At 33.2% G+C, this 45,513-nt stretch carries 44 protein-coding genes; all 44 read right to left on the bottom strand.

The window, feature by feature from the left end; all coding sequences use genetic code 11:
- Positions 1 to 193: 193 nt before the first annotated feature.
- Positions 194 to 1,441, bottom strand: a complete 1,248-nt coding sequence (locus ACPLVF_RS08140; RefSeq protein ID WP_424907330.1) for a Glu/Leu/Phe/Val family dehydrogenase — start codon at positions 1,439 to 1,441, stop codon at positions 194 to 196.
- 129 nt (positions 1,442 to 1,570) lie between these two features.
- Complete coding sequence (locus tag ACPLVF_RS08135) at positions 1,571 to 2,107, bottom strand: 2-oxoacid:acceptor oxidoreductase family protein (RefSeq protein ID WP_424907329.1); 537 nt, start codon at positions 2,105 to 2,107, stop codon at positions 1,571 to 1,573.
- A gap of 1 nt (position 2,108) precedes the next feature.
- Entirely contained in the window at positions 2,109 to 2,927 is an 819-nt protein-coding gene (locus ACPLVF_RS08130) for a 2-oxoacid:ferredoxin oxidoreductase subunit beta (RefSeq protein ID WP_424907328.1), read from the bottom strand.
- Positions 2,920 to 4,068: a 2-oxoacid:acceptor oxidoreductase subunit alpha gene (locus tag ACPLVF_RS08125; protein WP_424907327.1), complete on the bottom strand. Its 1,149-nt coding sequence runs from the start codon at positions 4,066 to 4,068 to the stop codon at positions 2,920 to 2,922. The genes ACPLVF_RS08130 and ACPLVF_RS08125 overlap by 8 nt, the downstream gene beginning before the upstream one ends.
- Positions 4,058 to 4,267, bottom strand: coding sequence for a 4Fe-4S dicluster domain-containing protein (locus ACPLVF_RS08120; protein ID WP_424907326.1), 210 nt, complete (start codon positions 4,265 to 4,267; stop codon positions 4,058 to 4,060). Before ACPLVF_RS08120 ends, ACPLVF_RS08125 begins: the two co-directional genes overlap by 11 nt.
- 140 nt (positions 4,268 to 4,407) lie before the next feature.
- Positions 4,408 to 5,220: a PHP domain-containing protein gene (locus ACPLVF_RS08115; protein WP_424907325.1), complete on the bottom strand. Its 813-nt coding sequence runs from the start codon at positions 5,218 to 5,220 to the stop codon at positions 4,408 to 4,410.
- A 115-nt stretch (positions 5,221 to 5,335) separates the two neighbouring features.
- Complete coding sequence (locus tag ACPLVF_RS08110) at positions 5,336 to 5,596, bottom strand: stage V sporulation protein S (protein ID WP_068748500.1); 261 nt, start codon at positions 5,594 to 5,596, stop codon at positions 5,336 to 5,338.
- A gap of 81 nt (positions 5,597 to 5,677) precedes the next feature.
- On the bottom strand, positions 5,678 to 6,457 hold the full coding sequence (locus ACPLVF_RS08105; protein ID WP_424907324.1) for a TIGR00282 family metallophosphoesterase: 780 nt from the start codon (positions 6,455 to 6,457) through the stop codon (positions 5,678 to 5,680).
- 102 nt (positions 6,458 to 6,559) lie between these two features.
- Positions 6,560 to 8,089, bottom strand: coding sequence for a ribonuclease Y (rny, locus tag ACPLVF_RS08100; RefSeq protein WP_424907323.1), 1,530 nt, complete (start codon positions 8,087 to 8,089; stop codon positions 6,560 to 6,562).
- A 169-nt stretch (positions 8,090 to 8,258) separates the two neighbouring features.
- On the bottom strand, positions 8,259 to 8,924 hold the full coding sequence (locus tag ACPLVF_RS08095; RefSeq protein WP_424907322.1) for an ATPase: 666 nt from the start codon (positions 8,922 to 8,924) through the stop codon (positions 8,259 to 8,261).
- 59 nt (positions 8,925 to 8,983) lie between these two features.
- On the bottom strand, positions 8,984 to 9,220 hold the full coding sequence (locus ACPLVF_RS08090) for a hypothetical protein (protein WP_424907321.1): 237 nt from the start codon (positions 9,218 to 9,220) through the stop codon (positions 8,984 to 8,986).
- A gap of 7 nt (positions 9,221 to 9,227) precedes the next feature.
- Positions 9,228 to 10,679 (bottom strand): AAA family ATPase, encoded by a 1,452-nt coding sequence (locus tag ACPLVF_RS08085; protein ID WP_424907320.1) that lies wholly within the window; start codon positions 10,677 to 10,679, stop codon positions 9,228 to 9,230.
- Positions 10,680 to 11,675, bottom strand: a complete 996-nt coding sequence (locus tag ACPLVF_RS08080; protein WP_424907319.1) for a metallophosphoesterase family protein — start codon at positions 11,673 to 11,675, stop codon at positions 10,680 to 10,682.
- On the bottom strand, positions 11,672 to 12,760 hold the full coding sequence (gene recA / locus ACPLVF_RS08075; protein ID WP_424907318.1) for a recombinase RecA: 1,089 nt from the start codon (positions 12,758 to 12,760) through the stop codon (positions 11,672 to 11,674). Before recA ends, ACPLVF_RS08080 begins: the two co-directional genes overlap by 4 nt.
- Before the next feature lie 103 nt (positions 12,761 to 12,863).
- On the bottom strand, positions 12,864 to 13,421 hold the full coding sequence (thpR, locus tag ACPLVF_RS08070; RefSeq protein ID WP_424907317.1) for an RNA 2',3'-cyclic phosphodiesterase: 558 nt from the start codon (positions 13,419 to 13,421) through the stop codon (positions 12,864 to 12,866).
- 11 nt (positions 13,422 to 13,432) lie between these two features.
- A complete protein-coding gene (locus tag ACPLVF_RS08065; RefSeq protein WP_424907316.1) occupies positions 13,433 to 14,677 on the bottom strand; it encodes a competence/damage-inducible protein A in 1,245 nt (414 codons plus the stop codon).
- Positions 14,678 to 14,705: 28 nt separating this feature from the next.
- Positions 14,706 to 16,193, bottom strand: coding sequence for an AAA family ATPase (locus tag ACPLVF_RS08060; RefSeq protein ID WP_424907315.1), 1,488 nt, complete (start codon positions 16,191 to 16,193; stop codon positions 14,706 to 14,708).
- A gap of 36 nt (positions 16,194 to 16,229) precedes the next feature.
- Entirely contained in the window at positions 16,230 to 16,748 is a 519-nt protein-coding gene (locus ACPLVF_RS08055; RefSeq protein ID WP_424907314.1) for a hypothetical protein, read from the bottom strand.
- Positions 16,749 to 16,855: 107 nt separating this feature from the next.
- The gene (gene rimO, locus ACPLVF_RS08050; protein WP_424907313.1) at positions 16,856 to 18,169 is read right to left on the bottom strand and encodes a 30S ribosomal protein S12 methylthiotransferase RimO; all 1,314 of its coding nucleotides are present in this window, start codon (positions 18,167 to 18,169) and stop codon (positions 16,856 to 16,858) included.
- 12 nt (positions 18,170 to 18,181) lie between these two features.
- On the bottom strand, positions 18,182 to 19,039 hold the full coding sequence (locus ACPLVF_RS08045) for a helix-turn-helix domain-containing protein (RefSeq protein WP_424907312.1): 858 nt from the start codon (positions 19,037 to 19,039) through the stop codon (positions 18,182 to 18,184).
- An 89-nt stretch (positions 19,040 to 19,128) separates the two neighbouring features.
- On the bottom strand, positions 19,129 to 21,300 hold the full coding sequence (locus tag ACPLVF_RS08040; protein WP_424907311.1) for a DNA translocase FtsK 4TM domain-containing protein: 2,172 nt from the start codon (positions 21,298 to 21,300) through the stop codon (positions 19,129 to 19,131).
- A gap of 76 nt (positions 21,301 to 21,376) precedes the next feature.
- Positions 21,377 to 21,598 carry a YlzJ-like family protein gene (locus ACPLVF_RS08035; RefSeq protein ID WP_424907310.1) on the bottom strand — a complete coding sequence of 74 codons (222 nt, stop codon included), beginning with the start codon at positions 21,596 to 21,598 and terminating at the stop codon, positions 21,377 to 21,379.
- Between the two features lie 14 nt (positions 21,599 to 21,612).
- Complete coding sequence (locus tag ACPLVF_RS08030) at positions 21,613 to 22,335, bottom strand: ClpP family protease (protein ID WP_424907309.1); 723 nt, start codon at positions 22,333 to 22,335, stop codon at positions 21,613 to 21,615.
- A gap of 155 nt (positions 22,336 to 22,490) precedes the next feature.
- Positions 22,491 to 22,949, bottom strand: a complete 459-nt coding sequence (locus tag ACPLVF_RS08025) for an S-ribosylhomocysteine lyase (RefSeq protein WP_424907308.1) — start codon at positions 22,947 to 22,949, stop codon at positions 22,491 to 22,493.
- 230 nt (positions 22,950 to 23,179) lie between these two features.
- Positions 23,180 to 24,847 carry a ribonuclease J gene (locus ACPLVF_RS08020; protein WP_424907307.1) on the bottom strand — a complete coding sequence of 556 codons (1,668 nt, stop codon included), beginning with the start codon at positions 24,845 to 24,847 and terminating at the stop codon, positions 23,180 to 23,182.
- Between the two features lie 28 nt (positions 24,848 to 24,875).
- Positions 24,876 to 25,130 (bottom strand): YlmC/YmxH family sporulation protein, encoded by a 255-nt coding sequence (locus tag ACPLVF_RS08015; RefSeq protein WP_424907306.1) that lies wholly within the window; start codon positions 25,128 to 25,130, stop codon positions 24,876 to 24,878.
- A gap of 69 nt (positions 25,131 to 25,199) precedes the next feature.
- Complete coding sequence (gene dut / locus ACPLVF_RS08010) at positions 25,200 to 25,655, bottom strand: dUTP diphosphatase (protein ID WP_424907305.1); 456 nt, start codon at positions 25,653 to 25,655, stop codon at positions 25,200 to 25,202.
- 87 nt (positions 25,656 to 25,742) lie between these two features.
- Positions 25,743 to 26,450 (bottom strand): polysaccharide deacetylase family protein, encoded by a 708-nt coding sequence (locus tag ACPLVF_RS08005; protein WP_424907304.1) that lies wholly within the window; start codon positions 26,448 to 26,450, stop codon positions 25,743 to 25,745.
- A 110-nt stretch (positions 26,451 to 26,560) separates the two neighbouring features.
- Positions 26,561 to 28,660 carry a polyribonucleotide nucleotidyltransferase gene (locus ACPLVF_RS08000; protein ID WP_424907303.1) on the bottom strand — a complete coding sequence of 700 codons (2,100 nt, stop codon included), beginning with the start codon at positions 28,658 to 28,660 and terminating at the stop codon, positions 26,561 to 26,563.
- A gap of 106 nt (positions 28,661 to 28,766) precedes the next feature.
- Positions 28,767 to 29,030, bottom strand: coding sequence for a 30S ribosomal protein S15 (gene rpsO, locus ACPLVF_RS07995; RefSeq protein ID WP_424907333.1), 264 nt, complete (start codon positions 29,028 to 29,030; stop codon positions 28,767 to 28,769).
- Between the two features lie 119 nt (positions 29,031 to 29,149).
- Positions 29,150 to 30,115: a bifunctional riboflavin kinase/FAD synthetase gene (locus ACPLVF_RS07990; RefSeq protein WP_424907302.1), complete on the bottom strand. Its 966-nt coding sequence runs from the start codon at positions 30,113 to 30,115 to the stop codon at positions 29,150 to 29,152.
- 13 nt (positions 30,116 to 30,128) lie between these two features.
- Positions 30,129 to 31,028 carry a tRNA pseudouridine(55) synthase TruB gene (gene truB, locus ACPLVF_RS07985; protein ID WP_424907301.1) on the bottom strand — a complete coding sequence of 300 codons (900 nt, stop codon included), beginning with the start codon at positions 31,026 to 31,028 and terminating at the stop codon, positions 30,129 to 30,131.
- Entirely contained in the window at positions 31,003 to 31,995 is a 993-nt protein-coding gene (locus tag ACPLVF_RS07980) for a DHH family phosphoesterase (RefSeq protein ID WP_424907300.1), read from the bottom strand. The genes truB and ACPLVF_RS07980 overlap by 26 nt, the downstream gene beginning before the upstream one ends.
- 4 nt (positions 31,996 to 31,999) lie before the next feature.
- Positions 32,000 to 32,362 (bottom strand): 30S ribosome-binding factor RbfA, encoded by a 363-nt coding sequence (gene rbfA / locus ACPLVF_RS07975; protein WP_424907332.1) that lies wholly within the window; start codon positions 32,360 to 32,362, stop codon positions 32,000 to 32,002.
- A gap of 37 nt (positions 32,363 to 32,399) precedes the next feature.
- Positions 32,400 to 34,355 (bottom strand): translation initiation factor IF-2, encoded by a 1,956-nt coding sequence (gene infB, locus ACPLVF_RS07970; RefSeq protein WP_424907331.1) that lies wholly within the window; start codon positions 34,353 to 34,355, stop codon positions 32,400 to 32,402.
- A gap of 37 nt (positions 34,356 to 34,392) precedes the next feature.
- On the bottom strand, positions 34,393 to 34,743 hold the full coding sequence (locus tag ACPLVF_RS07965) for a L7Ae/L30e/S12e/Gadd45 family ribosomal protein (RefSeq protein WP_424907299.1): 351 nt from the start codon (positions 34,741 to 34,743) through the stop codon (positions 34,393 to 34,395).
- The gene (gene rnpM / locus ACPLVF_RS07960; protein ID WP_424907298.1) at positions 34,730 to 35,005 is read right to left on the bottom strand and encodes an RNase P modulator RnpM; all 276 of its coding nucleotides are present in this window, start codon (positions 35,003 to 35,005) and stop codon (positions 34,730 to 34,732) included. Before rnpM ends, ACPLVF_RS07965 begins: the two co-directional genes overlap by 14 nt.
- Before the next feature lie 12 nt (positions 35,006 to 35,017).
- The gene (gene nusA, locus ACPLVF_RS07955; protein ID WP_424907297.1) at positions 35,018 to 36,049 is read right to left on the bottom strand and encodes a transcription termination factor NusA; all 1,032 of its coding nucleotides are present in this window, start codon (positions 36,047 to 36,049) and stop codon (positions 35,018 to 35,020) included.
- Between the two features lie 2 nt (positions 36,050 to 36,051).
- Positions 36,052 to 36,534, bottom strand: a complete 483-nt coding sequence (gene rimP, locus ACPLVF_RS07950) for a ribosome maturation factor RimP (protein ID WP_424907296.1) — start codon at positions 36,532 to 36,534, stop codon at positions 36,052 to 36,054.
- A 114-nt stretch (positions 36,535 to 36,648) separates the two neighbouring features.
- Positions 36,649 to 40,887, bottom strand: coding sequence for a PolC-type DNA polymerase III (locus tag ACPLVF_RS07945; RefSeq protein WP_424907295.1), 4,239 nt, complete (start codon positions 40,885 to 40,887; stop codon positions 36,649 to 36,651).
- 18 nt (positions 40,888 to 40,905) lie between these two features.
- Complete coding sequence (locus ACPLVF_RS07940) at positions 40,906 to 41,565, bottom strand: MgtC/SapB family protein (protein ID WP_424907294.1); 660 nt, start codon at positions 41,563 to 41,565, stop codon at positions 40,906 to 40,908.
- A gap of 1 nt (position 41,566) precedes the next feature.
- Complete coding sequence (locus ACPLVF_RS07935; protein WP_424907293.1) at positions 41,567 to 42,211, bottom strand: glycosyltransferase family 2 protein; 645 nt, start codon at positions 42,209 to 42,211, stop codon at positions 41,567 to 41,569.
- A gap of 44 nt (positions 42,212 to 42,255) precedes the next feature.
- Positions 42,256 to 43,710 carry a YbaK/EbsC family protein gene (locus ACPLVF_RS07930; protein WP_424907292.1) on the bottom strand — a complete coding sequence of 485 codons (1,455 nt, stop codon included), beginning with the start codon at positions 43,708 to 43,710 and terminating at the stop codon, positions 42,256 to 42,258.
- Between the two features lie 21 nt (positions 43,711 to 43,731).
- Positions 43,732 to 45,168 (bottom strand): proline--tRNA ligase, encoded by a 1,437-nt coding sequence (proS, locus tag ACPLVF_RS07925; protein ID WP_424907291.1) that lies wholly within the window; start codon positions 45,166 to 45,168, stop codon positions 43,732 to 43,734.
- Between the last annotated feature and the right edge of the window lie 345 nt (positions 45,169 to 45,513).

The following is a 45,513-nucleotide window of genomic DNA, read 5'->3' as shown; positions in this document are numbered from 1 at the left end:
TTTCTCTTCCTGTATCCTATTGAGGCTTTCTTTATCAAACAAGTTTGTTCCCTCCTATACTTTTTCTTTATTTAATAATTTCTATTTTTATTTTAAAAATCCTTTAGTAATTTTTGATAATTTATATTCCTAAAAAATATGATTCTTATAACTTTTATTTAAAAATCCCTCCCTGAAAAGGGAGGGATTTTTTTTAGACTCTGCCCCTAACCTTCAGGGCTTCTGCAATCCTCTTTATGGCAACCATGTATGCAGCTTCTCTCATGTTTACGCCATATTCTTTATGTAAGCTATATACTTCATTAAAGGCTTTTACCATTAAATGTTCTAATCTTTGATTTACTTCTTCTTCCGTCCAGTAAAAATTCATTAAGTTTTGTACCCATTCAAAATAAGATACAGTTACACCGCCGGCATTGCATAGGATGTCTGGAATTACAAGAACGCCCTTCTTATATAAGATTTCGTCAGCTTCAGGTGTTGTAGGTCCGTTAGCTGCTTCACCAATAATTTTAGCTTTAATGTCTCCTGCGTTTTTGCTGGTAATTACGTTTTCTAATGCTGCAGGGACTAAAATGTCAACATCTAAGGTTAATAATTCATCACTTGTAATATCTTTGCTACCCGGAAAACCTTTAACAGTGCCATTTTTGGTTTTATAATCGAGAACTGCTTTCGGATCAAGGCCATTGGGGTTGTACGCCCCTCCTCGCGAGTCATTTACAGCGACTATTTTGCATCCAAGTTCATTTAAAAGCCTTGCAGCAATACTACCTGCATTACCGAAGCCTTGAATAGCAACCGTTGCTTTTGTAAGGTCAAGACCTATCTTCTTTGCAGCTTCTCTAATTGCAAACATAGCGCCTCTTGCTGTAGCTTCATTTCTTCCAAGAGAACCTCCGATAACAATGGGTTTTCCGGTTACTACACCAGGACAGTAATATCCTCTTAGCTTGCTGAATTCATCCATAAACCAGGCCATTATTTGAGCATTAGTATATACATCTGGCGCTGGAATATCTTTTTCTGGACCTATAATTGGGCTTATAGCAGCAAAATAACCCCTGCTTAACCTTTCTAGTTCTCCTTTTGAAAGCTCTTTTGGATTTACTCTAATTCCACCTTTTCCACCACCATAGGGTAAACCTATTACAGCACATTTAAATGTCATCCAAGCAGAAAGGGCTTTTACTTCATCCATTGTCACATCAGGATGGAATCTTACCCCACCTTTTGCAGGTCCTAAGATGGTGCTGTGCTGAGAACGATATCCAATGAAGGTTTTAACAGAACCATCGTCCATCTTTACTGGTATTGATACCGTAAGCACTTTTTCTGGCTCTTTCAAAACTTCGTAATAAGAATTTTCTAAACCAAGCTTATCACATGCAGTTTTAATTTGTTTTTGAACTATCTCAAAAGGATTTAATGTTTCAGTCATGTAAAACTCCCCCTCTAATTATTTTTTCTTTTTTTATAATTTTACTGTTTTATATGTGTATTAATTAAAAATTAACCCCTCCCTCCAGAAATAATTATGATTTTTCTTTTAGAAGAATTTATTTAAATTTTATTTAACTCCTGCTGCTAATTCAAAACCGGCATATAAAGCTTTTTTATTTAATTCTTCTGTTCCTTTTGGAACCCTTGCAAGGATAGCAGATTCAATTGCTTCTTTGCTTACTATACCGGTTAGTTCGGTAATTACTCCTAATGCCACGATATTAGCAACCATAGTCCTTCCTATTTTATTTTGAGCTGTTTCAATAATTGGTAGTTCATAAACTTTATAAGGAGAGTCTATTTTTGAAAGAGAAGAATCTTTTATTATTATTCCTTTTTCCGATAGATTATCTTTAAATTTTTTCAAGGCCTCTTCAGATAAAACAAGAAGTACATCAGGCTTTGTAACCTTTGGATAATCAATTTCTTCTTGGCTTATAATAACCTCTGCTCTGCTTGCCCCTCCTCTTGCCTCGGGACCGTAAGATTGAGACTGGACAGCATTTTTCCCCTCTATTATAGCTGCTTCGGCAAGGATAATGCCAGCAAGAATTAATCCTTGTCCTCCTGAACCGCTAAGTCTTAATTCAAATCTATCTTCCATGTTAATCAACCCCCTGTGCCTTTTTAATAATTTTCATATATTCTTCTGTGTATTCTGGTGCAATTTCTTCATAAAATTCTCCTATAACTATTTTCCCTTCTAGCTCTTCTTTGCTCATTTTTTCTGCAGCTTTAATTGTAACAGCATTATCCTTCAACATTTCCATCATTTTTACTGGAGAACCTAACTTATTTTTCCTTCCAAAATATGTTGGACAAATCGATGCTGCTTCTACTACAGAAAATCCTTTATGCATAATTGCTTTTTCTATCATTTTAATTAGCTGTGGAACATGATAAACAGTAGCTCTTGCTACATACGTAGCACCTGCTGCCTGTGCAAGTTTACAAAGGTCAAAATTCCTATCAATGTTGCCATAGGGGGCTGTAGTAGCATAGGCACCTTTTGGAGTCATTGGTGAGTACTGGCCACTGGTCATTCCATAAATATTATTGTTAAAAATTATAGTAGTTATATCTATGTTTCTTCTGGCGGAATGAATAAAATGATTGCCTCCAATTGCTGTACAATCTCCATCACCGGTTAGAACTATAACTTTGAGGTCAGGATTTGCAAGTTTAATACCTGTTGCAAAAGCCAATGCCCTACCGTGCGTAGTATGCAAAGTATTAAAATTTAAATAACCTGGGGCTCTCGAAGAACATCCTATACCGGAGACAATGCATATTTTATCCTGATCTATTTTTAAATTATCTATAGCCCTTACCACTGCACCGGTTATTATTCCGTGTCCGCAACCGGGACACCATATATGGGGCAATCTTTCAATCCTATAATATTTTTCAAGACTTTTACGCATTTTTTAATACCTCCCGAACCTTATCGATAACTTCATCGGGGCTAATCAGCTCTCCGCTGAATTTATTCAATCCAATAACATTATGTCTTCCTTTAGATGAAGCTTCCACAGTTTCTATTAATTGTCCGTAATTCATTTCAGCAACAATAATATTCTTTACACTTTTAGGTAGCTCATTTATAGCTTTATGTGGGAAAGGCCATATTGTCTTTAACCTTATCATTCCAACTTTTTTCGATTCTTTTCTCAAAATTTTAACAGCCCTTGCTACCGAACGAGCAGTTGAACCAAAGGAAATAACTACAGTATCTGCATCCTCTGTAAATAGGTTTTCATATTCAACTATATCGTCAATGTTATCATAAATCTTTTTCATTAGTCTTGATATCAATTTTGCAGTAACTTCTGGACTTGTTGAAGGAGCACCTGTTATATCATGAATTAATCCTGTTACATGATAGGGTATGCCTTCACCAAAATTGGCCATAGGAGGTATTCCATCTCCATCCACATCTTCATAAGGATTGTATTTTGCAATCTTAGATAAATCAGGTTTTTTCCTATTAAAAACCTTTACTGTAGAAGGATCAGGCAATACAACTCTTTCCCTCATATGACCAATTACTTCGTCCATTAGAAGTATCACAGGTGTTCTGTATTTTTCAGATAAGTTAAAAGCACGTACTGTCATATCATATACTTCTCTAACATAAGAAGGAGATATAACAATTATCGGATGGTCACCATGTGTTCCCCACCGTGCTTGCATAACATCGCCTTGAGCTGGAAGGGTTGGAAGACCAGTACTGGGACCACCCCTTTGGACATCCACAATTACACAAGGTACTTCGGTTAAACAGGCATAACCAATGTTTTCCTGTTTTAGCGAGAATCCCGGGCCACTTGTTGCAGTCATGGATTTTAACCCTGCAAGAGAAGCCCCGATAACAGCACCCATACTTGCAATCTCATCTTCCATCTGAATAAATTTCCCGCCAACTTTTGGAAGTTTCTCGGCTGCTATTTCAGCAATTTCAGTAGAAGGTGTTATTGGATAACCAGCATAAAAACGCATACCTGCCACAATCGCACCTTCAACACACGCCTCGTTTCCTTGCATTAGAACCGGTTTATTTATCATTTTCATCATCACCTACCACTATAGCATAATCTGGACACCTTATTTCACAAAGTTTGCAGTTAATACAGGCTTCAGGATTCACTACTACTGGCTTTCCATTCTCTGAATCAAAAACCTTTTTAGGGCAAAAAGCTATACATATACCACACCTTTTACATGATTTAAGATCAATTTTAATATCGACTTTTTTTTCAGCCACTCTCTCACCTCAAATTCCTTTTATTTTAATATTAAATTTATTTCGTGTATAATGTATTCTATATATTTTATTTTTATCCTTCCATTTTTTTTAATTAATAAAAAAAATACAAAAAAAATTGATTTTTTGTATACAATATTTTAATCATCTTTTTTTGAGTCCTTCAACTGCATTAAAAATTCATAGGGGACAGGCTGGCTGCCCATCAGCAAAGGATCGCCGTGGCAATCGGAACCACCGGTCATTAAAAGGCTATATTTTTTTGCCAATTCCATAAAATAATTGGAATCTTCCTTGTTATGTTCTTTATGATACACTTCTATTCCTTTTATACCCATCTTTATTATTTTAAATACTATGCCTTTATTTTTTATAAGTCCTGGATGAGCTAAAACAGGAATCCCTCCACTTTTCTTAATAAGTTCAATGGCCTCAACTGGGGTCAATTTATAACGCGGAACGTATGCAGGTTTTCCTTTATCAAGGTAAAGAAGAAATGCTTCCTCTACAGATGAGGCATAGCCTTTTTTTACAAGTACCCTTGCAATATGCGGCCTACCAAGAGAAGGACCATCAGCTTCTTTTTCAACATCTTCATTTTTTATAGGAATGTTTAATCTGTTTAATTTTTCAATCATCTTTTTTATTCGACTATTTCTTATCTCCTGAAATTCTCTTAATTTAATTTGTAAAAAATGATCTTTATAATCTATATAATATCCTAAAATATGCACTTCTTCATTCTCAAAATCTGTATTGATTTCGATTCCCGGAACTATTTCTAATGATGGATAATATTTTGCCCTTTCTATTGCGAAACTTATTCCATCTATAGTGTCATGATCTGTAATCGCTATAGCTTTTAAATTTAATTCAGCAGCTTTTTCTACAACTTCTTCGGGTGTTAATTTGCCATCTGAAAAAGTTGTATGAATATGAAGATCAATTAGCATTATGGCTTCCTCCTTGAAATCAAAAAAGCCTGTCTTAAAACAGGCTATATAATCTACAAACTAAAAATCACATACTATTTTATATGTTTTATATATATAAATATATTTAATTATATTAACGAGGTTCCACAATGAGTTTTATTGCCGTTCTTTCCTGGCCTTCTATTTCTATATCGGTAAATGCCGGTATACAAATTAAGTCAATACCGCTGGGAGCCACATACCCTCTTGCGATTGCTATAGCTTTTACTGCCTGGTTAAGTGCGCCAGCACCAATAACTTGAATTTCTGCTGCTCCTTTTTCACGTATAACACCAGCTAAAGCCCCGGCTACAGAATTTGGATTTGATTTAGCTGATACTTTTAATACTTCCATTTTTAATTCCTCCTTAAAAATTTTACATTGCTTATTTTATTATTCTCTAAAAAACATAAAATTCCTTTTATTTTTTAAAATTTATTTTAGCATATTTAATCTTTTTATACTAATTGCAAGTCCTGTAATTTCATCTATTTCTACTAATACAGAATTTAACTGCGCCCTTCCTGAGGCTACTTCAAACCTTGCCGGAAGTTGGTTTAAAAATTTTTTAATTACTTCATCTTTATCAATTCCCAAAATAGAATCATAGGCCCCTGTCATCCCGACATCAGTTATATACGCTGTGCCTTTGGGCAATATCCTTTCATCTGCCGTTTGTACATGAGTATGAGTACCTACTACTAGAGAAACTTTTCCATCTAAAAACCAACCCATGGCTTGTTTTTCTGAAGTAGCTTCAGCATGAAAATCAACAACGATAATATTTGTTATTTTATTTATCTTCTCTATTTCTTCTGCACAAGTTCTAAAAGGACAATCTAAAGCCTGCATAAAAGTTCGACCTGATATATTAATTATACCTATTTTAAGGTTGTTTTTTACTTCTATTATATTAGAACCCTTTCCTGGAGCTCCGGGAGGATAATTAAGAGGCCTTATAATCCTTTCTTCTGTATCGATAAATGAAAAAATCTCTTTATTATCCCAGACGTGGTTTCCCATTGTAAAAAAATTTATGCCTGCATCAAAAAGTTCCTCTGCAATTTTTTTTGTAATTCCATTTCCACCTGCAGCATTTTCTCCATTGGCTATAACAAAATCCACATTATTTTCCTCAATCAAATTCTTCAAATTCTCTTTAATTATATTTCTCCCTGGCCGGCCTACTATATCTCCTATAAACAATAGTTTCAATGCTTTCACAACCTTTCTTTATTTTTCCCAAATATTATTATAAATATTATTATTTTCTCCTTTTTTTGGTTTAAAAAAAGTGCGCGAACAAATCGCGCACCTTTATTTTGCATATTCTGTAGCTCTTACTTCTCTTATTACATTCACCTTGATATGACCAGGATACTCCAATTCTTCTTCTATTTTTTTAGCAATATTTCGAGCAAGCTCAATAGTTTCAAGGTCATCAATTTCTTCAGGTTTCACCATTATCCTGATTTCTCTTCCTGCTTGAATAGCATAAGCTTTTTCTACTCCTTTGAAAGAGTTAGCAATTTCCTCTAATTTCTCGAGGCGTTTTATATATGCTTCTAAAGTTTCTCTTCTTGCTCCTGGCCTTGCGGCCGAAATAGCATCGGCTGCTTGAACAAGTATTGCTTCAATTGAAGTAGGTTCTACATCATTGTGATGAGATGCTATAGCATTTATTATTGTCTGTGATTCACCAAATTTTTTAGCAATCTCAGCACCTATTAATGCGTGAGGTCCCTCTATATCCTGATCCACACTTTTCCCGATATCGTGAAGGAGTCCTGCTCTTTTTGTCACTTGAACGTCTACACCTAATTCGGCAGCCATAGCTGCCGCTATGTGAGCTACTTCTATTGAATGAAGAAGGACGTTTTGTCCATAACTAGTCCTGAATTTAAGTTTACCTAAATATTTTACCAGCTCTGGATGAAGGTTGTGAATACCTGTATCAAAAGTTGCTTTTTCTCCTTCTTCTCTTATTATATTTTCTACCTCTTTTTGAGCCTTTTCTACCATTTCTTCAATTCGTGCAGGATGTATTCTACCATCGATTATAAGCTTTTCTAAAGCTATTTTAGCAATTTCTCTTTTTACAGGATCAAAAGCTGATAAAATTACGGCTTCTGGGGTGTCGTCAATTATCAAATCTACACCAGTTAAAGTTTCCAATGCCCTTATATTTCTTCCTTCTCTTCCAATAATTCTACCTTTCATTTCATCATTAGGCAAAGTTACAACAGAAACAGTAGTTTCGGCAACATAATCTGGAGCACATTTTTGAATTGCATAGGAAATTATCTCTTTTGCTTTTTTTTGAGCTTCTTCTTTTGCCTGAATTTCTATTTCTTTAATCATCATAGCCATTTCATGGCGTATTTCTTCTTTTACCTTGTTGAGTAAATATTCTTTTGCTTCTTCTGTTGTCATACCAGATATTCGTTCTAATTCTGCTACTTGTGTGTTATATAGTTCGGTTACCTTCTCATTTAATCTGTTTACCTCTTGTTCCTTTTTAGCTACCATTTCTTCTTTTTTCTCTAAAGCTTCAGCTTTTCTATCTAAAGCTTCTTCTTTTTGTTGAAGTCTTCTTTCTGTCCTTTGAAGCTCATTTCTTCTTTCTTTTAATTCTCTTTCAAACTCGTTTTTTTGCCTAAGTATTTCTTCTTTTGCTTCAATTAGTGCTTCTTTCTTTAATGACTCTGCTTTAATTTGTGCATCAGAAATGATTTTTTTTGCTTCATCTTCTGCAGATTTTATCTTAGCCTCGGCAATGTATTTTCTTGCAAAATATCCTATAGCAAAGGTTATTAAACCTGTTGCTACCACAATAAATACGTTCATTAAATTAATATTAGCTCACCTCCTAAAATCCCTCTTCCAGTTTCTGTAAAAAAAATATTCTATCAAAATAAAAAACCGAGGGGAACTCGGTCTTCCTCCTAAAAGCTTTCCTTCAAAGCAAAGCTTCAAATTTATTTTATAATTTTTTAATTTTAATGTCAAGCCAATGCTATTCGCTATTCCTAATCCTGGTAACAATGCTTTTACCTTCTTTAAGCTCGACTTTATATGCTGTATCTGCCATTTCACTTAGGAATGTATTATGAGTTACCATTATTATCTGCCTATTAAAAACTTCACTAATATACTTTAAAAACGTTGCGACATTTTGAATAAATTCACTGCTTACATGTTTCGCAGGCTCATCCAAGATTATAGGACCTTTCTTATAGTATAAAATGTTTTCTAAAACAGCGATCCTTAGAGCAAGGGATATAACATCAACCACACCGCCACCTCGGGCGTCTTGTGGCTTTGTTATTACCTTTTTGCCATTAAATGTTGATATTACATAAAATTCCGCTTCAGGACGATTTCTTACTTCTTCTATGGATATTTTAAATTCTATGTTTGATCCAAAAATATACTGAAGGCAATTGGTTACTAAAAGTTCAATTTGTTGTTTTACCTGTTCCCTTGAAAACTCTGCTGTTTTTTGCAAGAGAATTCTTACCTGTTGGAGTATTTCCTCTTTCTCTTTAACCTCGGTGTATTCTTTTTGAAATTCTTGTTTTTCATATTCCAATTGTTCTTTTAAGCCCTTTTTAACTGTATAATCAAGAAGCAATTCTTGGTATTTATTTTCAAGCATTTCAATATCTTTATCATACACCATTTAAATTTCACCGATCCTTTTTATAAAGTCCTCCTTTTCATATATATTAATGTAACTTTCTATAAATTTTCGGGAATTAAGCTTTTTGCCTTTGACAACAATTCTTCAATTTCTTTGCTCAATTTTTCTATTTCCTTGTCAAGTTCTTCTGGTTTTACGTTTAATTTTTGAAGTTCAGCAAGCAAGTCCTGCTTTTGCCTTTGTAATTCTTCGAGTTTTGCTTCAGCTCTGTATTTTATTGCTTTGGCTTTGTCTATTTTTTCTTTTAGTTCCTGGATTTCTTTTTCTGGATCCATTATTGTGTTACACCTCTTTTCTCAAAATTTCTGTAGATATTTTTTCAACCTGTTTTTCATCTATGGGATTGAAACATATTGGGCATTTTGCAAGTTTTTTCATGATTCCAATATATTTTTGCGATTCTTTATATAAACAATTCTCTGTCTTTCTTAAATTATTAAGTTCTTCTTTAATTTTATTTTCATTTGCTTTTATTTCTTCTTTTATTCTTTTTAAATTATCGAGCAATTCCTTTTTCTTTTCTAAATCTTTCAGGTAATCTTCAATTTTTAATATAAAATTAATATAGGCTGTTTTTTTTTCTAATTGTTTTATATCATTTGTTAAATTAATTAATTTACTTTTTATTTCCATTAGGCTTTTTAATCTTTTATAATTTTCTTCAACTCTAAACGTTAAATCCTCACAATTTTTTATTTCCTTTGTCTTTTCTAATATCAAAGACAAAAACTTTTTTTCCTTCTCTAATTTTTCAACCTTTAATGAAATATCTTTTAATTTTTTATATTCCTCAAATTTTTTATTAGATTCCCTGATTATTTGCTCTGCTATAAATACATCCTTCGTATTTTTAAGTATTTTTTGAACATTAATATATTGGGTTTTAATTTCATATATTTTTTTTCTAACATCAATAAGCAATTTCAAAAATTTTGCTTTTTCTTCTGTAGATTTTATTAGTTCTTCCGCTGTATCGATGGTTTCTAAACTATTTACTAAGAAATTCAATTTTTTTTCTTCTTCGGAATTGTATTGCAATCTTTCTTTAAAATCCTTTAAAACCTTTAATAGTCCCTGTTTTCCTTTCAACAATTCTATTAAGTCATTAAGAGTTTCGAGTTTATTTTTTATAACCTCGAGATCTTTAAAATCTTCTAATTTTTTGTCTAATTCTTCCAATCTTGATAGTATCGCTTTTTCTTTTGAAATATATTCATTAAGCTCTTTATTTGTAAGTTTTAAAGCCGCATCGATTACATGAATGCCTGCCAATTTCCCCAATATTCTTGCCCGTGTGGCAGCATTTTCTGAAAGTAAAAAAGGGCCTTCCAACTGCTCGGAGAGATTTGCAAAGGACACCGCATCCTTATCAATTTTTATTTTAGGTATCCCATGAGCTTTATATATTTCTACAGGAACAGTATTCCCAAAACCTTCAAATATTTCTTCTTTTCCATTTTTAATTAAAATATATCTATTTCTATTTATGCCCTTTTCCCTTATAATTTGGGTATCATCTTCTAAAGTCAATTTTACACGGCAATAGCTTTCTCCCGCAGAAATAAAATCACTTCCGCGGGGCTCATTGTATAACACCCATTTTAAGGCCCTTATTATTGCGCTTTTCCCCTGATCCGTGGGCCCTAAAATTACCGTCATACCATCACCAAATTCTATTAGAGTATTCTTATGGGACTGAAAATTTTCAAGTTCTAATCTCTTAATTTTCCCCAATTAAATCACCTCAAGATCTTCTCCATCAAAAGAAAAATCTATTTGAGCTTGTTCAATTTTTTTTAATGCTTCTTCAACTACCTCTCTTTTTATATTGTTTTTTTGAGATATTTCATTTAAGATCGCCGTAAAGTCGTAGGATTTAAAATTAGAAGCTGAATTAACACTTTGAATAAACTCTGCAAGTTTTTTTTCTTTAAATTCCATTTCTTCCAACTTAGTCCTATCTAAAATTTCGTAACCAGGCAAAGCGGATTTTAATGTAATATTTTCTATTATTATATCTTTTTCTATTTTAATAAAGGAAACCTTAGGCATCCTTGATATTTCTATTAAAGAACTGTCAATTCTGACGATGCTTCCCGGATTTACAAAATACCTACCATTTACATATTTTATTCCATACCCCGAATGATAATGGCCCGATAAGGTAATATCAGCTTGTGTGCTAAGAATTTCATCAATTGTTGTGCAATAAGCTGTATGGAAAAGGGGTTTTTCCAAAAGCATGCCGTGTACCATATGTATTGCCACATCGCAGTCATCTTTTTTTACAATATAGCCACTTATCTTACCTTCTTTATCTAAATTATAAGAATAATGGGTACCTGTTAATCTTACCGTTACGCCATTTTTTTTTAAAAAAACTTTTTCTTCCGGATTAATTAGTTTTATTATGCCCATTGAGTCCAATAATCCTATCATAGTCCTTTTTATTGTATTGGGATTTTGTCCATAAATATCATGATTCCCTGCAACCATGTATATAGGAACATCAATTTTTTTGAAGCGGATAACAACCTCTCTCACAAGAGAGGGAGGAGTATCAGGTCTATCGAATAGATCTCCTCCGTGTAAGACAGCATCTACATTTTTTTCTTGAGCAATCTCTATTATTTCATCCAATTTTTTGAAAACCGTTTCAAAAAAGTTATCTTTCCTGCCTTGCGGGTTTGTATTTCTTATATGAGTATCGGTTAGGAACAAAAATTTCATCTTTTAGTCACTTCTCCATCTTTATTTGCTTCTAATGTCTTTTTTTTCTCTTCTGTTTTTCCATTTGCAGAATTTACCTGATTTGTCTCATTTTTTTCTAAAATATTAAATTTTTCTTTTACCTTTTTTTCAATCTCTCTTAATAAGTCAGGATGTTCTTTTAAAAATTGTTTAGCATTTTCTCTGCCTTGTCCAATCTTTTCATTGCCATAGGAATACCAGGACCCGCTTTTTTGAATTATTCCTATTTCCGAAGCAAAATCCAAAACACATCCCTCTTTAGAAATCCCTTCTCCATACATAATATCAAACTCTGCCTGCTTAAAAGGAGGTGCTACTTTATTTTTAACAACTTTCACCAGTGTCCTACTTCCTATTGTTTCCTCGCCTTCTTTTATTACATTTGTTTTTCTTACTTCCAACCTCACCGAAGCGTAAAATTTTAATGCCCGTCCGCCTGGAGTAGTTTCGGGGTTTCCAAACATTACACCTACTTTTTCTCTTAATTGATTTATAAAAATGGCTACAGTTCTCGATTTACTGATAGAACCTGCTAATTTTCTTAATGCTTGAGACATAAGCCTTGCCTGAAGCCCGACAAAAGAATCCCCCATTTCACCATCTAATTCGGCTTTTGGGACAAGGGCTGCAACAGAATCCACCACTATAACGTCTACCGCTCCGCTCCTGACCAAAGCTTCTGCTATTTCTAAGGCTTGTTCACCAGTATCCGGTTGAGAAATTAACAGATTGTCTATATCAACGCCTAATTTTTTTGCATATGCAGGATCTAATGCATGTTCTGCATCTATAAAGGCAGCTATTCCTCCCATTTTTTGCGCTTCAGCAATTATATGAAGGGCAACCGTAGTCTTACCCGAAGATTCCGGTCCGTATATCTCGATTATCCTTCCCCTAGGAACCCCTCCCACTCCTAAGGCAATATCAAGGGGTAAAGAGCCTGTAGGAATAACTTCTACGCTTAATTTGGCAGCAGCCTCACCCAAACGCATGATTGAACCTTTTCCAAACTGCCTTTCTATTTGAGTTAGAGCTATTTCCAGTGCCTTTTGTTTTTCCATCATTATAAAATCCCTCCAAAAAAGATAAAAATAATATTAAATTAATTATACACAAACATTTATGTAAAAAATAGATAAACTTTAATTTTTCTTTTCATTAAAAAATTTAGTTTATTAATTTCGCAGTATAAATTACATTATATATTGGTCCTTGTTTTAAAAGGATGCTCTGCATTAAATGAATTGATTTGACTTCGAATGTAATATTAAATTTTATGTTTTCGGGAATCACAATAGTATTTATCTCTTCTTTAAATCTACCCAAAGTCAAGTGGGGTTTAAAAGGCTTTTCATCAAAGACAATATTATTCTTTTTCAATAATTCATCTAAATCCTTTTTTATATTTATAATAATTTCAGAGTTTTTTATACCTATCCAAAAAACCTTAGGTCTCCTTTGATTAGGGAAAAAACCGAAATCTGTTAATTCTATATCAAAGGTCGGGTATCTTTGACTTACATCGTCCAATATTTCGGAAATCTTACATACTAAATTTTTTTGTATTTCACCGAGGAAGTTTAAGGTTATATGATAATTAGTTGGTTCAACCCATTTTATGCCTTTAATGAAATGGAATTTTTTCGAAATTTCTGCTAATTGCTTTTTTGTATTTTCATCAATTTCAATAGAAATAAAACTTCTTATCTTATTGTCAGCCAACATCCTACACCCCTTTAAAAATCAATTTGCTCCGATAATCTTTCCCTTAACAATTGCAGTGCTGCATTAGCAGCTCTTTCTTTAATCTCATTTCTTTGCCCTTTAAAATAGAATTTTCTTGAAAATGTGGTATTTCTGTCAGAGTAACCTATAAAAACTAATCCTACTGGTTTTTCTGATGTACCGCCATCTGGGCCAGCGATTCCTGTAACCGAAAGTCCTATGTCGCAATTGGAACTTTTCCTTACCCCTTTAGCCATTTCTTCAGCGGTTTTTTCACTTACTGCTCCCCATTTTTCGATTGTTAGCGAATTTACACCCAAAAGCTCAATTTTTGACCTATTACTGTAACTTACTATTGCCCTATCTAAGGATTGTGAAATACCGGGAATATTAGTAAGTTTATGGGCTATTAAACCTCCAGTACACGATTCTGCGATCGCAATGGTCAAACCTTTTTCTATAAGCATTTTCCCTACCACATCTTCTATTCTTTGATCATCAAAAGCAAAAATATATTTTCCAACCCTTCTTTTTATTTCTTCTTCTATGGGTTCTATCATTTTTAATGCTTCCTCTTTATTTTTAGCTTTTGCCGTTATTCTAATCGTTACTTCTCCCATTTTGGCATAGGGGGCAATGGTTGGATTTGTCTGCGAATCTATAAGGTCAATTAGTTTTTCTTCCAAAGCTGCTTCACCAATTCCGTAAAATTTTAGTACACGGGAATAAATTATTGCTCCACTTTTTTTATGTAAATAAGGAATACAGAAATTTTTAAGCATAGGCTCCATTTCAAAAGGTGGACCCGGGAGCATGATCACAACCTTGCCGTCTTTTTCAAGCAAAACACCTGGAGCCAACCCTACTTCATTAGGAATTATTTCAGCACCTTCCGGAATAAAAGCCTGTCTTATATTGTTTTCTGTAAACTCTCTATTTATCTTTTTAAAAAACTCTTCTATTTTACTCATCGCTTCATTATTTAAAATCATTTTTAAATTTAAAGCTTTTGCGATGGCTTCCTTTGTTATATCATCCCGAGTTGGCCCCAGACCTCCCGTTGTAATGATGATATCAGATCTTTTCCATGCCGTAGTGAATATCTCTTTTATTCTTTCAAAATTATCTCCTACAGAAGTATGATAATAAACATCAATTCCGATTTCTTTCAAAGCCCTTGCGATTACATAAGCATTTGTATTGACAATATCGCCCAGTAAAAGTTCAGTTCCTATACAAATTATTTCTGCCTTCATTTTCTTCTCACCTTTCCTTTAACATCTTTCACGCTGCTTTAAAATTTTCAAAACTTTTTATTAATTCACGAAAACTATCCCCATCGATTTTCTCTTTCTCCATTAAAATATCTACAATATTATTTAAATTCTCTTTGTATCTATTAATGATTTCTTTTACTTCCTCTTTTATTGTATTTATTATTTTTGCCATTTCTGAATAAAGCTCGCTTTGAGGCAACGTATTTTTATCTACTGCACCCAGAGATGACATTCCGGAAAATATTATATCTTTTGCAAATTTTACCGCCTGATTTATATCGCCGGCAGAACCAGTGCTAGCTTCCCCTAATAAAACCTCTTCAGCTACAGCACCTGCTAAAGCTATAGCAATGTGAGCTTCTAAATCCTTTTTAGTATAAAGATATGTGTCGTCCTCCATTTTTTGGCGCATATATCCTAAGGCTTGACCTCGTGACGTCACAGTAATTGCCGAAACCGAACCAGGCTTATAGTATTCGCTGGCTAAAGCATGGCCTAATTCATGTACCGCTATCCTTTTCATTTCTTCTCTACTGGGTTTTCTGTTTAGTTTTTCTCCCATTATTACTTTATCTACTGCTTCTAAAAAGTGTTTTTGTTTTATCTTTTTTTCTTTTTCCCTCATAGCAAGTATAGCAGCTTCGTTACAAAGGCTCTCAAGATGTGCACCTGAAAACCCAAAAGTTTCTTTTGCAATAGCTTCCAAATTCACATCTTCGTCAAGGGGTTTATTTTGAGTATGGATCTTTAATATTTCGAGTCTCCCCTCTTTGTCAGGTAAATCTACTCTAACTATTCGATCAAAACGACCAGGTCTTAAAATAGCAGGATCTAAAATATCTGGCCTGTTGGTAGCAGCAATTACTAGGATATTTACATCATCATCCTTAGCAGAAAGTCCATCCATTTCTACTAATAGCTGATTTAGTGTTTGGTCGTATTCCATATGGCTGGTGTTTTTTCCTCTTGAACCAGCTATAATTTCAATCTCATCGATGAATATTATGCAATGTTTTTTTGAATTCTTTCTTGCCAAATTTCTTGCTGTATTAAAAAGCTGTCTTACCCTTTGGGCACCAACACCTGCATACATTTCTACAAATTCGCTGCCAGAAGCATAGACAAAAGCAGAATCAATATAATTTGAAGCTGCCTTAGCAAGCAGGGTTTTCCCCGTTCCAGGCTCACCAGTTAAAAGTATGCCACGAATTGGCCTAATGCCCATGCGCTTTACTTCATCATAATTTTTTATAAAATCTAAAGCTTCTTGTAGTTCGTTTTTGGCTGTATCTTGACCACCTATATCATCGAAAGTTATTTTTATATCGCTGTTATCCTGTTTTTGGTTAACTTTAACAAAATTAGTGTTTTTTATTATGCTGTAAAATAAAATGAAAAAAATTACCATCCCCAAAATAGGAAGAATATTTATACCATTAATTAATAGAAAAACTGTAAGAGCAATTATTAACCCTAAAATAATTTCTAAATACACTAAAAACACCCCTTTTAGCCCAATTAATTTTAAAAATTATTTTTCCTTAGAAAATAAGATTTCATAAAATGCCTCATTGTCTTTTTCCATTATAAGGTATAAATTCATATCGGTGTCTATTTCTATTTTTATTTTTAAGTCATATTTTTTTGAAATTTGATCAAGGGAATCTTTCATCTTAACATATTCACCTGTTTTTTGCGCTTCAAAGAGAAAAAATTTAATTTTATCTTCATATAAACTTTGTAAATACCCTTTATCGTTTATAATTGTTATTTCATAAGGTTTATTTTTCAAATATTTGTAAACAGTTTTATCCAAGTCTTTATAACAATCCTTTAAACTTTCGATTTTTTTTAATTTCACCTTTATATTTATCCCATCTGCGAATTTTTCAATTTCTGCATTTTTTATATAGCTTTTTTGTTTTATATCTTCAAGCAAAGGTTTATCAATCCCGTATCTTTTATAAACTTGTTGTCCCACTAACAATAAGAAAAAAGATAAGATAAACACAATAGCTATAAGCTTAATATCTAAATCCTCAAATTTCAATTTTATCCCCCTTGAACGAATATTTGTTTACTCTCAACTATTATAACATATAAAATTTTAGATTGTCATAAAAAAAAAGAGGCATTTTTTGTAAATGCCTCACCCTTTTATACTTTCATTCCGTATAAATCGTATTCGAAAGCTTCTTTAATTAATACATTTGTAAAATCACCTATTTTTATATTACTGCCCTCGATAAAGACTACTCCATCAACATTTTTGCTATCCCTGTAACTTCTTCCGAAATAAATTCCCCTTTCTTTCATATAACCTTCTACCAAAACCTTTAATTTTCTTCCTATGAAACGCTTATTAATTGTTTTTGATATAAGTTTTTGAGTTTTCATTAATTCATTATACCTTTTCTCTTTTATTCTTTCTGGTACGTGCATATTCATTTGATAAGCTAACGTTCCCTCTTCCCTTGAATACTTAAAAGCTCCCACTCTATCTATTTGATAGGTCCAGATAAAATCTATTAATTCCTCAAATTCCTCTTGCCTCTCAGAAGGAAAACCAACTATAAATGTGGTTCTTATTGCAATTTCGGGAATCATTTGTCTTAATTTTATTATTAAATTTTTTATATCTTTAGAATTGGTTTTCCTTTTCATCAAACTCAAAATTCTATCATTAACATGTTGAAGGGGAATATCCAAATATTTCAATATTTTGTCGCTCTTTGCAATTACTTCTATTAACTCATCGTTAATATGAGTGGGGTAAGCATATAAAAGCCTTATCCAAAAGTCTCCCTCAATCTCTGATAATCTTTTTAAAAGTTCGCAAAGGTAATACTTTCCGTAAATATCCTTGCCATAGGATGTAATATCTTGTGCAACTAAGTTAATCTCTTTAACACCCTTCGAAATCAAAAATTTTGCTTCCTTTATTATTGAATCTAAAGGCCTACTTTTATACCTTCCTTTTATTTTGGGTATTACACAATAGGAACAGCAATTATCGCATCCTTCTGCAATTTTTATATGCGCTGATAAGGTGTCACTTAAAACCCTGTCCATTTCATTATAATTTAAGAAGGACTGATTTTTTATCTCCACAGCAGTCTTTTTATTTTTTATTATATAGGGTAATTTATAAAAATCTCCCGACCCTACTACCGCATCTATTTCGGGTATTTTTTCTTTAATTTGTTCCCCAAGAAGTTGTGCAAGGCAGCCTGCAGCAACAATGAAAACATCTTTTTTACTTTTCTTTACTCGTGCTATTTTTCTCAGAGCATTAAGAGATTCTTCTTTTGCAGATTTAATAAAACCACAGGTATTTACTATTATAATATCTGCTTCATATACATCATCTGTAAAATCATAACCCTCTTTTTTTAAAGCCCCTAATATTAACTCTGAATCTACCAAATTTTTATCACATCCAAGTGTAATTAAACCTATTCTTTCTGCCACGACTAACCTCCATTATCCTTGTTTTTTTATTATTATTGTAATTGGATTGGTGCCTTTTAAATCCAATTTCTCACCCAAAATGTCTATTTCAACTACTTTTGGATTTCCAATTCTTATCTCCAGTTCTTTATTTGCTTCAAGATATTTTTCTTCGTGTTGTTTTAGAATTCCCTCATATTCACTTTTCCCATCTTTTTTAACTGAAATCCAACATCTATCAGAAAATACTTTAAAATTAGTTTCAATTTTTTCAGAATCTACGTTCACAATTATCCTTTTTTCTGTTTCCTCCAAAATATTTATCTTGCTTTTTACCTCTTTTACAACAGAGCTATTCTCAACAGAGTTTTGTTGCTGTGATTGATTTTGTATTTGTGTTTGCACAATTTGCTCAGGGTTACTTGCATCGTTGCTCGTATTTAAAGATTTATTAGAACATATTGGGTTTAAGCTAATAAAATATACTATTATAACTATCCCAATAACAGCAATACCCCATATAAACCTTTTTTTTAATCTTCTTTTCCTTGTTCCCTTTTTTTGCGGTTGCTCTTTTTCAAATTTTTCAGTGGTAACTTTTAAAGTGCTGTCTTTATTTTCTACCTCTTTATCTTGTAAAAAACTTTTGTAAATTTCAATTACCTCTTTATCATCAATACCGCAGGTTTTTGAATAATTTTTTAAAAATCCCTTAATATATACATCCCCTCCGGGAATTAAATCAAAATTCCCTTCTTCTATTGCCTTTAAATACCTCTCTCTGATTTTGGTTTCCTTTTCTATATAGTCTAAAGTTATGCCTTTTTCCTCTCTTTTACTTTTCAAATATGCACCGAGATCCTTCAGGCTAGTTATCTCATTTATATTCATAAAATTCTGGAGGCCCCCCTGTTATTTTTTATTTCCCCGGAAATCGCATAATATTCATAATTTTAATATTTTTCGACTAAAATCCTATACTAACTATTTAACATTTTCTCATATTGGTCCTTGCTTATCAAAATTTGTCGAGGTTTTGCCCCATCGTATCCGCTAATGACTCCTTTGGCTTCCAATTGATCTATTAACCTTGCTGCTCTTGCGTATCCTATTCGTAGTTTCCTTTGCAATAGCGAGACTGATGCCTGCCCAGTTTCGAAAACAATTTTTAGGGCTTCTTTAAAAAGTTCGTCGATTTCTCCATTTGTTTTTTGTTCAAAATTCCCTTCAATTTCCTCTAAATTTTTCTCATACAATGGTTTCATCTGCTTTTTAATAAAATTTAAAACATTATCTATCTCTTTTTCGCTAATATACGACCCCTGCACCCTTAAAGGTTTTGCAGCACCTATTGGCAAAAACAACATGTCGCCTTTGCCTAATAATTTTTCTGCCCCTGCCATATCAAGAATTGTCCTCGAATCCACCTGTGAAGAAACTGCAAAAGATATTCTCGATGGAATATTTGCCTTTATCAAACCTGTGATAACATCCACCGAGGGCCTTTGCGTAGCTACAATTAGATGCATTCCCGCTGCCCTTGCCATTTGTGCAATACGGCATATAGAATCTTCTACTTCCTTTGGAGATATCATCATAAGGTCTGCTAACTCATCAATAACTATTAAAATTTTTGGCAGTTTTTCCTCTTCCTGAGCAATTTCATTGAATCTATTTATATCCTTTACGCCTTTTTGAGCAAATATTTGATATCTCCTTTCCATCTCGTTAACCATCCAACTTAAAGCAGCTGCAGCCTTTTTGGGATCATTAACAACGGGAGTTAATAAGTGAGGTATGCCGTTATAGCTGGAAAGTTCAACTCGTTTTGGATCAATCAGTAACAATCTAACTTCCTTGGGATGAGCTTTGAATAAAATGCTTAAAATAATGCAGTTTATACAGATACTTTTACCAGAACCTGTTGCTCCTGCAATAAGGAGGTGAGGCATTTCCTGTAAATCAGCAACAATAGGTTTTCCAGCAATATCCATTCCCAATGCTGCTGTTAACGGAGAAGTTGAATTTTTAAAGGAAACAGATTCTAATATTTCTCTCAAATATACCTTTGAAACTTCTTTGTTTGGGATTTCGATCCCTATTGCCGATTTACCGGGAATTGGCGCTTCTATTCTCACATCGGGCACTGCGAGACTTAAAGCAATATCGTCAGAAAGGTTTACTATTTTACTGACTTTTACCCCTGGCGAAGGTTGTAGCTCAAAACGAGTAACGGTAGGCCCACAGCTGACTTCTATAACCTTTGCTTGAATCCCAAAACTTAATAGTGTATTTTCAAGAACCTGTGCCCTGTTTAAAATATCCTTTTCACTTAAATTCTGCGTTTTATCGGGAGCCTTTTTTAAGAGATTCACAGGGGGCAATTTATAGTCAACATAATTTTCGCATAAAGTATTATTTTTTACAATACTGGTTTTTGCACTGCTTTTTACTTTTTCCGGTGGTTCTTTCTTATTGTCGTATAAATTATTTATGATAACGGGTACTTCTTCTTTTTCTTTTGATTTAACCTCATCCAACTGGACTGTCTCTGTTCCTGTATTTTTTATATCCTTATCCTCTTTTGGAGATGCTTGAATTATTATTTTTCTCTTATTTAATATATTTTTAAAAAAATTCAAAATTAGCCTAATTGGAGATGAACCTGTAATTAGAATAACGCTGATAATTGAAAGGGCAGTTAAAAATATGTAAAATCCCCATAATCCAAACAATTTATAGAAGAAATAATAATTTACCGCACCTATAATTCCTCCACCTTTACCCTGTTTTGCAAAAGTAATACTTTCTTTAATTATTTCTATGAAACTTGATGAAAATATATTATTTTTAATTTTAAAATGAAGAATTGAAGATACCACTATTAAAAATATTATAACTCCAATAGTTCTTGTATTAATTTCCAATTTTTTCAACCTTGTTGAAAGAGAAAATCCTAATAAAATAAAGAAAACGCTTATTAAAACTGCGCCTTCTCCAGCAATTAAAAGCAAGAGGCTTTTTATAAAACTACCGACTGTACCGGTATTTCTAAAATATAAAGATATTATGAAATATATTCCTATAAAAATGGAAATAATACCTTTTATTTCTTGCATTAAATCCTTCTTTTTATCGACAGCCGTCTTCACCAAACCACCTCACCAAGAAATAATTCTCCAAATAAATGAAAAATCCTTTTAAAAAACAAAAAGGCTTTAGAGCCTTTTAAGATATTTTAAAAAGTATTATATTACCCGGTTGATATTCAGGATTTAGATAGTCCATCGGATCAGAACTTATAATTCTAATCACTTTGGCAGAAAAATTATCTATGGGTTCAATTATAAGCCTTAAATTCTCTTTAACATTAATTTCTTTATAATTAATATTTACTTTATCAAAACCCTCCATAATTATCTCCATAGGCATTGTCGTATATAATATCATAGGAAAATTCTCCTTTAAACCTTATTTTTTTCTTCTATTAAACTTTTAAGTTTGTTAACGGCTTTCCCTAATCCGCCTACTTCATCTATAATACCGTATTTTACAGCATCTTCCCCAACAAGCACAGTCCCGATATCCCTTGCAAGCTGCCCAGTGTTAAACATAAGTTTTCGCAAACTCTCTTCATTTATCTTTGAATGGTTTACTATGAATTTTATAACCCTATCTTGCATTTTATCAAGGTATTCAAAGGTTTGTGGCACGCCAATTACAAGGCCTGTAAGCCTGATGGGATGTATCGTCATTGTTGCTGTCTCAGCTATAAAGGAATAGTTGCTTGCAACAGCTATCGGCACTCCTATGGAGTGTCCTCCACCTAAAATTAAAGATACTGAAGGCTTAGTCATACTTGCTATCATTTCTGCTAAGGCAAGCCCAGCTTCTACATCTCCGCCTATTGTATTGAGTATTATCAAAAGACCTTCTATTTTTGGATTTTGTTCAATAGCAACTAACTGAGGGATAATATGTTCGTATTTCGTGGTTTTGTTCTGAGGTGGTAAAATAATATGACCTTCAATTTGTCCAACTATTGTAAGGCAGTGTATATTGCTTTCAGAACGAGGCACATCAGTTTGTCCCAATTGATTTATGGTTTCAGTAATAGAAGTTCGCAATGGTACTTCTTGGGTATGGCTATTTTTTTCTAAATTAGAGTAATTATTAGCAAAGGCCATAAATGTTTCATCCTTCCGATATTTTATTTCTTCTTTTATTAGCCTTTACTAATGCCGGATTTTATATTCATATTTGTTTTATTCCGTCAATCAGGAAACAGTTTTATTAAGCCATGTTATTATTAAAGAAAAGATATATATTTTATGAAGTATAATTATAAAGCATAATTCTCAAGAATTATTATACCTTCGTCTAAAACTTTTTTTGCTACTTCTTTTGCATCTTTTATAGAATGATCCATAAAGTTACCACATTGCTTTTCATTTGCTGCAGGAACTTCTTTTGCCTCTAAAACCTTCTTTAGGGAGTTTTCTACGGCTTCTTTTATTTCTTCTAAAGGTGTAACATTAAATTTAGTCAAGTAAAATCCTGTCCTACATCCCATTGGAGAAACATCAATTACTCTATCCAATTCGTCTCGGAGGTATCCTGCCAATAGGTGTTCTAATGTATGCATACCTCCTGTAGATACAGTACCGGTATTGGGAGTTATAAATCTTATATCGTATTTGGCTACTATATCACCTTTATCCCCTTCTTCTATGGCTGCCAGCCTAACATAGGGGGCCTTTACCTTCGTATGATCCAGCTCAAAGCTTTCTACCTTTACCATGTTATCCCTCCATAAAAGAATTTAATACAAACATAATCTTGACCTATATAAGTTAACTGAGTAAATAGCTCTTAATATTGACTTTATGTAACTATTATTTAAGCCTAAATAATTAGTGGAAAATAAATTGAGCAAATTAATCAATGTATTCTAAGATTATAAAATCCTCTTAGCATCAAGCCAAGAGGGAAAAAATAGTTACCCTGTACATCTACCTCAAAAATACAAAATTAAACTTCCATAATTATAGGAAGAATCATAGGCCTTCTTCTTGTCTGCTCAAAAAGGAACTTTCCTAAGGCATCTCTAACTTCGGTTTTTATTGAAGACCATTCAGTTATTTTCTCTTCCTGGCATTTTTTCAATTCTTGTTTTACGATATCTTTTGCCTGTTCAATAAGTTGTTCTGATTCTCTGACATAAACAAAACCCCTTGATATAATGTCAGGCCCTGCTACTACCTCAGTTGTTTCTTTATCAATTGTAACCACAACAATCATAATGCCATCCTGTGCAAGCTGTTTCCTATCCCTTAATACTATATTTCCTACGTCTCCCACACCAAGACCATCAACCAGCACCTTTCCAGCAGTAACTTTACCCGAGAATCTCGCACCATCTTTTGTAAATTCAATAATCCTACCATTTTCTGCGATAAAAATATTTTCTTCAGGAATTCCGACTTCTTTTGCTAAATTTGCATGATGAATAAGATGCCTGTATTCTCCATGAACCGGTATAAAATATTTAGGCTTGACCAAGTTTATCATAAGCTTTAGCTCTTCCTGGCTTGCATGACCCGAAACATGCACTCCCGAAATTTTCTCATATATTACATCAGCGCCTTGTTTAAAAAGATGGTCAATAGTTCTCGCAACCAATTTCTCATTTCCCGGTATTGGCGTAGCAGCTATTAAAACTGTATCCCCCGGTATTATTTCAAGTTTTTTATGCTCGGACATCGCCATTCGGGTTAAAGCAGACATAGGTTCTCCTTGACTTCCTGTTGTAATAATTACAATCTTATTTTTTGGAAGGCGACTTACTTCATCAAGCTCTAAAATCATATTTTCCGGCAAATTTATATATCCTAAGTTTGCTGCAATAGATACAGTGTTTACCATACTCCTTCCAACAATTGCAACTTTTCTATCATACTTAAAAGCTGCATCTACAACTTGTTGTATTCGATGTATATTTGAAGCGAAAGTAGCTACAATAATTCTGCCTTTTGCCATGCTAAAAATTTCATCAATAGTAGCACCTACAACCTTTTCGGACATAGTATAGCCCATTCTTTCTGCATTAGTGCTGTCAGATAATAGTGCTAAAACCCCTTTACTACCTAATTCCGCAAGTTTATGTAGATCTGCAATTTTGCCATCTACAGGTGTCTGATCAAATTTAAAATCACCAGTATGGCAAATTGTGCCGATAGGAGTATGTATAGCAATGCCTAAGGAATCAGGTATACTGTGATTTACTCGGAAAAATTCAACTAAAAAGTTTCCTATTTTTACTGTTTGAAGCGGATTAACTACATTCATTGGGATATTTTTTTTGATTTTATTTTCCTTTAATTTTCCTTCGACTAAACCTAAGGTAAGTTTTGTTCCATATAAAGGAACATTTATTTCTTGTAATACATAAGGTAGTGCTCCAATATGATCTTCGTGACCATGAGTTAATAATATAGCTTTCACATTTTCTCGATTCTCTTTAAGATAAGTTATATCCGGAATCACAATATCTATCCCCGGCATATCTTCTTCGGGGAACATTAATCCCGCATCAATTACCAGTATTTCTTTTTCATACTGTACTATTGTCATATTTTTGCCTATTTCTCCGAGGCCGCCAAGGGGAATTATTTGGATTTTGGGTTCATTTTTTGACAAAAAATAGCACCTCCACCGTAAATATTTTTTATTTATTGCCGTAAATTTGTCTTTCAGTTTCTATAATTATGATATCTGGCCCTATTCTTTTTATAGACTCCCACGGAATCTGTATATAGTTTTTTATTCCAAAGGATAAAAATCGGAATTTCCCAGGCACCAAAATATATTCAATTTTCCCACTTTGTTCATCAAAAATCAGATCTATATACCCGCTATTCCCCATTTTTTCTCCATTTTCTAAATTTATTATTTCCTTACTGCAAAGTTCACTTAACCTCATAAAACATGCCCCCCTTAATTTATATTCTATGGGGGCATTTACCATTTTAATACTTGTTTTTAAAATTATTTATAAGCCGGTATGGCCAAAACCTCCCTCTCCTCTTTCTGTCTGGTTTAACTCTTCAACCTCAATTAAATTAGCCTTTATAACTTTTGACACAACCATTTGGGCTATTCTATCGCCTCTTTTTACTATAAAATCTTTTTTCCCGTGGTTTATTAGTATAACCTTTATTTCTCCTCTATAATCTGCATCAACTGTCCCGGGGGCATTAAGAACAGTAACACCGTATTTCAAAGCAAGCCCGCTTCTTGGGCGAATCTGAGCTTCATAACCTGTCGGCAATTCTAAAACGAAACCACATGGTATCAATTTTATTTCACCTGGTTTTATTATTATATCTTCTTTTATCGCAGCAAAAAGATCCATTCCGGCAGAAAAAGGGGTCATATAAGAGGGAAGGGGTAAATCTTCAAATCCCTTATTTTTTTTTATTTTAACGCTTATTGTTTTCAACAGCATACACCTCAATTGCACTTTGAATCTTTTAAAATTAAGTATATAAGATTAAACTACAGTTTTCAACTTTTTCTCTTAATTCCATTTTTTTTATTTTAATAATTCTCCAACTGGAACTATGTCAAAACCTTTCGCTTTTAATTTTTCTATCATTATGGGAAGTGCCTCAATAATATCTTTTGTAGGATGCATTAAAATAATTTTCCCATTGTCTGCCTTTTTTGTGACCTTATTTATTATATACTGTGCACCAGGATTTTTCCAGTCAAGAGTATCTATAGACCACATTATCACTTTGTAACCTAATTCGTCCGCAGCCTTTATGGTTTCTTTCGAGAATTCTCCGTAAGGAGGAGCAAATAATCTAGTTTTTTCATTGATTATTTTGAAAAGTACTTGCTCACATTTTAAAATCTCCTCTTTATTTTCATTTAAGTTCAGCTTTGCGTGGTGAGCATGACTGTATCCATGATTACCGATTTCATGGCCCTTATTCTTTATAGTTTTTACCAATTCCGGGTATTTCTCTGCCCATTTCCCTTCAATAAAGAAAGTGATTTTGATGTCGTTTTTTTCAAATACTTTTAACATGTTAGGAAGATACTCATTCCCCCATGCCACATTGCAGGTAAAGGCTACTGCTTTTTTTTCTGTAGAAAACTCATAAATTGGATTTGTAGTTTCGATACTTTTGTAAAAAAGTACTTCCGTCTTAACAATTGTCCAAAGAAATATTAATAGCAACACCAGTATAATTTTTAAAAAATACCTGGGTAACTTATAAATTATCACTTTCATAAAACCAAGCCTTTCCCCCTATTTTTAAAAGTTTTTATTAAATTTTATTTTTATAAAAAATAAAAAATGACTAAAAAGTACATAAAAAAACATAAACCGATACAATCGGTTTATGCATTTACTTTATTTTTTGGAGTTTCAGGAAAAACATCTTTGTGAGATAAGTTTATTCTCCCCTGTTTATCAATATCTGTAACCTTTACTAATATTTCATCCCCTACATTTACAACATCTTCTACTCTCTTAACGCGTCCTTTTGCAAGTTTAGATATATGCACAAGCCCTTCTTTTCCAGGCAGTATTTCCACAAAAGCTCCAAAATTGGTTATCCTTAAAACCTTTCCGACGTAAACCTTGCCCACTTCCACATCTTGAGTAATCTTATTTATCATATCTAAGGCTTTTTCTCCTGCTTTTTCGTTTGGAGCAGCTACGTATATCCTTCCATCATCTTCTATATCAATTTTTACACCCGTTTCAGAAATGATTTTATTAATTGTTTTGCCTCCAGGTCCAATTACATCCCTAATTTTTTCAGGATCTATTGTGAGTGAAAATATTCTTGGTGCATAGGGGGAAAGTTCTTTTCTGGGCTCTGAAATTACCGATAGCATTTTTTCAAGGATAAATAGCCTTCCTTCTCTGGCTTGAGCTAAAGCTTTTTTTAATATTTCAGCATCAATTCCTTTAATTTTTATATCCATCTGAATGGCAGTAATTCCTTTTGCTGTACCTGCAACTTTAAAATCCATATCTCCTAAAAAGTCTTCAATTCCTTGAATGTCAGAAAGTATCGTAACTTTTTCCTCTTCTTTAATAAGGCCCATTGCTATTCCGGCAACAGGTGCTTTTATAGGAACTCCTGCATCCATTAAGGCAAGGGTGGAACCGCATACACTCGCCATTGAAGTAGAGCCATTTGAACTTAGTACCTCGGAAACAAGTCTAATAGTATAAGGAAATTCTTCTTCAGGTGGAATCATCGGCTCTAGGGCCCTTTCTGCCAAAGCGCCATGACCTATTTCCCTTCTACCAGGTCCCCTTAATACTCTTGTTTCACCGGTACTGTAAGGTGGAAAATTGTAGTGATGCATGTACCTTTTTGTTTCTTCTAAATCAAGACCGTCGAGAATCTGAACATCCCCTAAAGCCCCTAATGTAGCAACGGTTAGCACTTGTGTTTGTCCACGAGTAAATAGCCCTGAACCGTGTGTTCTTGGAAGTATTCCTACTTCACAGGATATAGGTCTTATTTCATTGCTTTTTCTACCATCAGGCCTTATTCCTTCCTTAGTAATCATTTTTCTAACTTCTTCTTTTAAGATGCTGTAAAGGATATCAGAAATTTCTTTCTCTTTCTCTGGGTAAGTTTCAGCAAAATGTAATAAAGTCTCCTCAGTGATCTTTGAAAGATATGCCTCCCTTTCCTGCTTGTCGTAAATACGTATTGCTTTTAATATTTCAGGTGTAGCAAACTCTCTTACAGCTTTTTCCATATCTGCATCTATAACAATTGGAGGAATTTCCATTTTGGGTTTTCCAATTTTAGATATTATTTCTTCCTGAAAAGCAACAATTTTCTTTATTTCTTCATGTCCATAAAGTATAGCATTTAACATTTCTTCTTCAGTCACTTCATCAGCTCCGGCTTCCACCATTAATATGGCATCTTTAGTACCTGCAACAACTAACCTTAATCTGCTTTTTTCATGCTGTTCAACCGTAGGATTAATTACAAATTGTCCATCTACAAGCCCCACTGAAACAGCGCCTACAGGGCCTTCAAAAGGAATATCTGATATACATAATGCTAAAGATGCTCCGTTTATAGCTAATACATCCGGCGTATTGTCTTGATCAACCGATAAAATAGTAGCTATAATTTGAATATCATTCCTTAAATCCTTAGGAAATAAAGGTCTTAAGGGCCTATCTATCAAACGTGCAGAAAGTATTGCTTTTTCACTAGGTTTCCCTTCCCTTTTTATAAAACCGCCGGGGATTTTCCCAACTGCATATAGCCTTTCTTCATAGTCTACTGTGAGGGGTAAAAAGTCTACACCTTCCCTTGGTTCTTTAGAAGCAGTAGCAGTAACAAGCACAACAGTATCACCATATCTTGCCAAAACAGAACCGTTTGCCTGTTGTGCCAATTTGCCTGTTTCAAAAACCAATGTTCTTCCTGCTATTTCTGTTTTAAATACTTCCAACTATTAATTGCCTCCTTTCTTCCATTAAAAACCATAATTTTTATTCTACATCAAATATATTTTTTCCTTCTTTTTTTTAAAAATTAAAGCGGGGAATCCCCGCTTTTTATTTTCTTAAGTCTAACTTTTCAATGATGGTTTTATAGCGTTCAAAATCTTTTTCTTTTAAGTAATTCAGCAATGCTCTCCTTTTTCCTACCATTTTCAAAAGCCCGCGCCTCGAGTGGTGATCTTTTTTATGAATCTTTAAATGTTCTGTAAGTTGATTTATTCTTTCAGTTAGGAGAGCAATTTGTACTTCCGGAGATCCTGTATCATTTTCGTGTACTTTGAATTTATTGATCAGTTCTTGCTTTAATTCCTTTGTCAATGCCACTTTTTTCACCCCCTACTTTTTTTAATCCCCTATTGCCCAGTAACCTACTGGAGGTAGTGGGTAACCGAGCAAGGGTTCATTATTTTATAAATCTTTGATAATTATAGCATATCCTAACCTTTATTACAAGAATATTTAGCCTGAAATGTATCCTTTATTATCTCTCTGGCAATAATTATATCATTTTTTATTTGTTCTGCAAGCTCATTAGGAGAGTTAAACTTTTTTTCATCTCTTATTTTTTTTAAAAAATATACTTCAACCTTTTCTCCATAAATTGTATTTTTAAAATCAAAAATGTGGACCTCCAAAACAGGATATGAATCGTTTAAATTTTTAAAAGTGGGCTTTAATCCTAAATTTGCAATACCTTCGTAAACTTTATCTTTTATCTTTATAATAACAGAATATACTCCATAAGCAGGAATTATAATACCTTCAGGAATTTCTATATTTGCAGTAGGAAAACCAAGCTTCCTACCTATGGATTTCCCTTCTATAACCCTGCCTTCTATACAAAAAGGATATCCTAATAACATTTCCGCCTTTTCTACAAGACCCTCTTTAATTAATGCTCGTATTTTTGAACTGCTAACTATTTCGCCTTTTCTCTTAACAGGCGGGATTATTATAGTCTCAAAACCTTTTTCTTTTCCTATCATTGAAAGCCTTTCTGCATTTCCTTCTCCTCCATAACCAAAAGTAAAATCATAGCCCACCACTACTAATTTAGTTTTAAGTTTCTCAATGAGCATTTTGTTCACAAAATCTATCCATTTAATTTTAGAAAATTCTTGAGTAAAAGGGGCTATAACTAAAATATTTACACCCAAATTTTTGATTATATTGACTTTTTTATCTAAAGTACTGATTAAGAAAAATTCTTTATCTGGAAATAGCACCTTTGAAGGATGAGGTTCAAAAGTAAGAACAGTAGAAATAAGATTTCTCTTTTTTGACTCTTCTTTTAAAACAGTTATAAGTTTTCTATGACCTAAATGTACACCGTCAAAATTCCCCAGCCCTACAGCTGTATTTTCATCTATCTCAAAACTTTCTAAACTCCAAAATATTTTCATTATTATCTCGACCTCAAATAAATATTTTATGAAATTTTAAAGAGTTATTCTTGATTTCCACTTTGCCTACTCCAAAAAAATTGTTGTTGGCATCATATAAAATATAATAATCATCTTTTATTTCTAAATTTTTTTCAAAAAAAAGTTCTTTTAAAGGAATTGTATTTCGTTTTAAAGCTTTTTCTTTTGTATAAGGAAGAACAACCTTTTTCAGAATGCCTTGCAAAGCTTTTTCCAGAGTTATTAAAAAATAACCATTTCTATTTAATTCTGAATATTCTTCTATTTCTCTTATGGTAAAAGATTCTTCTATCAAAAAAGGACCAGAACGCGTCCTTATGAGCAATGACATATGAGCCCCGCATCCTAAATCTCTTCCTATATCCTCACATAGGGTTCTAATATAAGTGCCTTTTGAACAATGAATTTTAATTCGTGCCTTTGGGTTATTAAAATCAAGTAAAGTAATATTATAAATATTTATTTTTCTTGGCTTTCTATCAATAACTATACCCTTTCTTGCATATTCATAAAGTTTTTTACCCTGGATTTTTACCGCTGAAAACATGGGAGGAACTTGTTCTATTTCACCTACGTATTTTAATAGTACTCTCTTAAAATCTTCTATTGTAACATTAGATGGGTCTTTCTCTTCCAAAAGTGTTCCAAAATTGTCACCGGTATCATAGGTTTTACCCAATGTTATCTCAGCAATATATTCTTTATCACAGTTTTCAAAGTATTCTAGCGCTCTTGTGGCCTTACCAATAAAAATGGGAATTACACCGCATGCACCAGGATCCAAGGTACCTCCATGCCCTATTCGCTTAATCTTTAAAACTCTCCTCAAATATGCAACCACATCATGAGAGGTCATACCAGGCGGTTTAAGTAAATTTATTATTCCTTCCATATAGACCCTCTTTCATATACTCTTCAACAGTTTTTACTACTTTTTTTTCTACTTCTTTAATGCTGCCTTCAACTATACAACCTGCTGCTTTTGCATGGCCTCCACCATTCATTTTTTTTGCAATTTCGCTTACATCTATCCAGCTATTTGAACGAAAACTCACTTTTATCTTATTGCAATCCTTTTCTTTAAATAATAGCGCAACTTCTACCCCTTCAATACTCCTTGCATAATCTATCAAGCCTTCAGTATCTTCTTCCAAAGTATTTGTCTTTTCTAATATATCTTTTGTAATCACGAGCCATGCAATTTTGCCATTTTTTGAGATTTTTAATGTTTTTAATGTCTCTTTAAGAAGCAAAAGAGTATTAAGGCTCTTTTTTTCAAAAACTTCCCAGCTCACTTTTTCCGGCCTTACACCTAACTCCACAAAATCTGCTAAAGCCCTTAATGCTGACGATGTAGTGTTTGAATGTTTTGTAGCACCTGTATCAGTTATGATTGCTGTATAAAGGCAAACAGCTATGTCATAGCTTAGCTTAATACCTAAGTGTTTAATTAAATCGTAGACCATTTCTCCCACCGAAGAAGCTGAAGGATCTACAAAATTTAAATCCCCAAATAAAACATGACTTTTATGATGATCAATATTCACAATTATATCTGCATAACTTTTTAAAGGATTCTTAAAACCCAACCTTTCAGAGTCCGCTGAATCAAGGCAAATTATAACATCTTTTTTCTCACTAAGAGCATTTTCTTTTATAATTGAATTTACGCGTGGTAAAAAAAGGTAACGCTTTGGCACAACATCATTTAATACGGGATATACATTTTTTCCCATTTTTTCCAAAGCTATACTTAATCCTATTAGGGAGCCGATAGCATCACCATCAGGTGTAACATGTGAAGTTATTATAAAACTTTTTTTGCTCAATATTAGTTCTTTAACAGGCGAAAAATCCATATTTTTATTCCTCTTCTTTCTCTCCGGGAGAAATATCCCTTAATATCTTGCTGATGTGTATCCCATATTCAATGGAATCATCAAGCTTAAAAGATAGTTCAGGTAGAAATCTTATTCTTATTCTTGAACCTAATTCTCTTCTAATATAACCTTCAGCTTTTTGAATCGTTGATATTATTTCTTCTTTTTCACTGCCACTGTCAAAAATGCTCAAGAATATTTTTGCATGTCTTAAATCCTTAGAAACTTCTACCTTCGTTACAGAAATAAGGCCATGTATGCGGGGGTCTTTCAAATCGTTGTTTATTATATCACTTACCGCTTTTTTTATTTCCCCTGCTATTCTATCAGTCCTCGAATATTCCACCATTTTTCCCCCTTTTTATTCAAATTATTTAAATATACTATAAATCAGTTTGTTCAACTTTTTTGTTTATAAATGCTTCAAGTATATCATCCTCTTTTATATCATTAAATTTTTCAATAGCAATACCGCATTCATAGCCACTTGCTACTTCTTTTACATCGTCTTTAAATCTCTTTAACGACGAGATTTTGCCTTCATATATTACTACACCATTTCTTATTACCCTTATATTTGCATTCCTTGTTATTTTCCCATCAACCACGTAACATCCGGCAACAATCCCAACGTTTGGCACTTTAAATAATGCTCTAACTTGAGCATGGCCTAAAATGACTTCTTTATACTCCGGCTCTAACATACCCTTCATAGCCGCCTGCAAATCATCTATTAAATCGTATATTATACGATAAGTCCTTATATCTATATTTTCCTTTTCCGCTAATTTTCTTGCATTAGAGTCTGGTCTTACATTGAAACCTATCACAATAGCATTTGATGCTGAAGCCAAAAGAATATCGCTTTCACTTATTGCACCTACACCGCCATGTATTATCCTAATTAAGACCTGGTCGTTTGAACATTTTTCAATAGCCTGTTTCAAAGCTTCTAAAGAACCCTGAACATCAGCTTTAACTATAATATTCAGCTCTTTTACTTCGCCCTTCTTTATTTTATCAAAAAGTTTTTCTAATGAAACCTTAGGTGAAGTAATATCTTCTTTTTCCTTTAACAATTCTTTTTCCTTTTCTGCAATTTCCCTTGCTTGTTTTTCATCATCAACTACTTTCAAAATATCTCCAGCTATAGGTACCTCTTCAAAACCTATAACCTCCACAGGAATTGAAGGCGTGGCTTCTTTAATAGATTTCCCAAGAGAATCAAACATTGCCCTTACTTTACCCCAAGTACCTCCAGCTACTATTACGTCTCCGACTCTCAGTGTGCCTTTTTGGACAATCACCGTTGCAACAGGCCCACGTCTTTTGTCAAGTTTTGCTTCAATAATTACACCTATAGCAGGGCTATCATAATCAGCCTTTAATTCTTGCATTTCAGCCACCAATAATACCATTTCCAAAAGTTGATCTATTCCTATGCGATTTCTTGCAGAAACATTTACAAAAATGGTGTCCCCGCCCCATTCTTCTGGAATAAGACCATACTCTGCAAGTTGCTGTTTTACTCTTTCGGGGTTAGCTTCAGGTTTGTCAATTTTATTTACAGCAACGATTATAGGAACTTCTGCAGCTTTGGCATGGTTTATAGCCTCAACCGTTTGAGGCATTACACCATCATCTGCAGCAACCACTAAAATCACAATATCTGTTACACTTGCTCCTCTTGCCCTAAGGGCTGTAAAAGCTTCATGTCCGGGTGTATCAAGAAAGATTATCGTTTTGCCATCTTTTTCTATTTGAGAAGCACCTATATGCTGGGTAATGCCTCCTGCCTCTTGAGCTGCAACCCTTGTTTCACGTATTGCATCTAAAAGTGTAGTTTTCCCATGATCGACATGACCCATAACCGTAACCACTGGTGGACGCGGTTTTAAATTTCCTGATATTTCTTCTTTTATCTTTCTAACAAGTTTTTCTTTTGATTCTTCCTCTTCTTTTTCTGCTTCAAAACCGAATTCTTTTAATAATCTCTTTGCTGATTCAAAATCAATATCAGCATTTATATTGAGCATCAAACCAAAATCAATCAATTTTTTAATTAACTTTACTGGCTCTATGTTTGTCTTTTGTCCTAATTCTTTTATTGTTATTTTTTCCGGTAAAATTACCTTTTGCAGCTTAGGCTTTTGTTGTTCCTCTTTCTTCTCGACCTTAGGTTCTAAAATTTTAACTTCCTTTTCCTCTTCCTTTTCTTTCTTGTTCTTTTTTGGTTCCTTTTCTTCATTAATTAAATCTACAATTAGCTGAGCCATATCATCTTCAAGACTGCTCATATGGTTCTTGACATCAATATCCAAATCTTCTAATATGGACATCAATTTTTTACTGGGCACTCCTAATTTTTTTGCGAGTTCATATACCCTTACTTTTGTCAATATTCCCCACCTCCGAATTTAAATGGGACCCAAGGTATTCCAAAATTTTCCTTGAAATATTTACATCTTTTATCCCAATTACCTTTCTTTCTTCTTTACCAATTGACGAACCTAATTCATATGAATTTCCATAAAAGCAATAGGGTACATTAAATTTTTCGCACATTGCTTTAAAATAGTTTTTTGTATTATCAGAAGCATCTTCAGCAATTATCAATAATTTTATTTTCCCTAAAGGGAGAAATTTTTTAACCAAATCCCATCCTGAAACAATTTTTCCTCCCTTTTGTGCAAGGCCAAGGAGAAAATATATTTTACAAGGCTTCACTTTTTATTACTTCCTCCTTAAGCCTCTCTATTACCTCCTTATCCACTTTGCAATCCAAAGCTTTTGAGAGCCTATCTTCATCTAAAGCCTTATCGAAGCATTTGGGGTCCTTACAAAAATACGCCCCTCTACCTGATTTTTTACCTGTTAGATCAATTAAAATATTTCCGTCAGGAGTTCTAACAACCCTTATTAATTCTTTTTTAGGTTTCATCTGTTTACAGCCCAAACACATTCTTTGAGGGATTTTCTTAGGACTCATTAATAATCCCCCCTATATTTTGCTTTGAGATTTTATGTCTATTTTCCATCCCGTTAATTTAGCAGCAAGCCGAGCATTTTGCCCTTCTTTGCCTATAGCAAGAGAAAGTTGATTATCAGGAACTATAACCCTTGCAGTTTTGTTGTCTTCATCTATATCAACTTTTATAACTTTAGCAGGACTTAAAGCGTTGGAAATATACTCTGCAGCATCTTTGCTCCACTTTATTATATCTATTTTTTCCCCTTTAAGTTCATCTACAATAGCCTGAACTCGCGTACCCTTTTGCCCTACACAAGCTCCAACAGGGTCTACGTTTTCATCTCTGGAATGAACAGCAATTTTTGTCCTTGAACCCGCCTCTCTGGCGATACTTTTTATTTCAACAATTCCTTCATATATTTCAGGTACTTCCAATTCAAAAAGTCTTTTGATAAGTCCGGGATGTGAACGGGATACAGTAATTTGCGGTCCTTTTGTTGTTTTTTTCACCTCTAATATATATACTTTAATTCTTTCTCCTGGATTATATACTTCATTCGGCATTTGTTCGGTCGGTGGTAAAATAACTTCAGTTTTCCCCAAATCTATTATAACATTTTTTTTGTCTATGCGTAGAATAGTACCAGTAACTAAATCTGTCTCTCTTCCTGCAAATTCTTCATATATAATATTCCTTTCAGCTTCTTTAATCCTTTGCATTACCACTTGTTTTGCTGTTTGTGCCGCAATCCTACCAAAATTTTTAGGTTTTACTTCAATTGAAATCACATCTCCGACCTTTACTAATGGGTTTATTTTTTTCGCTTCAACAAGACTTATTTCCAAAAGGGGGTTTATTGCATCTTCTTTTACTGTCTTTTGTGAATACACCTTAACTTCTCCCGTCTCTCTATCAATGTTAATCTTCACGTTTTGTGTAGTTCCGTAATTTTTTTTGTAAGCAGAAACAAGAGCTGCTTCAATAGCTTCTATTAGTATTTCTTTATTTATACCTTTATCCTTTTCAATTTGTTCTAATGCTTCAAGAAACTCTATGTTCATCCTTACCTCTCCTGTTCGTCAAAATTAAAATTAAATTTAAGTCGAGCAGAGGATATTTTATCCTTAGGAATATTAATAACCCTATCCTTTTCTTTTAATACAACTACACCATTAGAAAAATCCTCTAAAACACCTATAAAAGATTTTTTCCCTGATATGGGTTCGTAAGTTTTTACCTCTATCTCACTACCCTTAAATCTTATAAAATCGCTGTCTTTTTTAAGAGGTCTTTCTACACCGGGAGAAGAGACTTCAAGTAAATAGCTTTGAGGAATAGGATCATAAATATCAAGAAGTTTACTTATTTCCTCGCTCACCTCCTGACAATCATTTAATGTAACTCCTCCAGGTTTGTCAATATAATACCTTAAATACCAATTACCCCCTTCTTTTACAAATTCTACATCAACTAATTCGTAAGGTTTTCCCTTCAAAACCTCTTCAGCTATATTTTTCGCTTTTTCTAAAATAAGGATTTTTTGCATAAAACCACCCTTTTTATAAATAATTTAAAAGAGTGGGACAAGACCCACTCTATTACTAATCTTCCAAAATTAATCTTAGTTTATTATAGCACATTGAATTTGTTTATACAATATTCAAAAAAGGCAAATCTGATCTGTCTCCCTTAGCCCACCAAGCACACCGTTTTTTTTCAATATTTCGATGACATTCTTTGTTACTTTTGTTCTTATTCTTAGATCTTCAATAGATGTGAAAAAACCTTTTTGCCTTTCTTCATAAATGCTTAAAGCCGCTGCTATCCCGAGCCCCGGAAGGGCAGTCAAAGGTGGTAAAATACCTTCATCGGTTATTAAAAATTTCTTATAATGAGAACGATAAAGATCTACAGGCAAAAATTCAATACCTCTTAAATACATTTCATTGGCTACTTCTAATATAGTCAATAAGTTCTTTTCTTTTGCTGATGCATCTTTATCTTTTCTTTCAATCTCTTTAATGGCTTCTTTTATTGCCTTTTGCCCTTTTAAAATTAATTCACCGTCAAAGTCATCTGCTCTCACAGTAAAATACGTAGCATAAAAGGCTTTTGGATAGTAGACTTTAAAATAGGCTATCCTAAAAGCCATAATAACATAAGCAACAGCGTGAGCCTTAGGAAACATATATTTTATCTTTTTACAAGAATCTATAAACCATGATTCCACATTATTTTTTCTCATTATTTCCTCTTCTTCAGGTTTTAAACCTTTACCTTTTCTAACTCTTTCCATAATATTGAAAGAAATTTTGGGTTCCACACCTTTCTCAATTAAGTGTAACATAATATCATCTCGCGTAGCAATTACTTCTTTTAATGTTGCAATTTTATTTTTAATTAAATCCTGGGCATTATTAAGCCAAACATCAGTACCATGGGATAATCCACTAATTCTAATAAGTTCGGAAAAAGTAGTAGGCCTTGTCTCCTCCAACATCTGCCTTACAAAACGGGTACCGAATTCAGGTACGCCTAATGTTCCTACTGTAGTTCCAATATCTTCTGGATTTAACCCAAGGGGTTCTAAGCTCGAAAAAATTCCCATAGTTTTTTTATCATCCAAGGGGATTTCCTTAGCGTTTACACCGGTCTCTTCCTCCAACATTTTTATCACCGTTGGATCATCATGCCCTAAAAGATCTAATTTTAAAAGCCTTTCACTTATCGAATGGTAATCAAAATGGGTAGTGATAACCCCCGATTCTCTATCATCAGCCGGAAATTGAATAGGAGTAAATTCATAGATTTCCTTATCTTTTGGAACAACCATTAATCCGCCGGGGTGTTGACCTGTAGTCCTTTTTACACCGGTTATACCCATTGCCAACCTTTTTACTTCACATTCGGGTATTTGCAATTTTTTCTCATTTACATAAGCCTTGACAAATCCATAAGCGGTTTTTTCAGCAATTGTAGAAATGGTTCCAGCCCTAAATACGCTTTCCTTCCCGAAAAGCTCTTCTGTATATTTGTGAGCTTTAGATTGATATTCACCAGAAAAATTAAGGTCTATATCCGGTACTTTATCTCCTTCAAAACCCATAAACACTTCAAAAGGAATATTAAAACCATCTTTTTTCATTTTTGTGGAGCATCGGGGGCAAAATTTATCTGGAAGGTCTGGACCAACAATGCCTTCATTATTTTCTACAAATATAGTATTTTTGCATTTTGGACATATATAATGAGGAGGCAAAGGGTTTACTTCAGTAATTTCACACATTGTTGCCACAAGAGATGAACCCACAGAACCCCTTGACCCTACTAAATAGCCATCATTTAGTGATTTCTTTACAAGCTTATGGGCAATTAAATATATTACTGAATAACCATTGTTAACTATTGAGTTTAATTCCCTTTCTAATCTTTTCTTTACAATTTCAGGAAGCTCTTCACCATATATTTCCTTTGCCCTTTTATATGCCATTTGTATTATTTCCTTTTCTGCGCCTTCTATTTTTGGGGGATACAATTCATCAGGCACAGGTTTTAAGTTAGCTTTAACCATTTGAGCAATTTTTTTAGGATTATCGATAACGACTTCATAGGCTTGTCTTTCCCCTAAATACTCTGCTTCCAATAACATTTCTTTTGTCGTCATTAAATAAAGCATTGAGCTATTATCATAATCTTGATAGCCTTGAGCGTGAAGCAGTATTTTTCTGTAAATTTCATCTTCTGGGTTTATAAAATGTGCATCACTTGTCATTACAACAGGCTTTTCAAGTTTTTTGCCAAGTTGGTATATTTTTTTATTTATTTCTTTTAATGTTTCTTCATTTTTAACAATCCCTTTTTGTATCATAAAGTAGTTATTTTTTATAGGTTGAATTTCTAAAAAATCATAAAAAGAGGCAATCCTTTCAATATCCTCTTGAGAATGATTGTTTAATATAGCTTGAAAAAGTTCGCCAGATTCACAAGCAGTTCCTATTAATAGCCCTTCTCTTAAGGAATTTAGAAGAGATTTTGGAATCCTGGGATGCCTATAAAAATAATTCAAATGGGAAATTGACACCAATTTGTATAAATTATAAAGGCCTACTTCATCTTTTGCCAAAATAATAGCATGGTAGGAATTTAGGTTGTAAGGAATATTTAAAGTGTTTAAATCCGAAAGTTTAACTGCTCCTTTCTCTTTTGCTTTTTTAATAAGCTCAATAAAAATTAGAGCCAATGCATTAGCATCGTCTAAAGCCCTGTGGTGATTCTTTAATTTTATGTTTAATCTTTTCGCAATTGTATCTAATTTATGGTTTTTAATGTCATCCAAAACCACAGCAGATAAAGCCATAGTATCAATTATTTTGTTTTCAAAGACGATATTTAGTTTGTTAAAATCTCGTCTTAAAAATCCTGAGTCAAATTCTGCATTATGAGCTATAAAAACAGCATCTTTTATAAAATCTTTAAACCTACTTAAAGCTTCTTTAAGTGTTGGGGCATTTTCTACCATAGAGTTGCTTATTCCTGTCAAGCTTGAAATATTTGAAGGAATTGATTTTTTTGGTTTGATAAAAGTATGGAATGTCTCTAATATTTCTCCTTTGTAAATCTTTACCGCACCTATTTCTATTATTTCATCGGTATCTATAGAAAGACCAGTTGTTTCAATATCAACCACAACATAATAAAAATCATCAATATTCCCATCAGGAGGAAATGATATTACTGGAAATTGATCATCAAAAATATAAGCTTCCATTCCGTATATAGGCTTAATCCCTGAATTTGTCGAAGCTTCATAAATTTCAGGGAAGGCTTGAACTACACCGTGGTCGGTAAAAGCTACAGCCTCCCAACCCCAGCTCTTTACAATTTCAATAACATCTTTGGGAGAGCAGACAGCATCCATTGAAGAAAACCTTGTATGCAAATGAAGTTCAACCCGTTTTTCCTCTGCTTCATCCTTTCGAAAAGGTTTTTCAGACAATTTTATATCAAAGGGTATTAATTCATATTCCTGAGAAAACTTGCTTTTTTCAATTTTCCCTCGTATTTTTAAATACTGTCCTTCTTCCAATGAATTTAGCAAATCTTTTTTTTCCTTCGGTAAAAATACCTTTACCGGCAAAGAACCTGTATTATCAGTTATTGCAAAAGTAATAAGCTGGCCCTCATTCTTCAATTCTTTAGACTGAATATCGAAAACTTTTCCTAAAACAACTACCTCTTTTTGCTCACCTATAATTGTATTTATAAAAATCGGTTCCAGGTTAAAATCTTTACCCAGAAGTATTTCTTTTTGTTTTTCCTGTTTTTCTTCTTTGTTTTGATTAATTTCTTCTAAAATAGTTTGTACAATTTTCCTTTCTTCTTCTTCATAATCGTAATATTCAATTTCTGATTTTTCTTTAAACTCAACAAATATCTCAATCCCTAACTTTGAAAAATAATTTTCAATAAAATCCTTAACTCTCTTTTTTTCTAAATACTTATTCCCATTTTTCTCTACGATAATTTCGAATAAACCATTTTTATATTCGTAATATGAATTCATCATAAATATCCTACAGGAAGGGTATTTTTTAAAAAGCTCTTCTTTGCAATTTTCCCAATTATTTTCTAATATTTCTAAAACATCTCTACTATTTATATTTTCCTTTGATTTTACGATATTAACCTTTATTATTGCTTCTTTCCCAATTTTTTCTTCAAAATCTTTTATAATTTTTTTAATTAATTTTTCGTTAATTGGTGATTCAATTTCTAAAAAAATATTCACCTGTTTTTCTTTTTTAATTATTTCAACCTTTTTAATCCGAGTCTTTTTCAATTCTACGATTTCTTTCTCACTATAATTATTAGATGAAATAAAATTTACAATTTCTGTCATGGCTCTTCCTCCAAAAATTTACATATCAATGCATTGCACACCTTCTATTGAAGACAGTTTCATAATAACCTCTTCCATTTTTATGTTTGACGGAAGCCTAACAGTCAAATTTACATATACCTTGCCTTCCTCTAAAACCTCCATTTTGACATTTCGAATACTAATACCAAATTCACCTAAAGTTGTACCTATTTTCCCCAACTGTCCTGGTCTATCCACAATTGTTAAATTAATATTATATAATAACCGCTTTTTTATGAATATTACTTCTATTTTTGTTAAAGATATAAGGGTAATAAAAGTAAAAATTGTAGCAATTACCGCTGCAGAATAGAAACCACATCCTATAGCAAGCCCTATTGAGGCCACGGTCCAAAGGCTTGCTGCTGTGGTTAAGCCTTTAACAGTAGGACCAACCCTTATAATAGTTCCTGCACCTAAAAAACCTATACCGCTTACAACTTGTGCAGCAATCCTTGAAGGATCTGTAGAAGTAAAAGCTCTAAATTCTTCAAAAATAAAAATTGAAACCAGCATTGTTAAAGTGGAGCCCACACATACGAGCACATGGGTCCTAAAACCTGCTGGCCTATTAACACTTTCTCTTTCTATTCCTATTATTCCTCCAAGTATAATCGATAAAAGGAGACGGACTATTACTTCCTTTTGAGTAATCAATTTAATACACCCCAAATTTTAGTTTAATCAAAGCTTTTATAACATCTCTATACATCTTTAATCGGGCCAAACTTCCTTTTAATAATCCCCTTTTTTCTTCTTTCATTACATGCGTTAAGTCGTATAAATCCACCATTTTTACTTTTAAATTTTCCCTCTTTGCTAAAATGGTTAAAGCCATTTCTAAACCATAATTTTCTACAGGATATTCTATCAATTTTTCTAACACTTGTCTTTTTAATGCTCTTTGACCTGAAAGGAACGGGGTAATTTTTTGAGCCAGGTCAGTGGCGCCTCTCCCATTTTTAAAAATTCCTATACTCATATCTGCTTCATTTTTTTTGATAGGTTCAATTAGTTTCAAAAGATGCTCTTTTTTTAAACCGACTAAATCTGCATCAATCATTAAGATAATATCTGAATTGGATAATTTAAAACCTTCTAAAACCGCTGTAAACTTACCCTTATTTTTCTTAAAATCTATAACTTTTACACCTAAAGCCCTTCCAATATCTGAAGTGCTGTCTGTTGATCCATCACTTACAAGAATTATTTCATTGCACAGCCCAGATTCAATAATAGTTTTTAAAACACTCCCTACCGTCCGTTCTTCATTAAATGCGGGAATGATAGCCGCCACTGACATGTATCCCTCTCCTTTTATTTATTTTTATAAGCAAAAAAAATTTATCACAGAGAATTAAAAAATTCAATATTAAAATTTCTTAATTCTACTTCAAAAGACCTTCCTGTTTTTCTTTCTTTTACCTCTATTTTACCTTCCTTTACAAATTTATTACCTATGATTATTTTATAAGGTATACCTAATAAATCAGCATCTTTAAATTTTACGCCAGGGCTTTCTTCTCTATCATCAATTATTACTTCTTCGTATTTTTTTAACTTATCGTAAAGGTCTTCTGCAGCTTGAAAAATTTTCTCATTTTTAACATTTATCGGTATAATATAACAAAGTGCAGGTGAAAACTCTCTATCAAAAATCAATCCTTCTGAATCCTTGTTCACTTCATTAATAATATAGAAAAGGACCGAAAGATCAAGTTGGCCATTAATAAAAACATTCTCCTCTTCCTTATTATATGTAAGGCTTCCTAATTTTTGCCCTTGTATAAACTCCATAGGATTAAAACAATTGGGGCAAGGATCCTTTTCTATGTTTTCTTTTATATCGCAAACTATATCTATCTTAAAATCTTTTGCAGGAATGACATTAATAAAGTGGAAGTCTTCCTCGTTTGCTCCTATAATTGCATTTTCCATATTCATAATATCCTTATCAGCTACAATTTTCATGTTTAATCCTATGGGTCCTGCATAACCTATCTTTGTATTTGCAAAATTTTTTATCTCTTCTTCATCGGCAAGTTGTATTTTTTTAGCTCCTAAAACCCTTTTTAACTTCTCTTCATTAATGTTTCGCGAACCTTTAACAAGGGCTGCTATGTATTCTTCTTTATTATCAAAATAAATTTTATAAATTAAGGTCTTAATTGTTTTTTCCGGAGATACTTTTAAATAACTGCAAAGGTCTGATATTGTTTTTGCTCCTGGTGTATAGACTTTTTCTATATTTTCATTTTTACCAAAATTTTTTTGATTTAATATTTCCTTGTAACCCACATAATTTATTGAATAAGATTTTAAACATTTAGGGCAATGTAAAAAAGTATAATTTGTTTTTTCAGAAGTTACAGCATATATAATTTCATCATTATTTTCTTCCACCAAATACAATCTATCTTTTATTTCTTCCTTTATAGTCCGTTTTAGAATTTCTAATACTATATCCTTCAATTTTTCATTTTCTTTTGTAATCTCATAAAAATACAAACTAAAATTATCAAAAAGGTATAATTTTAAGGGCATAACTTTATTACTATTAATTTCCCTTTTTATATCAAAAATTGAAGGAAACTCCTGGTATATTTTAAGGTAATTCTCGGTTTCTAAAATATTTATTATAGCATCCTTTATTTTATCTATTACCTTAGCTCCAAGAGGATAAAAGGTCAGGGTCTCCCCTGACCTAACAAGTCCGCTTTTAAATATAAGTTTTTCCGTTTCATAATTCAAAACGGATGGAATGTTAAAAGCAGTTCTTGGAAAAATTTCTGACATTCTCATATATTTTTCACCTCATAAGCTTTAATAAGACTTTGCAAAATAAACCATTTTTTCAGCTTCTTTTCCGCATACTATACACTTATCTGAAAATTTTTCCTGCTCAAAGGGTATGCAGCGCAGAGTAGCACCAGTCATCTCCTTTACATACTTTTCACAATCGCCGCTACCGCACCACATAGCTTTTACAAATCCTCGATAATTTTCAATATTGTATTTTAATTCATCAAAATTTAATGCTACCCTTGTGTTTTCATCCCTAAATTTCTTGGCTTGTTCAAACATGGTTTTTTGTATATCATCCAAGAGATTTTTTAAATAATCAACAACATTTTCCTCCGCTACAAAATTCTTTTCAAAAGTATCTCTTCTTACAACTACTACCTGCTTCTTTTCTATATCTTTTGGACCAATTTCTATCCTCACAGGGACGCCTTTCATTTCCCACTCGTTGAACTTCCAACCAGGAGTGTATTCATCTCTCTCATCAATCTCGACCCTGAATTCTGATTTCAAGAGTTCATATATTTCTTTTGCTTTGCCTAATACCAATTCTTTTTGTTGTCCGTATATGGGTATAATTATAACCTGAATAGGCGCTACCCTCGGTGGTAATTTTAACCCTCGGTCATCACCATGGGTCATTATTATTGCGCCTATTAGTCTTGTGGAAACACCCCACGAGGTCTGCCACACGTATTTTAATTGACCATCTTGGTCTAAAAATTGTATGTCAAAAACCTTTGAAAAATGCTGTCCTAAATTGTGAGAAGTACCTGCCTGAAGAGCCCTTCCATCACTCATCAATGCCTCAATGGTATAGGTTCTCAATGCGCCTGCGAATTTTTCATTTTCAGATTTTCTACCTTTTATAACCGGTATAGAAAGCTCTGATTCCACAAAATCCCTGTATACTTCAAGCATTCTTAAAGTTTCTTCTTCTGCATCTTCTTCAGTTCTATGTGCTGTATGGCCTTCCTGCCACAAAAATTCTGCCGTTCTTAAGAAAGGTTTTGTGCTCTTTTCCCATCTAACCACATTGCACCATTGGTTTATTAACACCGGCAAATCTCTGTAGGATTTTATCCATTTAGAATACATACTACAAATAATCGTTTCTGAAGTAGGCCTTACCGCAATTCTTTCGGCAAGTTCTTCTTGACCACCGTGAGTCACCCATGCCACTTCTGGAGCAAATCCTTCCACATGTTCAGCTTCTTTTTTTAGTAAAGATTCGGGAATAAAAACTGGAAAATATGCGTTTTTATGACCCGTGTCTTTAAAACGCTTATCTAAAAGTCTTTGTATATTTTCCCATATTGCATATCCGTATGGCCTTATGACCATGCAGCCCCTTACAGGAGAATAGTCGGCAAGTTCCCCTTTCAAAATAACATCGACATACCATTGAGCAAAATCTTCACTGCGCGGAGTAATTTCTTTCACAAATTTTTCTTCCATACAATAGCCTCCTTCTGATTTTTTTAATAAAAAAACCTTCACCCGAAGGGGCGAAGGTTGCTCGCGGTACCACCCTATTTGGGACTCCTTTTGATAACGGCTAATGCCGGCAAATGCGGTTCAGGAGGTGGGTTCGAAAGTTCCTTGCGGCGACCCTTTCAGCCTATGGGGTTCGCTCTCTTTGCGCAGGATATCTTTCTAATAGCCTCCGTCAACACCTTTAAAATATTAAATTTGTTATTATATTTTAAAAAAAATATCCACTTTTGTCAAATATTTTTCTTTTCATCTGTTATCCGTCTGTGATATTGTCAGGGTGAAATCCATCTGAGAAAATGTCAGTAT

The sequence above is a fragment of the Thermovenabulum sp. genome (assembly GCF_049701175.1).
GTDB lineage: Bacteria > Bacillota > Thermosediminibacteria > Thermosediminibacterales > Thermosediminibacteraceae > Thermovenabulum.
This window is presented reverse-complemented; position numbering and strand designations above follow the sequence as displayed.

Bases quoted from the DNA above. Each gene is read 5' to 3' on its own strand.
- ACPLVF_RS08140 (WP_424907330.1), bottom strand. From the start codon at position 1,441: ATGACTGAAACATTAAATCCTTTTGAGATAGTTCAAAAACAAATTAAA.
- ACPLVF_RS08135 (WP_424907329.1), bottom strand. From the start codon at position 2,107: ATGGAAGATAGATTTGAATTAAGACTTAGCGGTTCAGGAGGACAAGGA.
- ACPLVF_RS08130 (WP_424907328.1), bottom strand. From the start codon at position 2,927: ATGCGTAAAAGTCTTGAAAAATATTATAGGATTGAAAGATTGCCCCAT.
- ACPLVF_RS08125 (WP_424907327.1), bottom strand. From the start codon at position 4,068: ATGATAAATAAACCGGTTCTAATGCAAGGAAACGAGGCGTGTGTTGAA.
- ACPLVF_RS08115 (WP_424907325.1), bottom strand. From the start codon at position 5,220: ATGCTAATTGATCTTCATATTCATACAACTTTTTCAGATGGCAAATTA.
- ACPLVF_RS08110 (WP_068748500.1), bottom strand. From the start codon at position 5,596: ATGGAAGTATTAAAAGTATCAGCTAAATCAAATCCAAATTCTGTAGCC.
- rny (WP_424907323.1), bottom strand. From the start codon at position 8,089: ATGAACGTATTTATTGTGGTAGCAACAGGTTTAATAACCTTTGCTATA.
- ACPLVF_RS08095 (WP_424907322.1), bottom strand. From the start codon at position 8,924: ATGGTGTATGATAAAGATATTGAAATGCTTGAAAATAAATACCAAGAA.
- ACPLVF_RS08090 (WP_424907321.1), bottom strand. From the start codon at position 9,220: ATGGATCCAGAAAAAGAAATCCAGGAACTAAAAGAAAAAATAGACAAA.
- ACPLVF_RS08080 (WP_424907319.1), bottom strand. From the start codon at position 11,675: ATGAAATTTTTGTTCCTAACCGATACTCATATAAGAAATACAAACCCG.
- recA (WP_424907318.1), bottom strand. From the start codon at position 12,760: ATGATGGAAAAACAAAAGGCACTGGAAATAGCTCTAACTCAAATAGAA.
- thpR (WP_424907317.1), bottom strand. From the start codon at position 13,421: ATGTTGGCTGACAATAAGATAAGAAGTTTTATTTCTATTGAAATTGAT.
- ACPLVF_RS08065 (WP_424907316.1), bottom strand. From the start codon at position 14,677: ATGAAGGCAGAAATAATTTGTATAGGAACTGAACTTTTACTGGGCGAT.
- ACPLVF_RS08045 (WP_424907312.1), bottom strand. From the start codon at position 19,039: ATGAATATAAATGAGATAACTAGCCTGAAGGATCTCGGTGCATATTTG.
- ACPLVF_RS08035 (WP_424907310.1), bottom strand. From the start codon at position 21,598: ATGATATTATATACGACAATGCCTATGGAGATAATTATGGAGGGTTTT.
- ACPLVF_RS08030 (WP_424907309.1), bottom strand. From the start codon at position 22,335: ATGGCCTTTGCTAATAATTACTCTAATTTAGAAAAAAATAGCCATACC.
- ACPLVF_RS08025 (WP_424907308.1), bottom strand. From the start codon at position 22,949: ATGGTAAAGGTAGAAAGCTTTGAGCTGGATCATACGAAGGTAAAGGCC.
- ACPLVF_RS08015 (WP_424907306.1), bottom strand. From the start codon at position 25,130: ATGAGGTTAAGTGAACTTTGCAGTAAGGAAATAATAAATTTAGAAAAT.
- dut (WP_424907305.1), bottom strand. From the start codon at position 25,655: ATGCTGTTGAAAACAATAAGCGTTAAAATAAAAAAAAATAAGGGATTT.
- ACPLVF_RS08005 (WP_424907304.1), bottom strand. From the start codon at position 26,450: ATGAAAGTGATAATTTATAAGTTACCCAGGTATTTTTTAAAAATTATA.
- ACPLVF_RS07990 (WP_424907302.1), bottom strand. From the start codon at position 30,115: ATGAAAATATTTTGGAGTTTAGAAAGTTTTGAGATAGATGAAAATACA.
- truB (WP_424907301.1), bottom strand. From the start codon at position 31,028: ATGGAAGGAATAATAAATTTACTTAAACCGCCTGGTATGACCTCTCAT.
- ACPLVF_RS07980 (WP_424907300.1), bottom strand. From the start codon at position 31,995: ATGGATTTTTCGCCTGTTAAAGAACTAATATTGAGCAAAAAAAGTTTT.
- infB (WP_424907331.1), bottom strand. From the start codon at position 34,355: ATGTCCATATTAGAAGATTTGGATATTGATGTCAAGAACCATATGAGC.
- rnpM (WP_424907298.1), bottom strand. From the start codon at position 35,005: ATGAGTCCTAAGAAAATCCCTCAAAGAATGTGTTTGGGCTGTAAACAG.
- nusA (WP_424907297.1), bottom strand. From the start codon at position 36,049: ATGAACATAGAGTTTCTTGAAGCATTAGAACAAATTGAAAAGGATAAA.
- rimP (WP_424907296.1), bottom strand. From the start codon at position 36,534: ATGCAAAAAATCCTTATTTTAGAAAAAGCGAAAAATATAGCTGAAGAG.
- ACPLVF_RS07945 (WP_424907295.1), bottom strand. From the start codon at position 40,887: ATGACAGAAATTGTAAATTTTATTTCATCTAATAATTATAGTGAGAAA.
- ACPLVF_RS07935 (WP_424907293.1), bottom strand. From the start codon at position 42,211: ATGTCAGTGGCGGCTATCATTCCCGCATTTAATGAAGAACGGACGGTA.
- ACPLVF_RS07930 (WP_424907292.1), bottom strand. From the start codon at position 43,710: ATGAGAATGTCAGAAATTTTTCCAAGAACTGCTTTTAACATTCCATCC.
- proS (WP_424907291.1), bottom strand. From the start codon at position 45,168: ATGGAAGAAAAATTTGTGAAAGAAATTACTCCGCGCAGTGAAGATTTT.